The sequence below is a fragment of the Streptomyces sp. MMCC 100 genome (genome assembly GCF_041538145.2).
Taxonomy (GTDB): Bacteria; Actinomycetota; Actinomycetes; order Streptomycetales; family Streptomycetaceae; genus Streptomyces.
This window is the reverse complement of record NZ_JBGORK020000001.1, coordinates 3,112,840-3,168,645: the sequence shown is the minus strand read 5'-3', so window position 1 is coordinate 3,168,645 and position 55,806 is coordinate 3,112,840. Positions and strand designations below refer to the sequence as shown.

Here is a 55,806-nt window from a genome sequence, read left to right as displayed (position 1 = left end):
CGCGGGTATGTCACGTCAATGGTTCCGGGTCGAAAAACTTTCGATCTCTGAAGGTCACGACCGAGTCACGGACGATCGGCGCCGCCAGAAGGGTTGACACTCCTTCGAGCGGCTCATAACTTCGCGTTCTGAATCGTTTCACAGATGGTCGTGCTCGCAGCAGGCCACGACCCGATGCCACAGGAGCGCCGAAGTGACCGAGCTCGCCGCGGTGAAAGCCGCGCTCAAGACCCAGGCCGTCGAGACGCCGTCGTGGGCGTACGGCAACTCGGGCACCCGGTTCAAGGTGTTCGCCCAGGCCGGTGTCCCGCGCGACCCGTTCGAGAAGCTGGACGACGCGGCGAAGGTGCACGAGTTCACCGGCGCGGCCCCGACCGTGGCCCTGCACATCCCCTGGGACAAGGTCGAGGACTACGCCGCGCTGGCCGCGCACGCCGAGAAGCGGGGCGTGCGGATCGGCGCGATCAACTCCAACACCTTCCAGGACGACGACTACAAGCTGGGCAGCATCTGCCACCCCGACGCGGTGGTGCGCAGGAAGGCCGTCGACCACCTGCTGGAGTGCGTCGACATCATGGACGCCACCGGCTCGCGCGACCTGAAACTGTGGTTCGCCGACGGCACGAACTACCCCGGCCAGGACGACATCCGCGCCCGGCAGGACCGGCTGGCCGAGGGCCTGGCCGAGGTGTACGAGCGGCTCGGCGAGGGGCAGCGGATGCTGCTCGAGTACAAGCTCTTCGAGCCGGCGTTCTACACGACGGACGTGCCGGACTGGGGCACGGCGTACGCGCACTGTCTGAAGCTGGGCGAGAAGGCGCAGGTCGTGGTCGACACGGGGCACCACGCGCCGGGCACGAACATCGAGTTCATCGTGGCGACGCTGCTGCGGGAGGGCAAGCTCGGCGGCTTCGACTTCAACTCCCGGTTCTACGCGGACGACGACCTGATGGTCGGGGCGGCCGACCCGTTCCAGCTGTTCCGCATCATGTACGAGGTGGTGCGCGGGGGCGGGTTCACCTCCGACGTGGCGTTCATGCTCGACCAGTGCCACAACATCGAGGCGAAGATCCCGGCCATCATCCGGTCGGTCATGAACGTTCAGGAGGCCACGGCGAAGGCCCTGCTGGTCGACGGTTCGGCCCTGGCCGAGGCGCAGGCCGCCGGGGATGTGCTGGAGGCCAACGCGGTGCTGATGGACGCGTACGACACGGACGTGCGTCCGCTTCTTCGGGAGGTGCGGGAGGAGTCGGGGCTGGACCCCGAGCCCCTGAAGGCGTACCGGGCATCCGGTTGGGGCGAGAAGGTCGTCGCCGAGCGGGTTGGTGGCGAGCAGGCCGGGTGGGGGGCGTAGGCGTCTGCCGGGTTTCTGTTGTTCGCGGCTGCGGGTCGTTCGTGGTCGATCGCGCAGTTCCCCGCGCCCCTTGCAGGGGCGCGTCACCACCCCTCGATCGAAAGGCACCGTCATGGCATCTCACCCTGAAGCCTCCGCCCTCCTCGCCCGCTCCCATCGGCTCGGCGCCGATCCGCGCAACACCAACTACGCCGGTGGCAACGCGTCCGCCAAGGGCACCGGGACCGATCCCGTCACCGGGGGTGATGCGGAGCTGATGTGGGTCAAGGGGTCAGGCGGGGATCTCGGGACGCTCACCGAGGCGGGGCTCGCCGTGCTGCGGCTGGACCGGATGCGGGCGCTCAAGGACGTCTACCCGGGCGTCGAGCGCGAGGACGAGATGGTCGCCGCCTTCGACTACTGCCTGCACGGCAAGGGCGGTGCCGCACCCTCGATCGACACGGCGATGCACGGGCTGGTCGAGGCCGCCCACGTGGACCATCTGCACCCCGACTCCGCGATCGCGCTGGCCTGTGCGGCGGACGGCGAGAAGCTGACCGCCGAGTGCTTCGGCGACACCGTGGTGTGGGTGCCGTGGCGGCGGCCCGGTTTCCAGCTCGGGCTGGACATCGCGGCCGTCAAGGAGGCCAACCCCCAGGCCATCGGGTGTGTGCTCGGCGGCCACGGCATCACCGCCTGGGGCGACACCTCCGAGGAGTGCGAACGCAGCTCGCTGCACATCATCCGCACCGCCGAGGTCTTCCTGGCCGAGCGCGGGAAGGCCGAGCCGTTCGGCGCGGTGATCGACGGGTACGCGGCGCTGCCCGAGACCGAGCGGCGGGAACGGGCGGCCGCGCTGGCGCCGTACGTCCGTGGTCTGGCCTCGCAGGACCGGGCGCAGGTCGGGCACTTCACCGACGCGGACGTGGTGCTCGACTTCCTCGCCCGCGCCGAACACCCGCGGCTCGCGGCGCTCGGCACCTCCTGCCCGGACCACTTCCTGCGTACGAAGGTGCGGCCGCTGGTCCTGGACCTGCCGCCGACCGCGCCACTGGAGGAGGCGGTCGCCCGGCTCAAGGAGCTGCACGCCGCCTACCGCGAGGAGTACGCCGCCTACTACGAGCGGCACGCCGAGCCGGACTCCCCCGCGATGCGCGGTGCCGATCCGGCGATCGTGCTGGTGCCGGGCGTGGGCATGTTCAGCTTCGGCAAGGACAAGCAGACCGCGCGGGTGGCCGGCGAGTTCTACGTCAACGCGATCAACGTGATGCGCGGCGCCGAGGCGGTGTCGTCGTACGCGCCGATCGAGGAGTCGGAGAAGTTCCGCATCGAGTACTGGGCGCTGGAGGAGGCCAAGCTCCAGCGTATGCCGAAGCCGAAGCCGCTGGCCACCCGCGTCGCCCTGGTCACCGGCGCGGGCAGCGGGATCGGCAAGGCCATCGCGCGCCGGCTGGTCGACGAGGGCGCGTGCGTCGTCGTCGCCGACCTGAACACCGAGAACGCGGCCGCGGTCGCGCAGGAGCTGGGCGGGGACGACAAGGCCGTCGCCGTGGGCGTCGACGTCACCTCCGAGGAGCAGATCGCAGACGCCTTCAAGGCGGCGGTGCTCGCGTTCGGCGGGGTCGACCTGGTGGTCAACAACGCGGGGATCTCCATCTCCAAGCCGCTGCTGGAGACCTCGGCGAAGGACTGGGACCTCCAGCACGACATCATGGCCCGCGGCTCCTTCCTCGTCTCGCGCGAGGCGGCGCGGGTGATGACCGCGCAGGAGCTGGGCGGCGACATCGTGTACATCGCGTCGAAGAACGCCGTGTTCGCCGGCCCCAACAACATCGCCTACTCCGCCACCAAGGCCGACCAGGCCCACCAGGTGCGCCTGCTCGCCGCCGAGCTGGGCGAGCACGGCATCCGGGTCAACGGCGTCAACCCCGATGGCGTGGTGCGGGGTTCCGGGATCTTCGCGGGCGGCTGGGGTGCCCAGCGCGCGGCGGTGTACGGGGTGCCGGAGGAGAAGCTGGGCGAGTTCTACGCGCAGCGGACGCTGCTGAAGCGCGAGGTGCTGCCCGAGCACGTCGCGAACGCCGTGTTCGCGCTGACCGGCGGCGACCTGACCCACACCACCGGCCTGCACGTCCCGGTCGACGCCGGCGTCGCCGCCGCGTTCCTGCGATGAGCACCGCCGTGGACGTCAAGGCGTACGCCGCGGTCGACCTCGGTGCGTCCAGCGGGCGCGTCATGGTCGGCCGGGTCGGCCCCGATCGGCTGGAGCTGACCGAGGCGCATCGCTTCCCCAACCGGCCCGTGCGTACGCCCGACGGCCTGCGCTGGGACGTCCTCGCGCTGTACGCCGGAGTGCTGGACGGGCTGCGGGCGGCCGGGCCGGTGGACTCGGTGGGCGTGGACAGCTGGGCCGTCGACTACGGCCTGCTGGACGCGGACGGGGCGCTGCTCGGCAACCCCGTGCACTACCGCGACACCCGCACCGAGGGCGTCGCGCAGAAGGTGTGGGCCACGCTGCCCGCCGGGGAGCTGTACGCGGCGACCGGGCTGCAGTACGCGCCCTTCAACACCCTGTACCAGCTCGTCGCCGCCCGGGGCACGGCCCAGCTGGCGGCGGCCCGCCGGCTGTTGCTGATCCCGGACCTGCTGACGTACTGGCTGACCGGCGAGCAGGGCACGGAGCTGACCAACGCCTCCACCACCCAGCTGATCGACCCCGGCACCCGGGACTGGTCGCGGGAGGTCGCGGACCGGCTGGGGATCGACCTCGGCCTGTTCGCGCCGCTGCGCCGGCCCGGTGACGCGGCGGGACTGCTGCGGCCCGAGGTACTGGAGGAGACGGGCCTTGCCGGGCCCGTGCCGGTGACGGTGGTCGGTTCGCACGACACCGCCTCCGCGGTGGCCGCCGTACCGGCCTCGGGCGAACGGTTCGCCTATATCTGCACCGGTACCTGGTCGCTGGCCGGGCTCGAACTGACCGCGCCGGTGTTGACCGAGGAGAGCCGCGCCGCCAACTTCACCAACGAACTCGGGCTGGACGGCACCGTCCGCTACCTGCGCAACATCATGGGTCTGTGGCTGCTCCAGGAGTGCGTACGGGACTGGGGCGGCCCCGACCTGGGCGGGCTGCTGCTCGATGCGGCCCGGGTGCCGGCGCTGCGTTCGGTGGTCGACGCGGGTGACGCGGCGTTCCTGGCGCCGGGACGGATGCCGGAACGGATCGCCGAGGCGTGCCGCACGTCCGGGCAGCCGGTGCCCGAAACGCCCGCCGAGGTGGCTCGGTGCATCCTCGACTCGCTGGCGCTGGCCCACCGCAGGGCCGTGGAGGACGCCCAGCGACTGGCCGGGCACCCCGTCGACGTGGTGCACGTGGTCGGCGGCGGCACCCGCAACGCGCTGCTGTGCCAGCTGACCGCCGACGCCTGCGGGCTGCCGGTGGTGGCGGGGCCGACGGAGGCCGCCGCGCTCGGCAACGTCCTGGTGCAGGCGCGCGCCCATGGACTGGTCGGCGACCTCGGCGGGATGCGCCGACTGCTTGCGCGCACCCAGTCGTTGACCCGGTACGAACCGCGCGGCGACACGGCGCGCTGGCGGGCGGCCGAGGCCCGACTCGCCGACCGGTGAACCGGGTCTCCCCCGCTCCCCGCCCCGCCGATTACCCTGCACTGGGCATGCGCCCGACGATCGAACACGAGGAGCCGCGATGCGTGTCGCCCTGTTCCTGACCTGCGTCAACGACACGCTCTATCCGGACACCGGCCGTGCCGTGGTGAAGCTGCTCACCAGACTCGGCGTCGAGGTCGACTTCCCGATGGCCCAGACGTGTTGCGGTCAGGCGCACTACAACACCGGTTACCGGCACGAGGCCGAACCGCTGGCCCGGCACTTCGCCGACGTGTTCGCGGACTACGACGCGATCGTGACGCCCTCGGGCTCGTGCGGGGCCATGGTGCGGGAGCTGTATCCGCGGATGGGTGAGCGGGCGCGGGCGGAGGGGCGCGGGGACACGCTCGCGGCCTCACTGGCGCCGGTGGTACCGAAGACGTACGAGCTGACGGAGTTCCTCGTGGACGTGCTGGGGGTGACCGACGTGGGGGCGTACTACCCGCACACGGTGACGTACCACCCGACCTGCCACGGCCTGCGCAGCCTGGGCCTCGGCGACCGGCCTCGGCGACTGCTGGAGGCGGTGAAGGGGCTGGAACTGGTGGAGCTGCCGGGCGCCGAGGAGTGCTGCGGCTTCGGCGGCACCTTCGCCGTGAAGAACTCCGACGTGTCGGCGGCGATGGGCGCGGACAAGGTGCGCAACGCCGAGTCCACCGGCGCGGACGTGCTGTGCGCGGCCGACAACTCCTGTCTCATGCACATCGGCGGGACCATGACGCGGCTGCGCACGGACATGCGGCCGGTGCACATCGCGGAGATTCTGGCGAGCACTCAGGAGGCGGCGGCCGTATGAGCGGGACGTTCGTAGGGATGCCGGCCTTTCCCGATGCGGCGCGGGAGGCCGTGGGCAACGCGACGCTGCGCGGCAACCTGCGCCACGCCACCCACACCATCCGGGACAAGCGGGCCCGCGCCGTCGCCGAACTGGACGACTGGGCGGCGCTGCGCGAGGCCGGGAAGCAGATCAAGGACCACACGCTGCGCCACCTCGACCGGTATCTGGTGCAGGTGGAGGAAGCGGTCACGGCCGCCGGCGGGACCGTGCACTGGGCCGCCGACGCGGACGAGGCCAACGAGATCGTCGCCCGCCTGGTCAAGGAGACCGGCGAGTCGGAGGTCGTCAAGGTCAAGTCGATGGCGACACAGGAGATCGCCCTCAACGAGGCGCTGGAGGCGCAGGGCATCCACGCCTACGAGACCGATCTCGCCGAGCTCATCGTGCAGTTGGGCAAGGACCGGCCCTCGCACATCCTGGTGCCGGCCATCCACCGCAACCGGGGTGAGATCCGGGACATCTTCCGCTCCGAGATGAGCGAGTGGGGCCGCCCCGCACCCGAGAACCTGACGGACACGCCCGCCGAACTCGCGGAGGCGGCGCGGCTGCACCTGAGGGAGAAGTTCCTGCGGGCGAAGGTCGGCATCTCCGGCGCCAACTTCGTGGTGGCCGAGACCGGCACGCTGGTGGTCGTGGAGTCGGAGGGGAACGGGCGGATGTGCCTGACCCTGCCCGAGACACTGATCTCGGTCGTCGGCATCGAGAAGATCGTGCCGAGGTGGCAGGACCTGGAGGTCTTCCTGCAGACCCTCCCCCGCTCCTCGACGGCCGAGCGCATGAACCCGTACACGTCCATGTGGACCGGCACCACCGACGAGGACGGTCCGCGCACCTTCCATCTGGTGCTGCTGGACAACGGCCGCACCGACACCCTCGCCGACGAGGTCGGCCGCCAGGCGCTGCGCTGTATCCGCTGCTCGGCCTGCCTGAACGTCTGCCCGGTGTACGAACGGGCCGGCGGCCACGCCTACGGCTCGGTGTACCCGGGGCCGATCGGCGCCATCCTCAGCCCCCAACTGCGGGGCACCGGAAGCGAGATCGACGCGTCCCTGCCGTACGCGTCCTCGCTGTGCGGGGCCTGCTACGAGGTGTGCCCGGTGGCCATCGACATCCCCGAGGTGCTGGTGCACCTGCGGGAGCGGGTGGTCCAGGGCGGGCCGGCGGTCCGGAACGGCAACCGGGTGGTGCTGAAGCCCGCCAAGGGGCACGCCGCCGAGCGGGCGGCGATGCGGGCGGCGCAGTGGGCATTCACGCACCCCGGCGCGCTGCGGACCGGGCAGCGGCTGGCCTCGCGCACCCGGCGCCTGCATCCGCGCACCCTGCCGGGTCCGGGCCGGGCGTGGAGCGGCAGCCGGGACCTGCCGGCGGTGCCCGCGGAGCCGTTCCGGGACTGGTGGCAGCGCACGCACGGTGGAAAGGACGGCGCGAAGTGAGCAGCAGGGAACGCATCCTGGGCCGGGTCCGGCGCGCGCTGGCGGACGTGCCGGGCGACGAGGCACCGATCAGCCGGAACTATCTGCGCGAGCACGGGCAGCGGTCCGCCCCGGAGAGGGTGGACCTCCTCGCCGAGAACCTGGCCGACTACCGGGCGATCGTGCACCGGTGCGCGGGCGGGCAGTTGCCCGGGTTGCTCGCCCGTCTCCTGTCCGCGCACGGCTCGGGGACCGTGGTGGTACCGCCGGGGTTGCCGACAAAATGGCTGGGGGCCGTCGACGCGGCCCTCGTCCAGGACCGGGCGGCGAGCACGGCACCGGAACTCGACCGGATCGACAGTGTGGTCACCGGCTGCGCCGTGGCCGTCGCCGAGACCGGCACCATCGTCCTGGACGGCTCCCCCGACCAGGGCCGCCGCCGCATCACCCTGGTCCCCGACCACCACATCTGTGTCGTACGGATGCCGGACCAGGTGGTGTCGTCCGTCCCCCAGGCCCTGGAACGCCTGGATCCCCGGCGCCCGTTGACGTGGATCTCCGGTCCCTCCGCGACCAGTGACATCGAGCTGGACCGGGTCGAGGGGGTGCACGGTCCGCGCACCCTGGAGGTGGTGCTGGTCGAGGACTGAGCGCGGTCACCGTGACGCGGGCCGGGCAGGGTGTCGCTGAGTACACCCCCCGGTACGGGCTCTGCGCCCAGTGTGGCCCGGCCCCGCTCTCCGTAGCGTCTTCCCCGAGGCACCGCACAGGGCGGGCCGCACGGAAGGTGATGACCATGTTTCGCTCCGGCGCACGAGGCACCCACGACCCGGGCCCCGCCCCCGAGGCCCTCCGGCTCGTCAAGGTGACCCGGACGTACGGCTCGGCGGAGAACGCCGTGACCGCTCTGGACGGTGTGACGCTGAGCCTGGGGCGCGGCACGTTCACCGCGGTGATGGGGCCGTCGGGTTCGGGCAAGTCCACGCTGCTGCAGTGCGCGGCGGGACTCGACCGGCCGGACAGCGGCATCGTGTGCGTGGACGGCACGGAGCTGACGGGTGGCGGCGAGGCGGAGCTGACGAAGTTCCGGCGCGGCCGGGTCGGCTTCGTGTTCCAGCAGTACAACCTGCTGGAGACGCTGACCGTCGCGCAGAACACGGTGCTGCCGCTCAAGCTGGCCGGGCGGCGCGTCGACCGGGAGCGGGCGCGGGAGATCCTGACGTCGGTCGGTCTCGGGGACCGGCTCGGCCACCGTCCCGACCAGCTCTCCGGCGGTCAGCGGCAGCAGGTGGCGATCGCCCGGGCCCTCGTCACCGAACCGCGGGTGATCTTCGCGGACGAGCCGACGGGCGCGCTGGACACGCGCAGCGCCCGGCACGTGCTGCGGCTGCTCCAGGAGACGGTGCGGGTGCACGGGCGGACCGTGGTCATGGTGACGCACGACCCGGTCGCCGCCTCGTACGCCGACTCGGTGGTCTTCCTCGCCGACGGCCGGCCGGCGGGGCGGATGGACGCGCCGACGCCGGACGCGGTCGCCGAGCGCCTCGCGCACCTGGGCGACGACGTGCCGGCGGGGGTGTGAGCGATGTTCGTACTGGCTCTTCGGTCGATCCGGCGCCGCCCCGGGCGGTTCCTCGCGACGCTGCTGTCCGCCTTCCTGGGGGCGGCGATCATCATGACGTTCAACTCGATGCACGACACGGCCGGGCAGGACGGCGTCGACCCGGTCAGCTCGGAGACGCTGGGCACGGCGGCGGGGGTCGTCGGCGGGTACGGGACCCTGCTGGTGTTCTTCGCGGTGGCCTCGACGCTGACGGTCAACGTGCGTCAGCGCACCGCCGAGCTCGAGCTGCTGCGCTGCTCGGGGGCGACCCCGGCGCAGATCAAGCGGATGGTCGTGGGTGAGGCGGTGGCCGTGGCCCTGGTGGGCGCGGCGCTGGCGATCGGCCCGGCGATGCTCGGCGGGCGGGCGCTGCTGGACCTGTTCCAGGACAGCGGCCAGGTGGCGCCGTCCGTGGACTACTCCTTCGGCCCCGTCGCGCTGCTGAGCGGCGTGGACATCACCCTGCTCGCGTCCGCGGGCGCGGCGTTCCTGGCGGTACGGCGCCTGACGCGGGGCGGCAGGGAGCGGGCCGGGGCGAAGCGGTTCCTGGCCTACGGGGCGCTGGCCACCGGCGCTGCGGGGTCCTGCTCCACCTTCTTCTTCTCCGCGACGGACGAGGCGCTGATGGCGGCGCCGGCCTACGGGGCGATCCTGCTGTCGGTCGGCTTCGCGCTGCTGTCGCCGCGGCTGCTGAAGGGCGTGCTCGACCGGCTGCCGCTGAGCGGCGCGAGCGGCTGGCTGGCCGTACGGAACCTGCGTGAGCGGGCGGGTCAGCTGGCCGGGATCCTGGTGTCGCTGATCATGTTCACGGCCGTGTCGACGGCGACGGTCACGATGCAGGCCGTGGAGAGCGACGCGGTGAAGGCCTCGGGTCTGGTGAAGTCGGTCGACGCCAAGAACCTGGAGACGCTCAACCTGACGGTGGTCGGCATCATCGCGGTGTTCGTCTGCGTGATGCTGGTCAACTGGCTGTACGCGGCGACGACGTACCGCACGCGTGAATTCGGTCAACAGCGGCTGGCGGGGGCGACGCCGGGGCAGGTGCTTGGCGTGGTGGCCGCCGAGGGCGTGGTCCTCACGGTGACGGGGGTGTTCTTCGGCACGGTGGCCGCGCTGGCCGGTGTGGTGCCGTTCACGGTGGTCCGCACCGACGCGGTCCTGCCGGACCAGTTCCTCGGGGTGTGGCTCGCGATGGTGGCGGTGTCGGCGGCCGCGACGCTGGGGACGAGCCTGGGCACGGCGCGGCGGGTGCTGCGTACGCCGGCGGTGGGGGCGGTGACCGCGGCCGCGTGAACGGACTGTGGGGAGGGGGGCGGCCGCCGCGGCGGTCGCCCCCCTCCCCACAGTCCGTCCGGACGTCCGGCTAGTCGGCCTTGGCGTACTCCTTCGCCATGCTGCCGGTGAAGGTCGAGCGTCTTTGCCTCCAGCATGACGCTCCTCCTTTCCCTGGCCCCACCACTGCATCGTCCGCCTGTCAACTCGGCGGCGCCGTCCGGGGGACGCGCGGCGTCAGCGGGGCGCGCCGCAGAGTTCGGCGAACCGGGCGGCGTCCACGTTGCCTCCGGAGAGGATCACGCCGACGCGGCGGGGCAGGGCGTCGATCCGGCCGTTCAGGAGGGCGGCCAGCGGGGTGGCGCCGCTGGGTTCCAGGACGGTCTTCAGCCGTTCGAAGGCGAACCGCATCGCGTCCCGGATCTCGTCGTCGGACACCAGCACGATGCCGTCCAGCAGGCGCCGGTTGAGGGAGAACGTCAGTTCGCCGGGGGTGGGCAGGGCCTGGCCGTCGGCGATGGTGCGCGGGACGGGCACGGCGACGCGCCGGCCCGCTTCCAGGGAGCGCCTGGTGTCGTCTCCGGCCTCCGGTTCGACGCCGATCACCCGGGTGCCGGGGTGCAGGCCCTTGACCGCGGTGGCGCTCCCGGCGATCAGTCCTCCGCCGCCGACCGGTGCGACCAGCGCGTCCAGCTCTCCCGTCTCCTCGACCAGCTCGAGGGCGGCGGTGCCCTGGCCGGCGATGACGTGCGGGTGCTCGTAGGGCGGGATCAGGGTCAGGCCACGGTCGGCGGCCAGGGCCTCGGCGATGGCCACCCGGTCGCCGGTGTAGCGGTCGTAGGTGACGATCTCGGCGCCGTAGCCGGCGGTGGCGTCCCGTTTGGAGGGCGGAGCGTCCTCGGGCATGACGATCACCGCGGTGGTGCCCAGTTCGCGGGCGGCCAGGGCGACCGCCTGGGCGTGGTTGCCCGAGGAGTAGGCGGCGATGCCCCGGGCCAGCTGGTCCGGGGTGAGGCGGGAGGCCGCGTTGTAGGCGCCGCGGAACTTGAAGGCGCCGACCCGCTGCTGGTTCTCGCACTTGAGGAAGACCTCGGCGCCGACGAGGGCGTCCAGGGTGCGCGAGCGCAGGACCGGGGTGCGGTGCGCGACGCCCTCGATGCGGGCGGCTGCGGAACGGACGTCGTCGAGGGTGACCGGCGGGGTGGTGGTCGTCACGGGTGTCCTCAGGGGGTGTCGGCGGCCGGGCCGTGGGCGGCGCGGGCCTGGGAGAGGTAGTGGTAGGCGGAGGCCCGGGAGATGCCGAGCCGGGTGGCGACGTGCTCGACCGAGCGGCGTACGGCGAACACACCGCGCCCGTCGAGGTCGCGGAACAGCTCGAGGCGCCGGTCCCGGTCCAGCGCCGCCCAGCTGGTGTCCCGGCGCAGTGGATGGTCGTCCACGATGGCGTCGACCACGGCGTCGATGTCGTCGCCGAAGGTGGTGGCCGGCACTGCGGCGGGGGTGCGTGCGGTCCCGGCGAGGGCGCCGAGGAGGGCGTGGGCCCGGTCGACGGCGGTGACGTCCAGGTTGACGCACAGGGCACCGAACACGGCGCCCGTGGAGTCGCGCAGCACCATGGTGGAGGACTTGAGCAGCGTGCCCTCGGCCGTGCGCGTGACGTAGTTCAGCTCGTCGCGTGCCTCGTCGCCGCGGGCCATCACGCGCATGCCGATCTCGCTCATCGCCCCGCCCACCGTCCGCCCGGTCACCGACCCGGCGACGGCAACGACCGAGTGCTCGGGGTGCCGGTAGTCGTGGAGCACCGCCTCGCAGACCGGTCCGAACGTCGCGGCGATCCCGTCGACCACGGGGCGCAGTGCGGCGAGGACGGCGTCGCGTTCGGCGTCCAGTGCGCGTTCGGTCATCTGGGTCTCCTTGCTCGACTCCGAGGAGACTCAGACTACACATCCAGCTCCTGGACGGGGGGTCCAGAGACCTCGTCGTTCGACATCCGCGGTCCGATCACTGCTTCCGGCCGCCGGGATCCCGTCCGGGAGTGCGCCTTCCCTTCCGGCCGGGCGCTGCGGGAGTGCGAGGCCCGGCACGGGTATGTCTCCCGCTACTGCGAGGCCAACCCGGCCGGCGACTGCTCGACCCTGCCCGGCCCCTCTCACTGTCCGAGTCACTCGTACGGAGGTCGTCCCCCATGCCCAAGGACGCCAAGTCCCCGAAGCTGCGCAGCAACCGTGCCGCGCTCACGCACAAGGTCGGGTACGCGCTGCGCCACCCCGAGCGCGTCGGCCCCTACGTCCGCCGGGCCGGCCGGGACGCGTGGCTGCGGATCAAGCATCCCGACCACGTCGGCTACTACCGGGCGGTGATGGCCTCCGACACCCGGCGCGATCCGGAGGCCGCGGTCGGCAGTCGGACCCACGACCGCTGGCTGGCGCTCGGGCAGATGCAGTTCGACTACCTGATCGAGCACGGGCTGCGTCCCGAGCACCGCATGCTCGACATCGGCTGCGGCAACCTGCGCGGCGGCTGGCGCTTCATCGACCACCTCGACACCGGTCACTACTACGGCGTCGACATCTCGCCGGACATCCTGATCGCCGCCAAGAAGACCCTGACCGAGCGCGGGCTCCAGGCGAAGCTGCCCCATCTGACCGTCACCGGGGACCTGCGGCTGGAGTTCCTGCCCGACGACCACTTCGACGTCATCCACGCGCACAGCGTCTTCTCGCACTCGCCGCTGAACGTCATCGACGAGTGCCTCGCGCACGTCGGCCGCGTCCTGACCGACACGGGGTTCTTCGACTTCACCTTCGACCGGACGGAGGGCACCGAGCACCAAGTGCTCCGCGAGGACTTCTACTACCGCACGGACACCCTGCTCACGCTCGCCGCCCAGCACAACCTGCACGCCCGGTTCATGGAGGACTGGGAGAAGCGGCCGCACGGCCAGTCCAAGATCCGGGTGAGCCGCTCGCCGCTGCCCTCGTAGGCGGCCGATCGCGGACCTTGAGGGGCCGGACCGCGCGTCCGGCCCCTACGGGCGTGGGTCGACCCGCCGCCAGGCGGGCCGGGAGTCCGCGCCCCGGCGACCGGCCGCGGCGGCGCAGCGGGGGCAGACCCGGCGGACGGCGTCGGCGGCACCGCCGGACTCGGGCAGCACGTCGGTCCAGGTGATCCCCGGGAACCGCGAGAGCCGCGAGCGGTGCAGCGACAGTCCGCACACGGTCTCGTTCCTGCCCTGCTCCCACGCGTGCACCTCGCCGGCCGGCAGCCAGCGGTTGTCGTCCTCGTCCCACCAGCGACCGGAGGCCGCCACGTCGTAGCGCCGTGTCCTGGCCATCGGCTCGGCCCGCCGCCTTTCCCTCTCCCGTGCGCCCGTGTCCTGCCCGTTCCTCGCGTTCGTTCCTCCGTTCGGGCCGGGTGCCCCGGAGGGACCGCGCCCACACGCGCGTACCTCCTCCTGTGTGATCACTCCGCAAGCCCTGCCCGTTTGGGGCGTTTTGTCTGCTTAACATGCGGGGTCCGCGCATCGCGGGGGCCGGCGCCAGCGCGCGACGGGGCCCCGGCACGGACTGCCACGCCCCGTACGAGAGGACAGCAGATGGCGCCCACGGGCCGTCCCAGCGCACTGGCCGAGCACGCCTTCTCCCCGCACGACGCCGTGATGGGCGCCGCCGTCCGGCACCTCGGCCGCCGGCGCTTCCTCACCGTGACCGCGGCCGCCGCCGCGCTCGCCTTCACCACCAACCTGCCGGCCCGCGGCGCGGTCGCCGCCCCCGAACGTGCCGCACGGATCAGCAAGGACCCCTTCACCCTCGGCGTCGCCTCCGGCGATCCGCTGCCGGACTCGGTGCTGCTGTGGACCAGGCTGGCGCCCGAGCCGTTCCTGGAGGACGGCGGGATGGGCACGGAGCGGGTCACGGTCGAGTGGGAGGTGGCCCTGGACGAGTACTTCGCGGGTGTCCTGTACCGGGGCACCGCCGACGCCCACGCCGAGTACTCCCACAGTGTTCACGTCGACGTGAAGGGCCTGACGCCCGGGACCGTCTACTACTACCGCTTCCGCGCCGGCGCCTGGCTCAGCCCCACCGGCCGCACCCGCACCGCCCCCGCGGCCGGCAGCGCCACCTCGTCGCTGAAGCTCGCGGCGGTCGCCTGCCAGGCCTACATGGACGGCTACTACACCGTGCTCCGCCATGTCGCCCAGGACGACGTGGACGTGGTGTTCCACCTCGGCGACTACCTGTACGAGTACGCGGTGAACTCCGAGGGCGGGGAGCGCCGCTACACCGACGTCACGCTGCCCGACGTGTTCAACCGCGAGACGATGACCCTCGCGGACTACCGGCTGCGCTACTCGCTCTACAAGACCGACGAGGACCTGCGGGCCGCGCACGCCGCGCACCCCTTCGTCGTCGCCTGGGACGACCACGAGACCGAGAACAACTACGCGGGCGGCATCCCCGAGAACGACATCCCGCCGGAGGAGTTCCTGCTGCGCCGGGCCGCCGCCTACCGCGCGTACTGGGAGAACCAGCCGCTGCGCGCCGCCCAGCTGCCGCAGGGCCCGGACGCCCGGCTGTACCGCCGGCTGCAGTGGGGCACGCTCGCCCAGTTCGACATCCTCGACACCCGCCAGTACCGCTCCGACCAGGCCTACGACGACCGGCCGCACGCCCCCGGGGCCGAGTCGGACGACCCGGCGCGCACCATCACCGGCGCCGAGCAGGAGCAGTGGCTGCTCGACGGCTGGAAGGGCTCGACCGCGCTGTGGAACGTGATGCCCCAGCAGGTGTGCTTCTCCCAGCGCAAGTTCGACGTGACCGCCGACGCCGCGCTCTCCATGGACGCCTGGGACGGCTACCGCGCCTCGCGCGACCGGGTGGTCGCCGGGGCGAAGGCCGCCGGGGTCGACAACTGGCTGATCCTCACCGGCGACGTGCACGTGGGCTACGCCCTCGACGTCAAGGAGGACTTCGACGACCCGGCGTCCGCCACCATCGGCACCGAGGTCACCTGCACCTCGGTGACCAGCGGCCGGGACGGCGTGGAGAAGCCCGCCAACTGGGACCTGTACATGAAGGCCAACCCGCACATGAAGTTCTACAACGGCAAGCGCGGCTACGTCCGGGCCGAACTCGGCCGCCAGGCCACCCGCCTCGACTTCAAGACGGTCTCCGCCATCAGCACGCCCGGCGCTCCCGTCACCACCGCCGCGTCCTTCGTCACCGAGGCGGGCGAGCCGGGGCTGAAACCCGCCTGATCCCGGTCCGCCCCGCGGGGGCGCGTCCGCGTACTGCACATGGCACCCGTGACGTCCCCCATAGCGCGAAACAGACCCGGGTCGGGCATCGCCGCGGAACTTTGCGGCAAGGCCTGTGACTTCGCCGCGGGCGCACCGTGACCCACGGCCGCCCACCGAACACCGCTGTCTCGCACAGCACTCGAAGGAGGCACATCGCATGGTCGGCAGACATGCCGCGCGCAGCCGCCGCGCAGCCCTCACCGCGCTCGGCGCCCTGGTCCTGACCGCACTCCCCTCGGCCGCGTCGGCCGCACCGCCGCCCGGCCCGGGACCGCGTCCCGCCGTGGCCCGCACGCCCGACGCCACCGTGGCCCCGGCACGCGTGCTGAGCGCGATGGAGCGCGACCTGAAGCTGGCCCCCGGACAGGCGGCGGCCCGGCTGGTCAACGAGGCGGAGGCGGGCACCCGCGCGGGCATGCTGCGCAACACGCTGGGCGACCGCTTCGCCGGGGCCTGGGTGAGCGGTGCCACCTCCGCCGAGCTGACCGTGGCCACCACCGACGCCGCCGACACCGCGGCCATCGAGGCACAGGGCGCCAAGGCGGCCGTCGTCGGCAGGAACCTCGCCGAGCTGCGCGCGGTCAAAGAGAAGCTGGACGCGGCGGCCGTCCGCGCCCGGACCCGGCAGACGCCGGTCTGGTACGTCGACGTGAAGACCAACCGGGTCACCGTCCAGGCCACCAGCGAGTCGGCCGCGTCCGCGTTCCTCACGTCCGCCGGGGTGTCGGGCCAGGACGTGGGCGTCCGTGTCTCGCCGGACCAGCCGCGGGTGATGGAGGATCTCGTCGGCGGCGACGCCTACTACATCAACGACCAGGCCCGCTGCTCCATCGGGTTCTCCGTCACCAAGGACGACCAGCAGGGCTTCGCGACGGCCGGACACTGCGGCGACCCGGGCGCCACCACGACCGGGTTCAACGAGGCCGCCCAGGGCACCTTCCAGGCCTCGACCTTCCCCGGCAAGGACATGGCCTGGGTGGGCGTCAACTCGGACTGGACCGCGACGCCGGACGTGAAGGCGCAGGACGGCGAGAAGATCCAGATCGCCGGGTCGGTGGAGGCGCTCGTGGGGGCGTCGGTGTGCCGTTCCGGCTCGACCACGGGCTGGCACTGCGGGACCGTCCAGCAGCACGACACGAGTGTCACCTACCCGGAGGGAACCGTCGACGGGCTGACCCGGACGACGGTGTGCGCCGAACCCGGCGACTCCGGCGGCCCCTTCGTGTCGGGCACCCAGGCGCAGGGCACCACGTCCGGCGGCTCGGGCGACTGCACGAACGGCGGGACGACCTTCTACCAGCCGATCAATCCCCTGCTCAGCGACTTCGGCCTCACCCTGAAGACCACCTCCGCCGCGTCGCAAACGCCCGCGCCGCAGGACAACGCGGCGGCGGACGCGTGGGCCGCGGGCCGGGTCTACGAGGTCGGCACCACCGTGTCCTTCGACGGGGTGCGGTACCGGTGTCTGCAGAGCCACCAGGCGCAGGGCGCCGGATCACCGGAGAGCACTCCGGCCCTGTGGCAGCGGGTCTGACGGGCAGGGCTTCTTCCCGCACTCGGCGCGGGGCCGCCCGAGGCGGCCCCGCGCCGGTCCGTGTCCCGCCGTCGTCCCGTCGCTATCCCTCCGCGAGGAGCGCGTAGGCGGTGGCGATGAACGGGTCCCGGGCGCGGAACCGCCGGGTGCACACCGCTGCCAGCGCGGTGTCCGTGTCGGGCCTGAAGCCCAGGAACGCCTGCTGGCCCAGGGTGGCGCCGCTGTGGAAGTACATCGGTCCGCCGTCCGTGGGGTGCCGGAACCACCCCACCGTGTGCACGTGCCGGTGGCCCAGCCCCCGCCGGAGCACCGGCACCCGCACCGCCCGCAGCGCCCCCGCGGCCGGTGAGCGGGCCGGGTCCAGGTGGGCCTCGAGGAAGGTGAGCAGGTCGTTCGGGGTGGACCGGACGGCTCCGGCCGCCTGGAAGCCGCCCGCGTCGAAGGCCGGGACGGGCGTACGGCCGTCCTTGCGGTGGCCCACGGCGTCGGTCCCGGGGCCCTCCGCGCGCAGGGCCGTACCGCTGAGGCCGAGGGCGCGCAGCACCTGTCCGGTGATCAGGTCGTCCCAGGCGGTGCCGGTGGTCGCGGCGATCGCGTGGCCGAGCACGGAGACGCCGTAGTTGGAGTAGTGCCAGCGGGTTCCGGGGCGGTGCCTGGGGGTGTGGCGCAGGAAGGTGCCGGTCAGCCGCTCGGCCGGATAGCGCGCGTACGGGTTCGTGCGCCACGCGGGCAGGCCCCGGCGCACGAAGTCGGCCGGCAGGGCGGGCAGTCCCGACGTGTGGGTGATGAGGTGGGCGAGCGTGACGGGGTGCGGGCCGGCCTTCGCGCCGGGGTCCAGGCAGGTGGCGGCCGCCTCGCCGCCGGTGAGCACACCACGCCGGATCAGGCGCGTGAGCAGGAGCGCGGTGAACGTCTTGGACGCCGACCCGGTCTCGTAGCGCAGGTCCTCGCGGGGGACGTCGGGGGGTGCGGCGGTACCGCCGCTGTGCAGGGTGCGCCGGCCGCGCCGGGAGACGGCGAAGACGACGTCCGGGGCGTCGGAGGCGTCCACGGCCGCGGTCAGCCGCTCGCGCAGTGCCCTCTCGTCGGCCGGTGCGGGCTCCGTCGGGGCGTACTCCTCGGCGGCGGGGGCGCCCGGCCAGGGCGTGCGACGGCCCGTCACGACGCGGAGTGCGCCAGCTCGGTGAGGGCGCGGGAGGTGGCCAGCAGGGAGGCGAAGGCGGCGACCAGGGTCGGGTGGTAGACCACGTCGAACACCGTGTCGGGTTCGCCCTCGGGCATCGTGCGTACGGCGGGCATGGCGCCGTCGGGCTGCTGCGCGGCGGCGAAGCCCTGCCAGGCGGCCTCGTCGAGGGCGGGCCGGGGCAGGCAGGCGTCCACGACGAGGAGTTCGCCGAGCAGGTCCCAGCGTTCGAGGTCCAGCCAGTCGTCGATCCAGACCGGGAGCCAGGTGGCGAGGTAGTCGGCGACCTCGGGCGGCAGCCCGCCCGGGTTCTCGCCCCAGTCGGTGAGGTGGAAGACGGTGTGCGTGATGTCGTACGCGGTGTGGCCCTCGACCGTCCACGGCTCGGGGGTGCCGGCCAGCCAGGTGGCGGCGACCAGGTCGGCCTCGGGCGGCCGCGCGGTCAGGCCGAAGCGGCGCTGGAAGGCGGACAGGCCGAGGCGCCGGGTGGGGGTCACCGGGAATCGCGCCCAGCTGTCCAGCCGGTGGTTGAGGACCGTGGCGCGTTCGATCTCGGGCTGGCTGTAGCCCAGCTCCTTGAACGGCAGGTAGACCTCGAAGGGGGCGGGCGAGAAGGGTTCGATGCGCTGGCCGCGCACCAGCATGCGGCCCCCGTCGAGGGTCTCGCGCCAGGTGTGGTCGAGCAGTTGGCGCGCGAGCTGGGCCTGCCGGGAGCCGGCGACGCCCTCGCGGAAGAGCACTTTGCAGATGAGGGCGAGTTCACCGATCGGCTTGAAGCGTTCGAGGAAACCGATCTCGGGGTCCACGTCCGGCTCCAGGCGGAATCCGTCGCGGTGGGCCCACAGCCACTCCAGGGCGCCGGCTCCGACGCGGTGGATCAGGCGGGTGTCCGTCATCCCGGCGCTCCTTGTCCGGCGTGCTGTCCCGTGCGGGGTGCGGCGTGTCGGGCGGCGTTCCGCACGTCCGGCGGGGGTGCCGTGGCCGCCGTGGTGAGGGCCGCCGCGAACGCGGCCATGAGGGTGGAGTGGTAGCAGTCGGTGAAGTCGTAGGGGTCCGGCCCCGGGTCCGGCCCGGCGGCGTCCTGGGCGGCGCCTTCCTCGGGGATCGCGCCGGAGCTGTCCTGGGCGGCCGCGACACGCTGCCAGGCGTCCTCCAGGACGGCCGGTTCCGGCGGGCGCGGCAGGCTCGCGGCGACCGCGAGCAGTTCGCAGCTCAGGTCCCACATCCGCGCGTCCAGGCAGGTGTCGAGCCAGGGCGGCAGCCAGTGCAGCAGGTACTCCGCCAGGTCCGCCGGCACGCCCTGGGCGGCGCGTCCCCAGTCGGTGAGGTGGAAGACGACGTGGGTGAGCGCGTAACCGGCCGCGCGTTCGAAGGTCCACGGTTCCGGCAGGCCGCCCAGCCAGGTGCGGTCCAGCGCCTGCGGGACGTCCCCGTGCGGGTGGATGCCGCTGCGCCGCTCGGCCTCGAGCACGCCGAGGCGACGGGTGGGGTACTGCTCGGTCAGCCGCCAGCCGCGGGTGCGGGCCACCACGGCGGCGGACGCCTCGTAGCCGGGGTGCCGCAGTCCGGCCGAGGCGAAGGCCGCGTACACCTCCAGCGGGTAGGTGGCGAAGGGCTCCAGCGACTGCATGAGCGGGAAGAGTTCGCCCCGGTGGGTCTGCTGCCAGGCGAAGTCCAGCAGTTCGGACACCCGGGTGTGCAGCGGGTCCCCGGGCGGGGTGCACCGGGACACGGACGCGCAGACCTGGGTCAGTTCGCCCAGCGGCTTCCACGTCCGGTTGACCTGGCCGTCGGACGCCAGCGCGTCCTCGCCGAGCGCGAAGCGGTCGCGGTGGGCCCACACCCAGTCCAGTGCGGCCTCCTCGACGCCGCGGACGCTCACGTCCCGGACGCTCACAGGAGGACTCCGGCCGGCATGAGCCGCGCCGCCTCCAGTTGCAGGGCCACCCGCGGGTCGGAGCCGCCCATGAGGCGTACGAAGTCCAGCCCGGCCTCGAGGCCGAGGGTGTCGGGCACCCCGTCCAGGAGCGTGAGCCACCGTCCGGCCCCGGCCGCCTGCTGCCAGTCGCGGCGGCGCACCGCCCGTACGAAGCCGCGGGCGACGTCCACGGGACGGCGGCGTGCCGCACGGGTGACCGCGCACTCCTCACCGGGCAGCGCGAGCGGGGCGAGGACGGCGAGCTGGTGGGTCAGGAACTGCCAGCCGGCGTCGTCGAGCCAGCGGGCGTCGGGTTCGGTGCCCGGCTCGTCGGCGGGCGGGCCGTCCAGGGGTTGTTCGGTCCGGCGCAGGGCGCGGGCCATGGCCCAGTGGCTCCATACGACGGTGGGTGCCGCGTCGTCGCGCGGCGGATGGGCCGCCACGGCGTCCTTGAACACGGCGAGTTGTGCGGGCTCGGGCGGAACGCGCAGCAGGACGCCGGGCAACAGGATGTCGGCGCCCAGGACGCGTACCGCAGCACGTGCGACGCCCTCACCGGCGCCGCCTCCCGTCAGGGTGCTCCCCGCTCGCACGTGGTCTCCGCTCCGAAGAGCGGAGACCACGTCGGAAGCGAGGTCCAGCACCGTTCCCTGCAGGAGGGCCGATGTGCTCGACTGCTCCATCTCACTTCTCCCGTCGGTCCGTCAGCCCTTCTTCGGGCGCGGGGTCGGCGGCGAGAGCAGCAGGTTGGTACCTCCGGACTGCAGGGCGAGCGCGGCGCACTCGCGGCTGTCGCGGAAGACTCCGTCGGGCTCGGCGGGGTCGAGTACCGCGTCGATGTCGATGTTCTCGGTGCGGGTGACTTCCTCGAGCACCTTGTCCTTGGAAGGCATTTCACCATCTCCCTCTGGTAGCCAAATGGCCTTCACACCCAAGGGTGTCCGATAAGTCCCAGAACATGCCTTTCTTCACAAAATTCTCAGAAGGTCACTCATTCAACAACAATCGCGCGCTTCAGGCGCCACACGTGGTCCTCGCGGAAGCCTTCGACGCCCTCGGGCGACACGCTCGGCCGACGAGCGGTCCGGCGGGTCTCGACACTCCACTCACCCTCGGGCAGAGCGAGTTCGGCGAGGACTCCGTCCAGGGTGGGGAAGACGGCGTCGAAAGGCGGTTCGGTCTGCCAGGAGGGCCAGCCGGCGTGCATGACGACCAGCAGGGTGCCGCCGGGCGCCACGGCGCGCGCGGCGGCGCGCAGCACCGCCTGCTGGTCGAGCTCGACCGGGGACTGCAGATAGTGGGCGCTCACCAGGTCGAAGGAGCCCTCGGGGAACGAGGGTCCCAGCTCGTGGCGTTCCCAGGCGACGCGGTCACCGACCCCGGCCTCGGCGGCGTGCCCGGCGGCGCGTTCGAGGGCGGTGGCGGAGATGTCCACGCCGGTGACCCGCCAGCCGCGCGAGGCCAGCCACACGGCGTCCGCCCCTTCGCCGCAGCCGAGGTCGAGCGCGGTACCGGGGGCGAGGCCGCCCGCCTCGTGGACCAGCGGCTCGTTGGGGCGCCCGCTCCAGACGCGGCCGGTGTCGCGGTAGCGGGCTTCCCAGAACTCCGCGGCGGGAGCCGGCGCGGGGATGTCGGTCATGGTGCCTCCCGGGGTGGGCGCGGGCGTCTGCTCCGCGGGGCGCGCGACGGTCGCGCGCCCGGGTGCAGACTGCCCCGGCCCGGCGGGAGGCGCCAAAGGTCTTTGCCGGTCCGGCAAGTCAGGCCACTGCGCCGTCAGCCCGTCAGCCCGTCAGCGCCTGCGACCCGCCCTCGGAGCCGTCGGCGTGCACCCACACCGCCCGCCGCGGGAAGGGGGTCTCCACGCCCGCTTCGTCCAGCGCCTCCTTGACCCGGCGCCGCAGCTCGCGGGTGACGCCCCACTGCTGGAGCGGCGCGGTCTTGGCGGCGAGGCGCACCAGTACGCCCTCGACGTCCAGGGACTGCACGCCCCACACCGCGGGGTCCTCGAGCAGGACGTCCGCGAAGTCCGGCTCCTCGCGCAGCGCGCGGCCGGTGTCCTCCAGCACGCGGTAGACGGTGTCGAGGTTCGCGTCGTGGGAGACGGCGACGTCCAGGACGGCGCGCGCCCATTCCTGGCTGTCGTTGCGCACGCGCAGGATCTCGCCGTTGCGGATGTGCCACAGGCCGCCGTTGAGGTCACGCACGTGGGTCAGGCGCAGGCCGACGTGCTCCACCTCGCCGACGGCCTCACCGAGGTCGACGGAGTCACCGACGCCGTACTGGTCCTCGACCATGATGAGCAGCCCGGACAGGTAGTCCGCGACCAGGCTCTGGGCGCCGAAACCGATGGCCAGACCGACCACCCCGGCGCTGGCCAGCAGGGGGCCGAGGGCGATGCCGACCTGGTCGAGCACCATGGCCACGCCGACCATGAAGAGCACGATGGTCACGGCGCTGCTGAGCACCGAGCCGATGGTGCGGGCCCGCTGTTCGCGGCGCTGCCGCGCCCGGGACCGGTCGCGGTGCAGGACGGCGGCGCCGCGGGCCGGCCTGCGGGGGCGGCTGCGTTCGGCCTCGCCCGCCGACGGTTCCAGGACCCGCTGGACGACCCGGGTGATCGCCCGCTTCGCCACCGCGCGCAGCACGAGCAGGATCACGACGATGAGCGCGATGCGCAGCGGTATCCCGATCAGTGACGTGGTGTGGTCGCCGATCCAGTCCGACCACGAGACCGCCAGCTGCGGGTTCGTGGCCGCTTCGGCGGGCGGGGAGGTGTGCGACATCGGCTCGGCTGCTCCGTTCCTCGGGGACGACTTGTCTGCCGTCGGAGCCGCCTACCCACGGACCGTCCGAACATGACGCCCGGCGCACGCCGGGACACTCATCACCTTTCCGCCATTTGCCCCTTATGTCCGACAGTTGCGTCATCTTCACTCGTGACCGGCCATCACCGGTGCCCGCGGGGGCACTCGCAGGAAGTCATCCCACAGCGGAGGGGGAGGGACCTGCGGCGTGGTTATCGTTGCCGTCCTACTACTGCCCGGACTGGGGCTGCTGTTGTTCACCATGACGTATCTGGAGGACCGGCTGTTCGGCGATCCGGGGCCGCCCCGGCACGCCCGGCGCCGTCATCTGCGGCTCCTGCCGGGCGGCGGGGACGGTGGCGCCCCGGCCCACGAATCCCCGCCCGGCCACCGCGAGGCACCCGAGCTCCCGGCGTCCGAGCGGGACGCCGCCTGAGGCCGTCACCGCCGCGGCGCCCGCGCGGCCGCGGACCCCGCCGAGCGGGCGCCCGGCCCGCCGGGCGATGCTGTCCCGGAAGGGACGCACGCGGCGCGGGTGAGGAGAGCGGATGGACACCGGGGAACAGCACGACGCGGACGAGGAGTTCGTCCGGTTCTGGCAGGAGCGCCGGGTGTGCTTCCTGTCGACGCCGCGGTCCGACGGGACGTCCCACCTGGTCCCGGTCGGGGTGACGTACGACCACGCCACCCGCACCGCGCGGGTCATCACGAGCCGGGACACCACGAAGGCCCGCAATGTGCGGCGGGCCGCCGGAGCGGTCGTCGCCGTGGGGCAGGTGGACGGCAGGCGCTGGTCCACGCTGGAGGGCGTCGCGGCCGTGCGGGACGACGCCGCGGCGGTCCGCGACGCGGAGGCCCGGTACGCCGCCCGCTACCGGCAGCCCCGGGCGAATCCGGAGCGGGTCGTCATCGAGATCGACGTACGGCGTTTCCTCGGCACGGTGCGGCCCCTGCCGGGACGCCCGGACGCGTGACGCGCCCGGCGGGAGGGCCGGGTCACTCCCGGCCCGGGTCCGGCGGCCCGGCCGCCCCGGCCACCGGGCGACGGCGCCGATGTCGCGGGCGAGCGCCGGGACCGGCGGGGAGCGCACGACCAGCGTGTCCAGCAGGACGCCGAAGGCCACGATGAAGGCGATCCGCACCAGGAGGGCGAGCGGGATCACCCCGAGCGCGGCGAAGGTGGCGGCGAGGACGACCCCGGCCGAGGTGATCACATCGCAGGTGGCCGTCAGACCGCGCAGGATGCCCTCCCGCACCCCTTTCCCGCCGCTCCTCGTGTCCGGCACGGCGCGCACCGCGCGTCCCCGGGCAGAGCATCTCCCCGGTCCGGCACCGACACCCGCCCGCACGGCATCCTCAGCCCCACGCCCCGTGCACGGCGGTTCGACCCCGACGGGCGTGCGTCCGGCGCTGGTGCCCGAGCCGGCCGGGCTGGAGGGCCGCTCCGTGCACGAGCCCTGGCGGCTGCCGGATGCGGAGCGGCCCGCGTACGGTGCCCGTCCGGACCCGATCGTCGACCTCGCCGACGGCCCGGACCGCTTCCGGCGGGCCCGCGGACGCGGCTGAGCCCCGGCGGGACGCGTACGGCCGTCAGTCGCGGCTGTCGGGGCGGGACGTGTGGTCCGGGTGGTTCCGGGTCCGGCGGGCCTCCTTCAGTTCCGCCTCGTACAGGTGGTCGCGTCCCCCGGCGAGGCGCGCCACCGCTTCCCGCTCCAGGTCCCGGAACGCCTGGTAGTACGTCCGGTCGTACGCCTCGACGATCTGGAACGTCCAGTGGCCCGGGATGACGTCGCGGCCCAGGATCTCCGTGCGGACGCGCTCGGCCCAGTCCTCGTGACCGGCGGCGCGCAGCAGCGCGACCGCGCGGTCGAGCTCGAAGTCCGCCGAGCCGGTGAACTGGTGGAAGGCGAACAGGTGGCCGCGGGCGCACTCGGTCGTCTCCAGCGCCTTGGACAGGGACCCGAGGGCCTCGACCGTCGCGTCGCTGACGCCCTCGGGGCGCCGGTGCGGGTCGTCATCCATGGCGCTCGAGGGGGTCGTGGCCCCAGTTCATGAGCGAGTACCGCCACCGGGTGTCCGCGACGTCGCCCGACGGGCGCTGGGCCAGGTGCCGGCGGACGTAGCCGACGACCTTGCGCATGTGCTCGTAGTCGTCGTCCGAGAGGTCGCCCTTGTTCTTGTGGAGGATCTCGACGATCCGGCGGCCGGACGCGTGCCCGACGGACTCGCCCCCGTCCTGGTGGTGCCCGGCGTCCCGTGACTCGTCGGTGTCGAGCCACCGGTCCAGCTCGGCCGGTGTCATGTTCACCAGCTCGTGGAACGCGTCCCGGGTCTCGTCCTGCTCGTCGCCGTCCATGTCACCTCACTTCTTCTTCAGCGCGGACGGCTTGTGCACCGCCGACCTGTCCGACTTGTCGCTGCGGACCTGGTACTGCGGGTCTTCGGAAGAGGCGTCCACGGTGCGGCCCGCCGCCTCGGTGCGCTCGGTGATCTTCTTCTCCACCTCGCCCTCGGTGCGGGAGCCGTGGCTGCTCCAGGTGACCTTGTCGCCCCTTTCCAGGCGCTCGCCGTCGTCACGGTTCTTCGCCATCGCGGTGCTCCTTCGCCTGCGCGCCCCCTCGGGTTCCTGGACAGCCTGGGTTCCCAGCCGGGCGCGCCCCACTCGGGCACGGACCTGATTCACCGCCGAACTATCCTGGTCACGGCCCCGGCAGCCGCCGTCCCGGCCGGCCGTCGTCGCCCTCGTCACCGCCGTCGTTCCAGGAGCAGCCCGTTGAACACCAGCACAGCGACCCCGGACAGCTACTACGAGCGGATCGACGAGCACCGCTACAAGCCCACCCCGCACGCGGGCGGCGCGTGGAGCTCGGACGAACAGCACTTCAGTCCGCTCGGGGGCCTGATCGTCCACGCCGTGGACCGCCATCTGGCCGGCCGGACCGGTGCGGGCATGTCACTGAGCCGGATCAGCTTCGACATCCTGGGCCGCCCGGCGCTGGACGAGTGCGAGATACGGGTGGAGACCGTACGTCCGGGACGCACCATCGAGCTGGTCGAGGCGACCGTGCTGATAGCGGACCGGTCGGTGGCGCGAGCCAGGGCGTGGCTGCTGGCGGACGGGGACACGAGTGCCGTCGCGGGCGGCGGCGCCGACCGGCTCACCGCACCGGACACGCTCGCCCGCTGGCCGATGGAGTCCGAGTGGCCCGGCGGATACATCGCCTCCCTGGACGTACGCCCGCTCGCGCCGCCCCGGCCGGGCCGCACCACCGCCTGGGTCTCCACCGGCCTCGACCTGGTCGCCGGGGAGAGCGCGAGCCCGCTGGCCTCCTACGTCGCGCTGGTCGACACGGCCAACGGCATCGCGGTGCGGCAGTCGCCCCGGGAGTGGATGTTCCCGAACGTCGATCTGACCCTCCACCTGCACCGCGCACCGCGGGGCCGCTGGACCGGCCTGGACACCACCGTCGTCTTCGGACCCACCGGTCAGGGCATCACCAGCACCGTCCTGCACGACGTGGACGGGCCCGTGGGCCACGCCCAGCAGATGCTGACCGTCCGCCCGCAGCCCTGAGCGGCCCGGGCCCGGCCCGACGGCTCAGCCCTGTCCCGGGCCCGCGGGCGGATCGGCGAGGATGCCCTGCAGCAGTCCGGTGGACTGGCCGACCTCGATCAGGTAGCCGTCCGGATCGCGCAGGTAGCACCGCAGCTCGGCCTTGCGGTCGATCGGCGGGGTGAGGAACTCGGCGCCGAGCGCGCTCCACTCGCGGTGGCAGCGCTCGATGTCGGCGACCCGGATGTTGAGGAAGCTCGTCGCCGTCCCGGGGTCGTCCGGCGGGCGCAGGGTGACGTCGGGTTTGTCCGGCGTCGGTCCGCCGCCCGGGTTCATGATGATCCAGCTGTTCGCGAGCTTGACGATGCACGGGTTCTCCGCGAGAACCACCTCGCCGCCGAGCACCTCGGAGTAGAAGGCACGCGAGCGCGGCACGTCGGCCACGGTGAGGAAGTGGGTGAGCAGCAGTCCCGACTCGGGTGCCGGCAGGTCTTCACGGCGCATTCCTGGACCCCCACGCTGGTGGCTGGTTTCCTCCGTCACGACCATCATGGACCGCGCCCGGCCGGCCGGAAAGACGATCAAGAGGGCGTGAGGACCAGACGCCCCCGCACCTGCCCGGCCTCCAGCCTGCGGTGGGCCTCGGCCGTCATCGACAGCGGCATCCGGTCGGCGATGCGCGGCCGCCACGGGGTGTCCGTGAGGACGCCCACGACGCCCCGTGCCGCCTCGGCGAGGTCGGCGGTCGTGGCGTTGCTGATGGCGAAGCCCACGATGCTCGCGTCGCGGGTGTAGAGCCGGCTCACCGGCAGTGCGGCGGGCCCGGTGCCCAGTCCCACCATGGCGACCAGGCGCCCGCCACGGGCCAGCGATTCCACGGCGTCGGCGAGCACCCCGTGCCCGGAGGTGTCCAGGTGCACGTCGTAGCCGTCGGGAGCGGCCCGGCGCACGCGCGCGTCGAGGTCGGGCTCGTGGTGGTCGAGGACCTCGGCGGCGCCCAGTTCCCGGACCCCCTCGGCGTCCTCCGCACGCGCCGTGGCGACCACCCGGGCCCCGGCCCGGGAGGCCAGGGCGACGGCGGCACCGCCCACGTTCCCCGCGCCGCCCCCGACGTACACGGTCTCCCCCGCCCGCAGCCGTCCGTGCCGGAACAGGGCGAGCCAGGCGGAGGCGGCCGGGTGGGCGGCCGCCACGAGGTGTTCCTCGTCGACGCCGGGCGGCGCCGGGTAGAGGCGTTCGGCGGCGACCGTCGCGTACTGGGCGAAGGAGCCCTGCCGGCCGCCGTGGCCCAGGCTGTTGCACCAGACCCGCTGTCCGACGGTGAAGCCCGCGGCGCCGGGCCCGGCCGCCGCGACCTCGCCCACCAGGTCGCGGCCGACGACGAACGGCGTGGGCAGCGGTGTGGCGTACGCGCCGGACCGTACGAAGGTGTCCACGGGGTCGGCGGCGACGGCCGCCACCCGCACGAGCACGTCCGTGGGGCCCACGGGCGGCACGGGGAGTTCCCCGTGCCGGATGGCGTCGGCGGGGCCGACGGCGTCGATGTACGCCGCCGGCATCGTGTCCGGAACTGTGCCGTTCATGGCCTCATGCTACGAACTGCCCGGTGGCGACGCAGTGGAGGGCCGCCGCCCCGCTAGCGGTAGGACACCTCCAGTTCGGCGATCGAGGTGAACGTCTGCGTGCCTCCGCTGCCTCCGACGACGCGCACGCCGTCGCCGCTCGTGGTGGCGAAGTCGAAGACGTAGGTCCGGTTCGTGCCGGCGGCCGACGAGGTCGGGTAGGCGGGGGTGACGCGCTGGGCCTCGACGTCGCTCCAGACGCCGTCGCGGCGGACCTGGATCCGGGGCGCGCTGCTGAACCAGCCGCCGTCGCCGAACATCCTGCCGGTCGTGTAGGCCACCTGGTTGAGGCGGTACTCGCGCGGCCAGGTGTAGCCCCACCAGCTCGTGGCTTTGCGTTCGTCGTTCCAGTCGTCCTCGTTCTGCGCCCTGTTGCCGTCGTTGTAGACCGCCGTACCGAAGTGCGTGGCGCGTTCGACCGGGACGGTGCCGGGTTCGCGTGCGAGGTTGCGCGCGCCGTCCGGCGCGTTGTCGGGCGTGGTGGGCGCGGACGGGGTGAGGGACATCCTGCGCAGCGAGTAGGTGTACGCCCAGAAGTCGCCGGCCGGGTAACCGCCGCCGCAGGGGCAGACGTTGGACTGCAGCCACATCGACTTGCCGTCCGCGCTGATGTACTTGGACGGGATGGTGGTGGCGTAGCCGCCGTGCTTCGTGTGCGTCCAGGGGTAGCCGCCGAAGTCCTTCGGGGTGAAGCGCTTCCACGGGCCCCAGGGAGTGGCCGCCTCGTAGAACTCGAAGGTGTACTCCGTCCACGAGGTGTAGATGTAGCGGTTCAGCGGCTTGTCGTAGACGACGCCGCCCTGGCTGATCACGCTGAGGTCCCTGACGCGGCCCGGGGTCCCCACGTTCTGGTAGACGCGGCGGTCGTCGTGCAGGACCGCCACCCGCTGATCGATGTCGGACGTCCACCGCGGGGTGCCGCCGCCGTCACCGGCGTAGAACTGCCAGGTGGACCGGTCCTGGACGGAGCCGGCGGGCACCCGGGCCAGGTAGAGGTCGGTGGGGTCCGGGTCGGGGTCGAAGGTGTCCCGCCAGTTGTGGTCGAGGCCGTAGGCGTAGACGTATCCGTCCGGGCTGCCCGCGTTGTCCTTGCCGTAGTCGAGGAACATGACGGTGGTGAACTTCTCGTCCGAGAACATCGGCGTGGTCTTGTCCGACGTCCAGGTCGCGCCCTTGTCGGTGGACTTGACGACGGTGGCGCTGGGCGCGTTGTCGAGCGTGCCGCGCTTGAGGTCCTGGACGGCGAGGTACAGGTCGCCGTTCACGCAGGCCATGCCGGTGGGTTTGCGGTAGTACTGCTGCGGGTCGCCCCAGATCCGGCCCACCCCGTCGCCCGACGCGCGCTGGGCGCCGGTCAGGTTGCCGGGCATGCCGCTGATCCGGGCCACGCCGATGTCCTGCCAGGTGTCGCCGAATCCCACGCCGTCGCCGTACGCGGCGTAGACGTTGTCGTCGTTCGACCAGCACGACGGCCACAGGTCGCCGTGCTCCTTGTTGTCGCCGGCGGCGGGGGCACCGACGGTGGCTCCCGGGTCGATGCCGACCGTGGAGAAGTAGGTGCTCTCCGGGGCGTTCGCGAGCGTGGCGGTGTCGGCGGCGGGGGCCGGCGGGGTCCCGGTGTCGGCCTGGACGGCCGGGGTGGTGGACGCCGTGACGGCGGCCAGCCCGGCCACGAGTGCGACCAGCAATCTGCGTTTGCGCACGAGTACTCCTCGAGGGGTGGGACGGGGAACGTGCTCAGACCGCGAGACCGTTGATCCGGTACTGCATGACCCGGTAGTTGCGGTCGTCGTACCACTGGCTCACGGCGATGTCGAAGTCGCTGAAGGTCGATCCGGGGACGATGAAGCCGCCGTAGGGGCTGGCGACCGCGTTGCCCGACTCGTGGCCCGGGGTGGTCGGCACGATGACGGTCTGCTCGGGGGCGGTGAACAGGTTGCTCGTCGGGAGCGCGAAGATCTGGGCGCGCATCGACAGGGGTTCCATGTTCAGCCAGGTCAGGGCGTACCGGCCGCCCATCGCGCGGCAGCAGATCTCGCCCCACCGGCGACGGGCGGTGATCGTCGTCGGGTAGTTGCCCCACGCCCAGGCGCCGTTCGCGTATCCCCACGGCTCGTAGGCCGCCGGGTCGCCCACCCGGTCCTGACGGACACGGTGCAGCAGGAGGTCGGAAGCCACGTCCCGGTTGAACACCGTGGACAGCACGTAGCAGTAGCCGTCGTCGGCGACCGCGTACGTCTTCTGCTGGAACTGGCCGCCGTACTGGTCGCCCGGCCACTGGCACAGGTACTGCCAGGTCTGGCCGTTGTCCGTCGAGCGCCAGAAGTCGGAGTGGTGGGTCTGGTAGAGGACACCCCGCATCAGGTGCATGTACATCGTGCCGCCGACGGTGAAGACGTCCGACGGTATGGCGGTGGTGTTGTTCTCGTGGCCCTCCGGGACCAGTCCGACGGCGTGCGCGCCCCCCACGCTGTCGTCGATGACGAGGGCGTCGAGGTCGGGACGCCGGGCCCGCAGGCCCACCGGGGCCCGCCAGTCGCCGTCGCCCACACCGTCGCCGTCGAAGGTGTCGCCGCAGACGAAGAGCATCGTGCCGTCGGGACAGCGGACGGGTATGCCGAGGTCGGTCCAGGCGGCGCCGAACGGGCCCGTCTCTGCGGGCCCCGTGAGGTCGCGGATCTTCCTGCCGGTGACGGCGGCGGCGCTCGCGGCTGCCGCACTCGCCGGCGCCGCGCTCGCGGTCGCGGCGCCGGTGGCCAGGCCGGTCGCCGTCAGGCCGAGGCCCGTGCGGAGCAGGAGGCGTCGGCTCGGCCCTCGAGCCGCTTCCGGCCGGCCCCGCCCCTCTTCATGTCGTGAACCTGCCATTTCAGACATGCGGAACTCCTCGGAATCGTGGGTGCGTTCCGCCCGTCGGGGGCGACGGGCGGAACGCCGGGAGTACTACAGCGCCACATCCCCGCACAGGTGCACCTCGACGCCCAGTTCGGCGAAGAGGGCGGCCTTGGCGCGCAGCGCCCGGTCGGCGGTGGCCGCGTCGGGTGCGTAGGCGACGTTGAGGTGGTTGGCGCGGTGGCGGGCCATGAACTGGTCGCGGGTGACGCCGTGCAGGACCGCGTGCATGATCGGCCACTGGGGGTTGGTGGCGTCCAGCCGGCGCCGCGTCTCCTCCTCGGGCAGCTCGACGACGCTCGCGCGGCCGAGGTCGACGTGGAGGCGGCCGTCCATCAGGAACACGCGCGACCAGACGATCTCACCCGGCTTGGACACACCGCTGAGGGTGCCGCCGCCGAGCGGGAAGAACATCGGCGGCTGCCGCATGCTGTACGACTTGTCGTAGCCGCCGTGGTGGGAGGCCGGGACGGAGCCGGAGATCTCGAAGACCCAGACGAAGCGGCCGTCGTACTCCTCGCCCCAGCGGATGTCGTGCAGCGTGGTGGCCGGGTCGAGGCCCATCGCCGTCCAGATGCGGTTGGTGACCAGGGAGTCGACGGCGACGCCCTCGTCGACCTCGTTGAAGTGCGGCAGCGGCGCGCCGGCGTACAGCTCGCGGGCGCCGTCGCGGCTGCGCACGGGCGGGCGCTGGACGTTGTTGAGCAGGCCCTCGGCGAGGTCACTGGCCGGGACGGTGTCCTTGAGGCCCTGCTGGTACTGGATGCCGACCGCGTCGAGTCCGAAGTCGTCGGAGATGCGCAGCGCGGCGATGTACATCTTGAACTGGCTGAGCAGCTGGGCGTCGGTGAGTTCGGTGGCCTCGTCCGTGCCGGTGTGAAAGGTCATGCCGGCGGCGTCGAGCCAGCTGCGGACGGCCTGGGCCTCCTCGTCGGAGACCTTGCTCATCTCCGCGACCAGGGCGCTCTGCGAGAGGCGCTCCTTGTAGATGCCGAGCGGGTTGAGGAACTCGTCGTCGATGATGGCGTTGTACATGCCCATGCAGCCCTCGTCGAAGACGCCGATGATCGCCTTCTCCTCGCGCAGCTGTCGGGCGAGGGCCGTGCCGAGTTCGGTCTCGGCGTCCTTCGGCAGCTCGGGCAGCGGCCGGACGTGGCTGGTGTCGTGGGTGAGGGTGCCCGTCTCCAGCCAGGTGCGCAGGCCCTCACGCGCCCACTCGTCGGTGAAGTCGGTGCTCCACAGGACGGAGTAGTCGATGCCCGCCTTGGTCAGGCTGCCGGCCAGGCCGAGCAGGCCGACCAGGCCCGGGAACTCGCCGCTCCAGTTGGCCACGACCAGGATCGGGCCCCGGTGGTCGCGGAGCCCGGCGAGGACGTGGTGGCTGTACTGCCACACGGCCTCGACGACGATCAGCGGGGCGTCCTTGGGCAGGTTCTTGAAGACCTCGATACCGGCGCGCTGGCTGTCGATGAACCCGTGGCCCTTGGCCTCGTCGACCGGATGGCCGCGGCGCACCTGCCGGCCGAGGGCGGTGACGGCGGCCTCGAGGTCCTTCTCCAGCTTCTCCTGGGTGGGCCAGCAGGTGGTGTTGGCGGCGGGGCGGAGATCGCCGCTGGTCACGGTGTAGACGGTGGCCGGCTCGGCGGCCGGCGGCTCGTGGAGTACGGGCAGGGTGTACGCGGTCATGCGGTCTCCGTTGGTCGTGCGTCCGGCCGGTGGGGCAGGCGCGGGTCGAGCGGGTCGTTCACGGCTCCTGGGCGGTCGGTCGGCCGCCCGGGAGCAGTTGGTCAGCGGCCCGTGCGGGCAGTCGGTCGACGGCCCGTACGGGCAGTCGCTCCTCGGCCCGGGCGGGCGGTCGGTCAGCGGTCCTGGAGCGTCGCCAGGGTGTGGACGACGTCCGAGGTGGCCGGGTAGAGGCGCCGGTAGAGGGCGTAGAGGTCGTCGTAGCGCTTGGTGTGCTCGGCGCGTGGTGTCACCGTCTCGCGCACCGGGTTCCAGTCGTCGACGGAGACGCCCTGGACGAGCCCGGCGGCCAGCAGCGCGCCCCCGTAGCTGGCGCCGATGGTGATGGTGCGCAGCTCCTGCGGGCGGCCGGTGATGTCGGAGACGATCTGCGTCCACAGGGCACCCTGGGTGCCGCCGCCGACGGCGACCACGCGGCGGATGTCGCCGCCGGCCGCCTCGATGACCTCGATGTTGTGCCGGACGCCGAAGCCGGTGGCCTCCAGGGCCGCCCGGTAGAGGTCGCCGCGGGTGTGGGACAGCGTCAGACCGGCGATCACGCCGCGGGCGTCCGGGTCCATGACCGGGGTGCGTTCCCCGGAGAAGTACGGCAGCATCAGCAGGCCGTTGGCCCCGGGGCCGGACTCGGCCGCCTGCCGGGTGAGGGCGGCGTGGTCGCCGTCGGCGAACAGGTCCCGCAGCCAGTTGGTGACCGCCCCGGAGGTGGCCATGCCGCCGGCCAGGTTGCGGGTGCCGGGCAGGGCGCCGACCGTACCCCACAGGGACTCACTGGTGAGGGGCTCGGGGACGGTATGGACGAGGAACATGGTGGTGCCGTACATCAGCATCAGGTCGCCGGTGTGCTGGGCGCCCACGCTCAGGGCCTCCGCCCAGGCGTCGATCGTGCCGGTGGTGACGGGAATGCCGGCGGGCAGGCCGGTCTCCCGGGCGGCGTCCTCGGTGAGGGTGCCCGCGGCCTCACCGGACCAGCGCAGCGGCGGCAGTTCGATGCCGGGGGCGACCTCCGCGGCCCAGGGGGCGTACCACTGGCGGGCGTGAGTGTCGTAGAGCGGCGTGCACTGGCTGGCCGAGTGGTGGTCCAGGACGTAGGCACCGGTGAGCCTGCGGACCAGCCAGGAGCTGGGCATGTAGAGGCGGCGGGCGCGGGCGTAGTGCTCGGGCTCCTCGTCGGCGACCCAGGCGATCTTGGGTCCGGCGGCCTGGGTGGTGAGGGCGGATCCGCCCCGGCGGATGATCTCCTTCGCGCCGAGCCGGGCCTCGATGCGCTCGATCTGGCGGACCGAGCGGGTGTCCACCCCGTAGAGGATCGCGGGGCGCAGCGGTGTGTCGTGCTCGTCGGTCAGCAGGACGCACGGTCCCATGCCGCTGACGCCGACGGCGGTGACGGTGACGTCGCCGGCGGCGGTCAGTTCGCGGGCGAGGGCGGTGAACTCGTCCCACCAGACGGCGGCGTCCATCTCGAAGCGGCCGGGGCCCGGCCTGGCGGGGGTGTGCTCCCGTACGGCGGAGCGGATCAGGGCGCCGTCGAGACCGACGAGTACGCCCTTGCTGCTCGAGGTGCCGATGTCCACACCGATGACTGCGTTGCGAGGCATGGCCAGCACGTTCGCAGAAATCGATTTCAGCGTCAAGGGAGCGCGCACAAGACGGGACTTGTCCGTAGAAGGCCGGGTCAGACGGGGTGCGCCACGCGCGGAAACGCGCGACCGTCTCAGCTCTTGACACCCCTTGGAGGCAGCTCTACGTTTCGGTGAAATGGATTTCAGGGATGCGGGAACGCCACGCGGCATCGACGACGGCGTACCGTCCTCCCCGCGCCCACGACGCCCCTTCGGGCCCACGGCGCACTCCGCAACTCCACCTTGAGGGCAAGACACGATGACGACCTTTGGACTCGACGGCATCTCCCGCAGGACGCGAGCCGTCAGCCGTTCCATCAGCGCCGAGAACTTCACCGGCGCCAGGGCCGGCGGCGGCCGAGCCACGGAGGGCACCGGAGCGGTCGCGGCGAGCCGGCTGGGGCCGGGCTGGAAGATCTCCCCCAGCATCGACATCGCCGCCGGTGAGACGGCGGTGCTCGCCGACATCGAGGGTCCCGGCACCATCCGTCACCTGTGGTGCACCACCGACCCGCACGGCGCCTGGCGCGGCACCCTGCTGCGGATGTACTGGGAGGGGGAGGAGACCCCGGCCGTGGAGGTCCCGCTCGGCGACTTCTTCTGCAACGGCTGGAACGTCTTCAGCCAGGTCTCCTCCGTCCCCGTCGCGGCCAACCCCAACGGGGGCTTCAACGCGTACTGGCCGATGCCCTTCCGCCGCAAGGCGCGCATCACCCTGGAGAACCTGACCGCCGAGAAGGTCACGCTGTACTACCAGGTGGACTACGAGCTGGACGAGGTCGGCGAGGACGCCTCCTACTTCCACGCCCAGTGGCGCCGCAGCCACCCCGTGCCGTTCGGCGAGGTGCACACCCTGCTCGACGGTGTCACCGGCGCCGGCAGCTACGTGGGCACGTACATGGCGTGGGGCGTCAACAGCCCCGGCTGGTGGGGCGAGGGCGAGCTGAAGTTCTACCTCGACGGCGACGAGGAGTACCCGACGATCTGCGGCACCGGCACCGAGGACTACTTCGGCGGCGCCTGGAACTTCGACGTGCCCGGGCAGGGCTACACCGCGTACACCACCCCGTACCTCGGTCTGAACCAGATCCTGCGCCCGGACGGGCTGTACGGCAGCCAGCAGCGGTTCGGGATGTATCGCTGGCACGTCCTGGACCCCATCCGCTTCGCCGAGGACCTCCGCGTCACCGTGCAGAGCCTCGGCATCGGCCCGGGGCAGGGCAACGGCCTGCCGCACCGCTACCGGCACACCAGCGACGACATCGCGAGCACCTCGCTCTTCTACCTGGACGCGCCCGCCTGCGCCTCCCGTCCGGCCACTCCGGACCTGCTCACGCTCGAGGTCGACTGACCCCGCTCGTCCCTCCGAGTCCCGTCCCACCTCCGACCCCATCCCACTCCGACAGGAGCGCACGCATGCTCCAGCACGGCAACGAAGCCGGGCACCCGGCCCCGTCCCCGGCCGGCACCTCACGCCGCCGCTTCCTCACCGCCACGGCGGGCATCGGCGCGGCCGTCGCGGCCCCGGCGCTGCTCACCGGCTGCGGCTCGGCCCAGGCGAAGGGGGGCAACCTCCAGTTCTGGAACTTCTACGGACCCCAGCGCTCGCCCGACCCGGCGATCAACGCGCAGTCCAAGTGGTTCACCGACATGGTCGGGAAGTGGAACGCCACCCACAAGACGCAGATCGACCTCGTCTACCTGCCGCAGCCCACCTACCTCAACGGATTCAAGCTGCCCTCCGCCTTCGCCACCGGCGAGGGCCCGGACATCTTCATGCTCTCCCCCGGCGACTTCCTGCGGTACTACAACGGCGGCGTCCTGGAGGACCTCACGCCGCACATGGAGAAGGCGGCCATCGACGACTTCGGCTCCGCCCTGGACAGCCGCAAGGTCGACGGCAAGGTCTACGCCCTCCCCATGGAGGTCGAGCCGCTGGCGATGTTCTACTCCCAGGGCCTGTGGGAGAAGGCCGGCCTGTCCGAGGCCGACATCCCCACCACCTGGGACCAGATGCTCGACGTCGGCGACAAACTGCGCGGCCGCACCACCGCGGGGCTCGTCTTCGAGACCAACCCGGGCTACTACCAGAACTTCACCTGGTACCCCTGGATGTGGCAGGGCGGCGGCGACGTCCTCGACGAGCGCGGCGACGTGGCCTTCGACTCCAAGGCCACCCGGCAGGCCCTCGCGCTGTGGCAGGACGCCGTGCGGCACGGCATCGCCCCGCGCACCGTGCCCGCCGCGGGCGACGTGATCGGCGGCTTCAAGGGCGGCAACGTCGGCATGTGGCAGCAGGGCATCTGGAACGTCTCCAGCTTCAAGGCCTTCGCCCCCGACTACCCCTACGGCGTCTTCAAGCTCCCCACTCCCCCGGGCGGCGACTACGTCACCGCGCTGGGCGGCTGGTCCTTCTGCGCCAACGCGCAGGGCCGCGATCCCGAGGCGGCGGCCGAGTTCTGCGTCTGGGCGCTGGGCTCCATGAAGGACGAGTCCATCGACCGGATGGTCGACTGGTGCGTCGGCGCCAAGTCCGACGTGGCACCCCGCGCCACCGCCCTGGAACGCGGCGCCGCCAAGGGCGGCTACGACTCCGAGGTGATGCGCAAGTTCAAGGACGAGGTCTTCCCCGGCGGCCGCGCCGAACCTCGCTACCCCCCGGTGGTCTACAAGGCGATCTCCGACGCCATCCAGGGCACCATGCTCGCCGGCCGCGGCGTGCAGAGCGAGATCGAGCGGGCCACCCAGTCCATCAACGCCTACACCAAGAGCTACAAGGGGGCGAGCCTGATATGAGCAGCGTCGCCGCGAAGGAGCGCCGGGCCGCCGCGGCCCCCGCGCAGGCACCGGCCTCCTCGAGAGGTTCCGGGCTGAGCCGCAAGCACCGCGAGTGGCTGGCCGCCGCCCTCTTCCTCGCCCCCGACGTACTGGGGCTGCTGGTCTTCGTCGCCGTCCCGATGGTGCTCTCCATCGCCCTGAGCTTCTTCCAGGTCAGCGGCTTCGGCAGCTACGAGTGGATCGGGCTCGGCAACTACGAGAGGATGATGAACGACCCGCTGTTCTGGGACTCCATGAAGATCACGGGCCTGTACGTGGTGATCCTCGTGCCCGTGCTGTTCTGTGTGAGCCTCGGGCTCGGCCTGCTGGTGAAGCAGAAGCTGCCCGGCATGGGCGTGTACCGCACGGCGCTCTTCCTGCCGTACGTCATCAGCCTCGTGGTGGTCGGCGTGCTGTGGAAGTTCCTGCTGGACGAGCAGACCGGCGCGGTCAACCGGGCCATGCGGGCGGCCGGCCTGGACGGCGAGTCCTGGCTCGGCAGCCCCTCCCTCGCCCTCGGCTGCGTCATCGCGGTCATGGTGTGGGTGATGATGGGCTACTACATGATCATCTTCCTGTCGGGTCTCCAGGAGATCCCCCAGGAGTACTACGAGGCCGCGAAGCTGGACGGCGCCGGTCCGTGGCGGCAGTTCCGCTCCATCACCTGGCCGCTGCTCCGCCCGACCAGCTTCTTCGTCCTGATGATGTCCACGGTCGCGGCCATCACCGGCGGCCTGGACCTGATCTTCGTCCTCACCAACGGCGGACCCGCCAACGGCACCTCGCTGGCGATCTTCTACATCTACCAGCAGGCCTTCGGGTTCGGTGAGTACGGCTACGCGTCGGCCATGGGCTCGTTCCTGGTGCTGATCATGGTCGCCGTCTCCGCGGTGATCTTCAAGTTCACGAGAGGCGGGAGGTTCGACGATGGCGAGTGACACCCTGACGACCGGGGCCGGCAAGTCCGGCAGCCCCGGCGGATCCGGCACCGGAACCGGCCGGCGCCGGCCGCTCTCCCCGCGCGCCGGGCTGACGATCCTGGCCGTCGTCCTGTCGGTGATCAGCGTCCTGCCCGTCCTGTGGATGCTCACGTCGTCCTTCAAGACGCGCGAGACCGTCACCGACGGCAAGCTGATCCCGACGGACTTCACCTTCGACAACTTCGTGTACGTCTTCACGGAGGTGCCGTTCGCGCGCTACCTGTGGAACAGCTTCTTCATCTCCGCGGTGATCACGATCGCGGCCCTGTTCTTCCACTCGATGGCCGCCTACGCGCTGGCCCGGCTGCGCTTCCCGGGCCGCGAGAAGCTCTTCGGCGCGATCTTCGCGACCCTGCTGGTCACCGCGCCCGTGGTGCTGATCCCGCTGTTCATGGTCGCCCGCGAGCTGGGCCTGCTGGACAGCTACGCGGGTCTGATCATCCCGGCGATCTTCAACGCCTTCGGCATCTTCCTGCTGCGCCAGTTCTATCTGGGGCTGCCCAAGGAGCTGGAGGAGGCGGCCGTCATCGACGGCTGCGGCCACTGGCGGGTCTACTGGAACATCGTCCTGCCGATGTCCCGGCCGATCCTCTCCGCGCTGGCGATCTTCTTCTTCCTCGCCAACTGGAACGCCTTCGTCTGGCCGCTGGTCGCCACCAGCGACCAGGACCTGACGGTGGTCCAGCTGGGTATCGCCTCGTTCCAGACGCAGTACACGTCGAACTGGAACTACATCCTGGCGGCGGCGACGGTGGCCGCGCTGCCGATGCTGATCCTCTTCTTCGTCTTCCAGCGGCAGATCGTCGAGTCGATCAAGACGTCCGGCATCAAGTAGGGGGAGCGCTTCAGCGCTGTCGAGCGGCGCCGCACCGGCCGAGGGGACCGGTGCGGCGCCGCGGACGTGCGCCCGGGGGCCGGCCGCTCAGTGACCGGCCGGGCCGCCGGTGCTCTCCCGGACCTGGAGCGTCGTGCGCAGCACCACGGTCTGCAGGGGCGCGTCGCCGCCCTCCATGCGCTGCAGCAGCAGGTCGGCCGCCGTACGCCCCAGCTCGTAGGAGGGCAGCTCCACGGCCGACAGGGACGGCCGCACCAGTGACGCCCAGGGGACGTCGCCGAAGGAGAGGACACCGATGCCGGGCGGGGTGAGCCCGGCCTCGCGCAGGGCGTCGAGCACGCCGATGGTCATGAGGTTGTTGGCGACGAACACGGCGTCGGGCGGCTCGGGCAGCGACAGCAGATCGCGCATCGCGGCGCGGCCCCCTTCGACCCGGAAGTCGGCGTGGCGTACGTAGGTGTCGTCCGCGCCCCCCTCCGGCCCCGCCGCCCGCAGCGCGGACCGGTGACCGGCCAGGCGTTCCTCGGAGGTCGAGGCGCCCTGGGGTCCGGTGATGCAGGCGATCCTGCGGTATCCCGCCCGCAGCAGGTGCCGGGTGGCGGCCTCACCGCCGTGGCGGTCGTCGAGGCGGACCGCGTCCACCTCCGCGTCCCGGGGACGGCGGTCGACGGCGACGACCGGGACACCCCGGGCGATCAGCGGTCCGAGGTCCGTCTCGTCCTGGGAGGCCGCCGCCACGATCACGCCGGCCATCTGCTCGCCGAGCGCAACCTCCAGGTAGCGGCGCTCCTTGTCGGTGTCCTCGTCGGAGTTGCACAGGACCACCGAGAGACTGGTGCGCTGCGCGGCGTCCTCGACGCCTCGGGCGAGCGAGGTGAAGAACGGGTTCTCGATGTCCGGGATGAGCAGCGCGATCACGCTCGACCGCTGTTTGCGCAACGACCGGGCGAGGCGGTTGGGCGCGAAGCCGAGCGCCGCCGCGGCCTGCTGCACGGACTGGGCCCGTGCCGGGGTGACATTGCCGCCGTTGAAGACCCGTGAGACGGTCGCCGGAGATACTCCGGCGGCTCGCGCCACGTCCTGGATCGTCACCACCTGCGTCCGCGCCCTCTCACTCCGCGTAAGGTCCACCTGCTCACCCTACCTGCGTCTGAAAAGGATTTCACCCTTTGCCTGAGCGGGCGAGAGGCGGACGGGCATCCGCCGGACGCGCGCGCAGCCGGCGACCGCGCCGGGTGAGTCCCCAGGGCTTGAGGAGCGAGAGCACCGTCATGAAGACGTAGGCGGACAGGGAGACGACCGGCCCGAAGAGCACGTCCCCCGCGTCGGGCAGCGGCCGGCCGGCGGCCACGGCGGCGACCGCCGCGTTCACGCCGGGGCGCAGCGCGAAGAACGTGGCGACGGTCGTGCCCAGGGTCAGCCAGAACTTCGTGTACACCCACCGGTGCCGGGCAAGACCCCACTGCGTGCCCAGGGCCAGCACCAGACCGCTGCCCAGGGTGAGCAGGGCGAGGGGAAGCAGCAGCCAGTCGGCGAACAGCTTCATGCAGCGGACGGCGGCCTCCACCGTGGCCGGGGACGCGCCGGTCGCCGCGGTCACGCCCAGCGCCAGCAGACCGAGCGTGAGCCCGAGCCAGGCGGCGGAGGCGACGGCATGGACGACGAGGCAGGCCCTGCGTGCGGGGCGGTTGAGTTTCACCCCACCCACGCTGCCGGTCGGCGGCCGCCCGGGCGTCCCGCGGCGGGAGTAACCCGGCGTACTGGCCCGGGCGTACGCGACGGGGCAGCGCCCTGACCCGATCGGAGCAGACCTCGCACGCCCGCGCTGCGCGGGGCACCGGCGCGCCGTAGCCTGAGTCTGTCTCCAGTAAACGCCGCTAGGAGTTCCCATGCGCCTGCCCATCGAACTCAGGCATGTCGCCCCACGACTGGCCACCGGGGCCTTCATTCTCAACTCCGGTCTGGCCAAGCGCGGAGCCGATGAGCAGACCGCCGCCATGATGCACGGAATGGCGAAGAACACCTATCCGTTCCTCGGCAAAATGCAGCCCACGACTTTCCTCCGTCTGCTTTCCGCCGGTGAGATCACGCTCGGCGCGGCGCTGCTCCTGCCGATCGTGCCGACGGCCCTGGCGGGCGCCGGCCTGACCGCGTTCTCGGCCGGACTGGTGGGTCTGTATCTGCGCACCCCGGGAATGCGCGAGGAAGGCAGCCTGCGCCCGACCCAGGAGGGTACGGCCCTGGCGAAGGACGTCTGGATGCTCGGCATCGGGCTCGGGTTCGTCGTCGACGGGGCCACGAACAGGTCGTGCTGACCGCGCCCGGCCGGTGCGGCGATCGCCGCAGCAACGGAGAGTGGACGCTGGATTAACAGCGGACCACGGAATCCGCAATGCCGAGCAATTCCGGCCCCGGATCGCTCGATCACGGGCGGAAACTGTGTCGGTCCGCGCTTCAACATCACTATGCTGAAACCGCTCCGCCGAGTCGGCGCAGCGGCTGCCGAGGCACCCGGGGAGGGGTGCCGACCGCGGCCTTGTGGGGGGTGCGGAGAAATTCGGGGGGGTGCCGCCGTCATGTCCGGTTGCCATTTCCCGCGGGATTCTCGTCCCGCCGCCCCGGTATCCGTGTGACGAAAGCCGAGGAATTCCCGTGAGACGTACGACCTCCGTCCTGCTGTCCCTGAGCGCCCTGCTGGCGGCATCCGCGCTGACCGTTCCCACCGCCGTCGCAGCGCCCGGAGCCGACGGGCCGGCGGCCGCCCCCGCCGGCTGGGAGGCGGTGGACGCCGCCGCTCTGGCACGGATCACCGGGGAGAAGGACGCACGGCGGGCCCCGCTCGCCGCCGGGGACGCTGCCGCCACCGCGGCCGCGGCCGCGGAGCCCGAGCTGCTGGCCGTGCAGTCGGTCCGCAACAACCGTTTCGTAGCCACCGAGAAGAACTACGCCGCGCCGAACACCGGTGTCCAGCGCGCCCGTTCGACCGAGTTCGGCGGCTCCTGGGAGAGCTACGCCTTCGAGTGGGACGAGGCCAGCGAGACCTACGCGCTGCGGTCCCTGGCGAACAACCGCTATGTGGCGGTGGAGAAGAACTACACCGGCAGCGCCCAGAACGTACTGCGCGCCCGTTCCACGAGTGTGGGCGGCTGGGAGCGGTTCGTCCTCTACTACAACGAGACGCTCGACCGCTGGGCGCTCCAGTCCACGCTGAACGGACTCTTCGTGGCCATGGAGAACGGCTACACCGGTTCGCTCCAGTACGCGCTGCGCGCCCGCTCCGCCGAGGTCACGGGCTCGTGGGAGGAGTTCGTGCTCTACGACATCGGCGCCTGACACCAGTCCTGCTCGGCGAGGGCCAGCATGGCCCCGACGGTGCCCTCGTCGGGCAGGGTTCCGTGGTCCCCCACGACCTTCAGGGCGGATGCCGCGGTGATGTGGCCCAGGCGCAGGGCCCGGGTGAGGTCCGTGCCGCGCCACAGTCCGGCGAGGAATCCGGCGGCGAACGCGTCGCCCGCGCCGACCGGCTCCACGACCTCGGTGGCCAGGGCGGGCACGGTGCACACACCCTGCTCGGTGAACGCGGTGGCGCCCCGCCCGCCGTCCTTGACGACGAGGACGCGCGGGCGGCTCAGCAGCCCACGGACGTCGATTTCGGTCAGGCCGGCGCCCCACAGGTCCTGTGCCTCGTCCAGGCCGACGAAGACGATGTCCGCGCGGTCGGCCAGATCCCGGAGCACCCGGGCGGCCGTGTCCGGCGGCCACAGCGCTGGGCGGTGGTTGACGTCGAAGCTGACGGCGTGGGTGCGCCGCGCCGGCGGGGTGCCGAGCGCCCGTTCCACCAAGGCCCGGCACGACGGGGACAGGGCCGGAGTCACCCCGGTCAGGTGGAGGAGGGCGGCCCCGCCGAGGCGTTCGTCGTCCAGGAGGTCGGGGCCGAGGGCCGATGCCGCCGAACCCTGGCGGTAGTAGTGCACGCGAGTGCCGGCGGTGCCCGGGTCCTTCAGGAGCAGGCCGGTCGGCCGTGCCGGGTCGGTGCGCACGCCGGAGACGTCCACGCCCGCCCGCTCGATGGCAACCCGCACTCGTCGTCCGAGTGCGTCGTCACCGACCGCCGAGAGCCAGGAGACGGGCAGGCCCAGGTCCGCGAGGTACATGGCCACGTTCGACTCGGCTCCCGCCACCGACACACGGAGGGAGTCCGCGCCGTCCAGCGAGTGCGGCGGCGCCGGGGCCATGGCCGCCATGGTCTCCCCGAGGCACACGACGGGTCCCCGCGGCGGCCGCCAGGGGCTCGTGGTCCGCGGGTCGGTGCCGAGGCCGTTGCCGCCGCGCAGGCGTACGGAGGTGTCGTCGCCCCCTTCGGACGCGGGCCGCGCGCCGGTCACGGCCGGGCCTCCCTCACGGCGGCGCGGAAGGCACGGGCGCGGACACGGAGGGCGTCGAGGCTGCCTCCGTCGGCGGCGTCACCGATCAGCGGGGAACCGACCCCGACCGCGGTGGCGCCGGCCGCCAGGTGGGCGCGGGCGGCCGCCTCGTCGACGCCGCCGACGGGCACCAGGGTCTCGTGCGGGAAGGGTCCGCGCAGGGCCTTGACGTACGCGGGCCCACCGGCCTGGGCCGCCGGGAAGATCTTCAGCGCGGTGGCGCCGAGGGTGCGTGCGGTGATGATGTCGGTGGGTGTCATGACGCCGGCCAGGACGGGCATGCCCCGTTCGCGGGCCGCCACGACGCCCTCCCCCAGGCCCGGGGTGACCGCGAAGTCGGCGCCGGCGCGGTGGGCGGCCACGGCGTCGTCGGCGGTGAGGACCGTGCCGGCGCCCAGGGGGCGGTCGGGTCCGAGGGCCGCCCTGGCCCGTTCGATGACCAGGAGGGCGTCCTTGCCGGTCAGCGACACCTCGATGAGTTCCAGGCCCTCCTCGGCCAGGGTCAGCACGGTGCGCAGCGCGGCGTCGGCGTCGTTCCCGCGCACGATGGCGACGAGACGGTGGGCGGCGAGGGTGGCTCGCAGGTCCACGGGCGAGGCTCCTTCTCCGGGGGATCAGGGGATTGCGGGTCGGTCGGCGCGCAGCGGCACTCGGCGGCCAGCGTAGAACGCCCCCGCGCCTGGTCCGGAGGCCGGGGCACCGGAGGCGCCGGCGGGGAGGAGTGGTCGCGCGGCACCGGCGACGGTCCGCGGCGGTTCCCTCGTCCTGGCCATGGCCGGCCTGCCGGAGGGGCGCCACGCCTCCTCCCACTACCGGGCCTCGACATGCTCGGTGCCACCGGCGCCCACGCGGTGAACGCCCGCGTCGTCGACGACGGCGACCTCGTCACCGGCGCCGGGGTCACCTCGGGGCTCGATCTGGGCCTGTACCTGCTGGAGCGCGAGTTGGGCCCACACATCGCGCATGCCGTCGAGGGGCTGTTCGCCCGTGAACGCCGGGGCACCTTCCCATCGGCCGGATCAAGGCCGTGGCCGAGTTCCGCCGCCGGGACGGCGTTCTGACCGGTACCGCAGGCGGCGAGGGGGGAAGTACCGCAGGGCGACGTCGTCCTCGACGGAGACCGGCTGACGTGGAAGCAGGCCGTCACCAATCCCGTGCGACTCAATCCGGTCTTCGACGTGAGGGTCGACGGGGACGGCCTCGATGGAACGTCGAAGGCGGGGCGGCTCCCGGCCTCGAAGGTCACCGGCGAGCGCCGCGCCTTCGGGGCAGCCCCCGGCCCTGCCCCACCTCCCGCCCGGACCACAAGTCCAACTTGCGCGTTTTGCACCATTCCTCATGGTGACCCGGGTGGAGGACATCCACGTGCGACGAGGTGAGAAATATGCTGGTGCTGGGTCTCCTGCTCATGGCGGGCGCCGCCGCCTTCGCAGGCCTGCTGATCGCGTACAACCTGTCCGGCGGTCCGGACTACACCGTGACACTGCTGGGAAGCGAGCCATTCACGATCAGTACGCTCGGGGCGTTTCTCGGCGGTATCGCCCTGACACTGATCTTCGGCCTGGGCATGTGGATGCTCCTGGCCGGGACGGTGCTGGCGCGCCACCGCGGCAAGAAGCGGCGCAGGGAACGCCAGACCGCCAAGCAGGCCACCGCCGAGCGCGACGCACTGGCCGGCCGGCTGGAGGGCGGGGGCAGCACGAACGACGCGGAGGAGCCGACCGGACACCGCCGCCCGGCCGCCCACCGACCGCAGTGGCTGCGGCCGCACGGTCACCACTGACCGCCCGGAACACCGACGGCGAGCCCGGCCCACGCGCCGGGCTCGCCGACGCGTCATTCAGGCCCTGGGACAGAGGGCAATAAGCGGGGCCCAGCGGCACTTCGTCACGCCACCGACCGGCGATGAAGGCCCCCTTCGGCGATGAAGGCCCCCTTCGACCATCCGCACAGTGAACGCACCGGGTCCACCGTTCACTTGGACGCTCCAGAGCTGTACGGCTCCGTCCGCGCCCCCAGCCGACCACCGTTCTGCCACCGGGCGCAAAGGCCACACCGTCAACACCGGCGCTGGCCCGTTGCGGTGGCAAGGGTATGCCCGTCGGGACCGAACGCGATGTTCGTCGTCCTGACATCGAGGGCTGGGCGTCTGCATGCCAGGAAGGTAGGGACGTCCAATTATTCCGTCAACACCCCGACAAAAAATCCGTGGCACAGGTTGTCGCCAGGAAAGTCCGGCGTCCTAGGACCACTGGATTCTTGCGTTCCAAAGTTTATTCATCCGGGGTGTTGACGTAAAGGTTCGGCGTTCGCATGCTGTGCGGCACACACCCGTCACCCAGCTCCCCCTGAGCTGCCACGGATTCCGGGCGGGACGTCGAAGGAGACACGACTGATGACCGGTGCCGAGAATCGTTTGCGCCGCCGCTCCCTGCTGGCCGGTGTCGCCGGCCTGGGAGCCGCAGCGGCCCTTCCCACGACCGCCGCACAAGCAGCCGTGCCCGTTCCGCCCTCTGCAGCGCCGGTACCGCGTCGCCCGTCGAACTGGCCCGACCCCGAGCCGTACGGCATCGCCGACATCCGGCTGGACCTGTGGCCGCGGGAGGACAACTCCTTCGTACTCCCGCTGGAACTGCGCCCCCGTGATCGGGAACTCGGCCGGGTATGGATGCGGGACACCTACGTCAACTGCTTCGTGATCGGCGGCCGTCCGCTCTATGTCGCCACCGGCACCACCCGTGTACCCGGGCTGGACGCGGCCGGGCCGTGGAACGACGGCATCTTCGTCTGGGTGGCGCCCTCGCTCGAGGGGCCGTGGACGCTCGCCGACACGACGGCGATACGGCCGGACGCCGAGAAGGGCAAGGTGTGGTCGCCCGAGTTCGTCGGAGAGAACCGCCCCGGCCGCACGGTCGTCGCCCCGTGGCAGGAGTACTGGCACGACGACCAGTTCGCCAAGCGGGCCAACGTCTGGGCTCCGGAGGTGCACTGCTTCAGGGGGAAGTGGTACATCGTCGCATGCATGGGCGACCACTCCCGCAAGGTCGGCTCGTTCATGCTGGTGAGCGAGGGCGGCGTCGAGGGCCCGTACCGGCTGGTCGAAGGCAACCTCGCCAAACCCTTCGGCGATGCGCTCCCCGACGTGCCGCACATCGAGCCCGGGGCACGCTTTCACATCGACGGCGGCCTCTACACCGAGGGCGAGGACGCCTGGCTGGTCCTGCACAACGACCTCTACGCCAGGTTCCGGGACGACATGGAGGACATCGTCACCACCACGAACCTCCCGAAGTTCCAGCAGTCTCCCTACTCCCCCGAGCCGTACCTCGAAGGCGCACATGTGTTCAAGTACAGGGGCAGTTACTACCTGGTCCACGCCGCGTGGGACCGCACGTCGGTCGACGCCTACGGAAGCACACGCAACGCCTACGACCCGCCCGGTCCGGGCCGTGTGCAGTACCAGTACGACGCGATCGTCGCCGTCTCCGACCGATTCGAGGGGCCGTACTCCCAGCGCTGGACCGCGGGCGTCGGAGCCGGACACAACAACTTCTTCGAAGACCACGCCGGCCGACTGTGGGCGACGTTCTTCCGCAACCCGAACTTCGGCTACTGGAAGGACCCTTCACGCATCGACGACGCCGCCGTCCCCGGCGTCGTACGACTGGAGTGGACCGGCCGGAAGGACAGCCGCCTGTACGTCCAGCGTCAGAGCCGAGGCAGCAAGTAAAGGCACGAGGAAGCGCGATCTCCCCGTGCAGGACGCGGGCCCGCCCGTCGCACCGGCCGGCTGATCCTCGTCCCCGCCCGATGACTCCGCTTACGTTCTTCTCCTGGAAGGGGACACTGTGACCTGTCCGACCGCTCCGAACATCGTGCTGGTGATGACCGACCAGCTCCGCGCCGACTTCACCGCGGGCGTGGGCTTCGCCCTGGACACGATGCCGTTTCTCGACTCCATCGCCGCCGAGGGCACCCGCTTCCGCCGCGCGTACACCACCGCCCCGGCCTGCGTCCCGGCGCGCACCAGCCTGCTCACCGGGAGATGGCCCAGCACCCACCGGGCACGGCAGAACTCCACTCTCAGCCCGCTGGACGTGTCGCGCGGCGACGACCTGCTCGATGTCCTGCGAGGAGCCGGCTACCAGCTGTTCTTCGCCGGCAAGACACACATGTACCGAGACGATCCGGAGGAGTACGACGCGTTCTCCGGCCCGTACGGGCACACCAAGGGGCCGGACACCACCACCGAGCAACGCGCCTTCACCTCCTGGCTGAACTCCATCGACATGGGCCCGACGAGCGCGCCCACCCCCTTCCCCGCGGAGCAGCAGTACGCCTACCGGATCGTCTCCGACACCATCCAGCAGGTGGACGCCAGGGACGCCGACAAGCCGTTCTTCGCCTGGGTCTCCATGCCCGAGCCGCACAACCCGTACCAGGTGTCCGAACCGTACTTCTCGATGTTCGACGAGGACGAGGTCCCCCACCGGTCCTGCGGCCCCGAGGCCGCACAGGCCAAGGGCGGCGCCTACAAGTGGCTGCGTGACCTGGTGGAGGAGAAGCGCCCCGGCTACGACGACAACTGGCGTCGCTACCGCGCAACCTACTGCGGCATGCTCCGCCTCATCGACGACCAGGTGCGCCGGCTCGTGGACCACCTCAAGGCCCAGGGCCTGTGGGAGAACACCCTGCTGATCTTCCTCGCCGACCACGGCGACTACGTCGCCGACTACGGCCTGCAGCGCAAGGGCGCCGGCATCCCCGAGGCCCTGGCTCGTATCCCGATGATCGTGCACGGCTGCGGCGTCCGGGCCAAGGACAACACGAAGGACTTCGTCTCGATCGCCGACATCCTGCCCACCGTGTGCGAGGCGGTGGGCCGCCCCATCCCCCTGGGTGTCCAGGGCCGCAGCCTGTGGCAGATGGTCACCGGCTCCGACTACCCGGCCGCAGAGTTCTCCGACATCGTCACCGAGCGCGGCTACGGCGGCCTGCCCTATCCCGACGACGCCCGACCACCGCTGCACTTCCCCTACGAAGGCTCCAGGTACGACGAGCTGAACAGCGTGACCCAGAGTGGCTCGTCGCGCATGATCCGGCACGACCGCTACAAGCTCTACGAGCACGTCGTCGACGACGGCGAACTGTACGACCTCGACAAGGATCCGATGGAGCTGGACAACCGCTGGGACGACCCGAGCCTGCGCAAGGTCAAGGCCGATCTCATGCAGCGACTGCACCGGTGGTCGGTCCGGCTCACCGACGATCTGCCGCAAGGTCGCTACACCGCCAGGCTCGCCCAGCACAACTGGTACCGGACCTCGAAGAAGGATGGAGCATGACCGGACCGATCCTCCACGACGACGTCAACCGGAACCCGTCCCCGTCACGCCGTACGGTCCTGCGCGGCGCCGCCCTCACGCTGGCCACGGCAGCTACCACCGCGGCCACCTGCCGCACCGCTTCCGCGGACGGCCCGGCCGTCGACCACCCGGGCGCGCAGTGGCTGCCTGCCGACCCCGCCAACTACCGCACCGCGTGGCGTCCCCGCAGCCATCCGATCGGCCGCGTGGTCATCCATGTCACGCAGGAGCACTTCGACGACGCCATCGCCGTCTTCCAGGACCCCGGCCGGAAAACCTCGGCCCACTACGTGGTCCGCTCGGCGGACGGCCACATCGGCCAGTGCGTCCGGGAGAAGGACATCGCCTGGCACACCGGTGACCCCGACCACGACAACCGCAGCATCGGCATCACACACGAGGGATGGGTCAATGCCTCCGCGCGGTTCACCGAGGAGATGTACGCCGCGTCCGCGACGCTCGTCGAGGCCGTGTGCGCACGCTACGCGATTCCGCTGGACCGTACCCACATCCTCGGTCACCACGAGGTGCCCGGCGCCACCCACACCGACCCCGGAGCCAACTGGAACTGGGACCACTATCTCGAACTGGTACGTGCGGTGAGAACCAAGAGGTGAAGCCGCCCGTGGGGACGGCTCGTCACTGCGGCCCGCGGCCGCCGGCGTCGCGGTGACGGGTTCGAGCTCGGCGGGAGACAGTGTGTCGTACGGCGCGACGGCGAGCTCGTCGGTCAGGGCTGCGATGCGTTGCTTGATCTCGCGCCCGGCGTCGGTGAACTCGCCGTCGGTGTCGACGATCCCGCGCTCGGTGAACATGAAGCCGGTTTCCCAGCCGTACTCTGTGCGTCCCCGGTCCCCGGTCCCCGGCCTGCTCGGCGAGGCGGCGGACCGCCCTCTCGGTGCTCGCGAAGTCGTGGATCGGGGAGGGAGCGCCCAGTCCCCGTATGTACAGTGCCGACCCCAGTCCGGCATCAGCAAGCCTCAGATGCGGTGCGTTGCGGGTCCCGAGCATCGCCGCGGGGAAGGTCGGCGCTCAGCCTGTGCTCTGCGCTTGGGGAGCGGTTCAGCCGAGGATCTCGGTGATGCCCTCACGGTAGGAGGTGACGGTGAAGTCGGGAAAACGCGCCGCGAACTTCGAGGCGTCGAAAATGTTGTCACCGCGGTAGCGCGGCAGCAGCTCCTGGACCTCTCCGAGCGGCCCGACGAAACGGCCGCCGATCCTGAAGACGGCCAGTGGCAGCACGGTGTACCCGATCCGGCGACCGGTGACCTGTCCGGCCACTGCGACCATCTCGGCGTAGGTGAGGCGGTGCGGGTCGACGGGCAGGTGCCAGGTCTGGCCGTAGGCGTCCGGGGTGTTGCCGATCAGGGCCATGGCCCGGCTGGCGTCCGGCGTCCAGATGAGGGACCGGACGGTCTTCGCGCTGACGGGGACCAGCGGCCGCTTGCCCGCCGCGATCCGGTCGAAGACCAGCGAGTTGGTCAGACTCTTGGTCTTTCCCGGACCGTAGAACTCCGGCGCCCGGCAGATGACGGCGTCGACCGAACCCGCGCTCATCGCCTCCAGCAGCATCGTCGCGATCTGCGCCCGCACCCGGCCCTTGCGGCCGTTCGGCTCGAAGCCGGTCGACTCGTTCTGCGGGGCGGTCGTGCCCGGGTACATGTACGTGTTGTCGAAGAACACGAGCTTGGTGCCGTACTTCGCGCAGGCGTCGATGACGTTGCGCATCATGGCGGGGAACTGCCGCTCCCACAGCTGCGAATCCATGGGCAGACCCACGGTGAGGTAGGCGACCTCGCTGCCCTCGACCGCCCGGGCCGTGGCCTCGGGGTCCGTCAGGTCGGCCCGGACGAGCTGATCGGTGTCGTGGATCTTCACAGGATTGCGGCTGACCAGCCGGATGTCGTGCGTGAAGGTGCGGTGCAGCTCGCGGATGAGCTCTTCGCCGATCGGCCCGTTGGCGCCCAGAACTGTATGCATGGGATTGATCCACTCCCTCGTGTCTACTTGATCTGCTCCAATCCCGGTCCCGGTCCCGGCGACTGCACGACAAACGTACACCCAAATGTTTACGGCGCTCACTTGTGCGTCGGTGGCCCCTGCCGAGCTCGGGACTCCGGCCGCGCTCATGTACTCCCATCATCGTCGCGGTCGGTAGCGCCCGCATCGCGGCGCAGGCCCTGGGGCGGACCCCGCTACGGCTGCAAACCGCAGGTGCTTCTGTGTGCCGGGCCAGTCAGGTGATCAGTCCCGTACGCGACGAACCGACGGCCGGACATCATCCGGGCGGCGATGGCCCCACTTGTTGACGGTGCCGGCAGCGCGTGCAGGACATTCGGAGAGGTGAAGGCCAGTCGGCCGATCCGACGGGCGGCACCGGCGCGGCACTCACTCCCCGCACGACGGACAGACGCTCGCGCCGACCGGATGCCACGGTCGAGAGAGGCCGCCCGCTGCGATGCCATCGCTCCTCCACCATGCCGACGGACTGAACGCACTGCCTCGGCTGGGCGTTGACATTCCGTCAAGGGCTGCCTGGCGCCTTCCGGCACAAGAGCTCGACCGGGCCCTGAGGTCCGTGCATCTCCGTGCGAGGGGAGCCGAGGTCTTCCTACAGGTCCTTGCCCGTTGTCGGTCGTGCACGACCGTGGCGAACCCGCCGCGGCGCAGATCAGGGAGACCGCCCGTTGACGACCTTGCCCAGCAGATACAGCGTTCCTCCGGGGACACCCGACGCCTCGGCCACCGCGTGCCCCCGGACCCGGCCAGAGGTGGGTTCGGAAGACGGGTTGCAGCAGGGGTCAGGGGGGCGAAGCATGGAACCCGGCACGAATCTGCATCGGCAGGCGCGGCAGCCTGTTCGAGCACGTGAGCGAGCACGTGCGTGTCCGTGAATGGAGTGGACATGACCGATCTTCCCCCTCCGATCACCCCTTACCTCGAACCAGCCGCGAAGGAGCTGTGCGAGGCGACCGACCCCCACCCTCGGATCTACGAGGTTCCTCCGGAAAAGGGCCGTGACATCCTGCTCGGCCTGCAGAGCGACCAGAGCGTGCCCCGGCCCGATGTCGACGAGGAGTGGGTCGACGTGGACGCCGGCGAGTGGGGCACGGTCCGCACCCGCATCGTCCGCCCCAAGGGGGCCACCGGGCCACTGCCGGTGGTGTTCTACATCCACGGCGCCGGCTGGGTCTTCGGCGACGAGAAGACCCACGACCGGCTCTTCCGCGAGCTCGTCGTGGGCGCCGGGGCCGCCGGCGTCTTCCCCGTCTACGACCGCGCGCCGGAGGCCAAGTACCCCACCCAGGTCGAACAGAACTACGCCGTGGGCCAGTGGGCCCTGGAGCACGGCGCGGAGCACGGCCTGGACACCTCACGGATCGCCGTCACCGGCGAGTCGGTCGGCGGCTGCATGTCCGCGGTGTTCGCGCTGATGAACAAGGAGCGGGGCGGCGTCGACCTCAAGGCGCAGGTTCTCCTCTACCCGGTGACCAACGCCGACTTCGACACACCCTCCTACCTCCAGTTCGCCGAAGGCTACTACCTCACCCGCGACGGCATGAAGTGGTTCTGGGACGCCTACACGAGCGACGACTCCCAGCGCGCCGAGGTGTACGCCTCCCCGCTCCGAGCCTCCCTCGACCAGCTCCGCGGGCTGCCCACCACCCTGGTCATCACCGACGAGGCCGATGTGTTGCGCGACGAGGGTGAGCAGTACGCCAACAAGCTCCGCGAGGCCGGCGTCGACGTCACGTCCGTCCGGGTGGCGGGCATGGTCCACGACTTCCTCCTCCTGGACAGCCTGCGCGACACCCGCGCCGCCAACGTCGCCCGCAAACTCGCCGTCGACGCTCTCAGGAGGGCCCTCCACGACGACTGAGAGCTCTCCACATCAGCCACCTGGCGCGGCATGCGTGCCACGCCGGGCAGTCCGATGTCATTTGTGCGGGGAGCGGTGTCCTTGATGACCACGTCGTACAACAGTGCCTGCTGACGGAACCTCACCCGTCTCGTTCGGCCATCATGGTCTCCGCGGCTGGGGTCCACCGGCAGCCCCGGACCGGTCTGCAGCTCGTTCAGGACGTCGCGGGCCGCCTCTGTGGTGAGCTGGGACAGCGGCGCGGGTCTCGTCGGCGAGTTCGTCGCCGGCCACCCGCGCTGAGGCCGCGTCGAGAGGAACACCTCATGACCCGCGTATTGTTCGTCGTCTCCGCCGCCACGGGGTGGACCCTGGCAGACGGAACCGTCCACCCCACCGGCTACTGGGCGGAGGAGGTCGCCGAGCCCCACCGCGTCTTCCGGGAGGCCGGATGGGACATCACCGTCGCCACCCCCGGCGGCGTTGCGCCCACCCTCGACGAACTGAGCCTCGGCCCGGCCGGCGGCCTTCCGGGCACGCGCAAGAAGGTCCGCGCCTACCTGGACTCGATCGCCGACGAGCTGAACCACCCGGTCAGCCTCGGCAGCGTCGACGAGTCCCAGTACGACGTCGTCTTCTATCCGGGCGGACACGGCCCCATGGAGGATCTCGCGGCCGACCCGGTCTCGGGGGAGCTCCTCACCCGCCGTCTGGCCTCCGGCCGGCCCCTCGCCCTGCTGTGCCACGCCCCTGCGGCCATCCTCGCCGCGCGCCGTCCCGACGGCTCGAATCCCTTCGCCGGTCGGCGAATGACGGGCCTGTCGAACACCGAGGAACATCTCAACCGCTTCTCCCGCAAGGCCAAGTGGCTCCTCGAGGACCGCATGATCGAGGCCGGCGTCGAGTACGACAAGGGCCGCCTGCCGCTGCGCCCGTATGTCGTCGTCGACGGGAACCTGTACACGGGGCAGAACCCCCAGTCCGCCACTGCCCTCGCCACCACGCTCGTCGAGGCGCTCCAGGCGCCGTCCACGACCACCGGACGGCGCCCGATGTCCTACCGGGGAACGACCGCACTCGTCACCGGAGCCAGCTCCGGTCTGGGTGCCGAGCTCGCCCGCCGGCTCGCCGCGCGTGGCGCGAACCTGGTCCTGGTTGCTCGTCGTCGTGAGCGGCTCGACGAGCTCGCCGCCGAGCTGGCGAGGGTTCACGCCGTTCGGGCCGAGGTCATCACCGCCGATCTGTCGGCCCCCGGCGCGTCAGGACGACTCGTCGCGGACCTCGACGCGGCCCGGATCGCCGTGGACTCGCTGGCCAACTGTGCGGGTTTCGGCCTCGGCGACGACTTCGTCGACGAGGACCTGGAGCGGATCTCCTCGCTGATCTCGGTGAACGTGACGGCGTTGACGGAGCTGACCCGCCTGCTCCTGCCGAGTCTGCTCGCGTCGGGGCGCGGGTTCCTGTTGAACGTGGCGAGCACCGCGGCCTACCAGCCGACGCCGGGAATGGCGGTCTACGGTGCGTCCAAGGCATACGTCCTGTCCCTCACGGAGGCCATCGCTTCCGAGACGCGCGGCAGTGGCCTGCGTGTGCTGGCCATCAGTCCCGGCCCCACCCGCACGGAGTTCTTCGACGTCGCGGGCGGCGAAGGCCTCGCCGTTGGCCGTTTCCAGACCCCCTCGCAGGTCGTCGACCTCGTGCTCGACGTCCTCGAGCGACGCAACGGTCCGGCGAGCATCGTCTCCGGGAGGGCGAACCGCGTCGCGGCACGCCTCGCCGCTCTCGCTCCGCGTCGGTTGACCCTTGCCGTCGCCCGGCGCACGATCGGCTGACCACGAGCAGGCGGGAAGGCCGGTGATGCGCGGGCCGAGTAGCCCGACCGACCGAGCCATGGCGCGACGCGTCGATGGCAAGGAGCTGTGCGGCCGGTCACGCGAGTCGCCAGGCTCCCGCACCCGGCGGCGGCCCGGCGCCCTGATGACGAGGCGTTCGGCGATCTGACGGTGGGTGAGGCCTTCGCCGATCAGCCCGGCCACCTCCCGTGCACGCCGGGTGAGGGGCCAGGGGGGTGCTTTCATCGCCGGGTGGTGGCACTGTGGCGTCGTCGGCATGGGCGTTCCCGCAGGCGATGCCCACCAGCTTCGCCACCGGCAACCGGGCCCCGAACGTGTATGCCTGGGTGAATCGTCCCGCTCCCGAACTGGGTATCAGCCACGCAGAGCCCGCACCTGGCAATCCGGAGCCGGCGACCAGCGACCACGCGTCCACGGCCATCCGGACACTCACGACACTCCGTGGCTTCGCCGCACGGCCGGGCTGCCTCTTGAGGATCCTGCCGTTCGGCCCCCGTTGAACGTGACCACTGGGCTGGTCTCGGACATGCCGAAGCCTTCGAGGACCGGACATCCGAACCGCCGCTCGAAGCCGTGCAGAATCTCCACCGTCAGCGATGCCCCTCCGGAGATGCACATCCGCAGCGTCGAGGTGTCCGCCTCGGACTGGGTGCTGCAGCAGCGCCGCGTACATGGGGGCTCGGGGTGCTCTGCCTCATGGGCTCAACGGCTGGGAGAGCGGGTGCCCGCGCAGGCGGAATGCCTAATGCCTCCGATCGGCTGTCGCCGCATCCGGGAGATGCCGATGGTCGGATCCTGAGCCACCCGCCTGCGACGCAGGCCACACCTGCCGATGTTTACGCCGATTACATCGGCCCGCTAATGTGAGTGGTGCAAACATCAAGGCGCTCACGTTGGGAGAGAGACCCGTATGACCAGCGAACTGTTCTCACCGCTGCCCCTGCGCTCCGGGCAGGTATTGAAGAACCGGATCGCGAAGGCGGCCATGGAGGAGAACATGGCCGGAGACGGCCAGCTGCCCGACGAGCAGTTGTTCACGCTGTACCGGCACTGGGCCGCCGGCGGCACCGGACTGCTGATCACCGGCAACGTCATGGTCCACGCCGAGGCACTGACCGGTCCCGCCGGTGTGGTGCTCGACGAGAACGCCCCCCTGGCACCGTTCGTCGAGTGGGCGAAGGCCGGCAGGTCCGGTGGCGGCGCGATCTGGATGCAGATCAACCACCCCGGCCGCCAGGTGGCCTCCGACATGCCCGGCGTGGTGTGGGGGCCGACCGACATCGGCGTCAGCCTGGGCAAGCACAGCAGCCGCTTCGGCCGTCCGAGCGCCATGACCCCGCAGCAGATCGAGGAGACCGTGGCCCGGTACGCGGTGACCGCGCGCCGC

At 71.8% G+C, this 55,806-nt stretch carries 52 protein-coding genes and 6 pseudogenes (1 of these 58 only partly in view); 31 read left to right on the top strand and 27 right to left on the bottom strand.

The window, feature by feature from the left end; all coding sequences use genetic code 11:
• Positions 1-193 precede the first annotated feature (193 nt).
• From rhaI to ABS735_RS14645, 8 genes are all read left to right on the top strand, one after another.
• Positions 194-1,354 (top strand): L-rhamnose isomerase, encoded by a 1,161-nt coding sequence (gene rhaI, locus ABS735_RS14680; RefSeq protein WP_373905738.1) that lies wholly within the window; start codon positions 194-196, stop codon positions 1,352-1,354.
• A 112-nt stretch (positions 1,355-1,466) separates the two neighbouring features.
• Positions 1,467-3,506, top strand: coding sequence for a bifunctional aldolase/short-chain dehydrogenase (locus ABS735_RS14675; protein ID WP_373905739.1), 2,040 nt, complete (start codon positions 1,467-1,469; stop codon positions 3,504-3,506).
• Entirely contained in the window at positions 3,503-4,957 is a 1,455-nt protein-coding gene (locus tag ABS735_RS14670) for a rhamnulokinase (protein ID WP_373905740.1), read from the top strand. Before ABS735_RS14675 ends, ABS735_RS14670 begins: the two co-directional genes overlap by 4 nt.
• Positions 4,958-5,036: 79 nt before the next feature.
• A complete protein-coding gene (locus tag ABS735_RS14665) occupies positions 5,037-5,792 on the top strand; it encodes a (Fe-S)-binding protein (RefSeq protein WP_373905741.1) in 756 nt (251 codons plus the stop codon).
• The gene (locus ABS735_RS14660; protein ID WP_373905742.1) at positions 5,789-7,267 is read left to right on the top strand and encodes a LutB/LldF family L-lactate oxidation iron-sulfur protein; all 1,479 of its coding nucleotides are present in this window, start codon (positions 5,789-5,791) and stop codon (positions 7,265-7,267) included. Before ABS735_RS14665 ends, ABS735_RS14660 begins: the two co-directional genes overlap by 4 nt.
• The gene (locus tag ABS735_RS14655; RefSeq protein ID WP_373905743.1) at positions 7,264-7,896 is read left to right on the top strand and encodes a LutC/YkgG family protein; all 633 of its coding nucleotides are present in this window, start codon (positions 7,264-7,266) and stop codon (positions 7,894-7,896) included. The genes ABS735_RS14660 and ABS735_RS14655 overlap by 4 nt, the downstream gene beginning before the upstream one ends.
• A gap of 140 nt (positions 7,897-8,036) precedes the next feature.
• Entirely contained in the window at positions 8,037-8,828 is a 792-nt protein-coding gene (locus ABS735_RS14650) for an ABC transporter ATP-binding protein (RefSeq protein WP_373905744.1), read from the top strand.
• Between the two features lie 3 nt (positions 8,829-8,831).
• Positions 8,832-10,142 (top strand): FtsX-like permease family protein, encoded by a 1,311-nt coding sequence (locus ABS735_RS14645; protein WP_373905745.1) that lies wholly within the window; start codon positions 8,832-8,834, stop codon positions 10,140-10,142.
• 216 nt (positions 10,143-10,358) lie between these two features.
• Here the strand turns inward: ABS735_RS14645 and ABS735_RS14640 are convergent, their stop codons facing one another.
• Entirely contained in the window at positions 10,359-11,336 is a 978-nt protein-coding gene (locus ABS735_RS14640; RefSeq protein ID WP_373905746.1) for a pyridoxal-phosphate dependent enzyme, read from the bottom strand.
• An 8-nt stretch (positions 11,337-11,344) separates the two neighbouring features.
• On the bottom strand, positions 11,345-12,025 hold the full coding sequence (locus ABS735_RS14635; RefSeq protein WP_373905747.1) for a helix-turn-helix transcriptional regulator: 681 nt from the start codon (positions 12,023-12,025) through the stop codon (positions 11,345-11,347).
• A 281-nt stretch (positions 12,026-12,306) separates the two neighbouring features.
• Between ABS735_RS14635 and ABS735_RS14630 the strand changes: the two genes are divergently transcribed.
• A complete protein-coding gene (locus ABS735_RS14630) occupies positions 12,307-13,104 on the top strand; it encodes a class I SAM-dependent methyltransferase (protein WP_373905748.1) in 798 nt (265 codons plus the stop codon).
• Positions 13,105-13,149: 45 nt separating this feature from the next.
• Here ABS735_RS14630 and ABS735_RS14625 read toward each other — a convergent pair whose 3' ends face one another.
• A complete protein-coding gene (locus ABS735_RS14625) occupies positions 13,150-13,455 on the bottom strand; it encodes a hypothetical protein (protein WP_373905749.1) in 306 nt (101 codons plus the stop codon).
• Positions 13,456-13,716: 261 nt separating this feature from the next.
• On the opposite strand from ABS735_RS14625, the gene ABS735_RS14620 reads away from it, so the two are divergent.
• On the top strand, positions 13,717-15,378 hold the full coding sequence (locus ABS735_RS14620) for an alkaline phosphatase D family protein (RefSeq protein WP_373905750.1): 1,662 nt from the start codon (positions 13,717-13,719) through the stop codon (positions 15,376-15,378).
• Between the two features lie 199 nt (positions 15,379-15,577).
• A complete protein-coding gene (locus tag ABS735_RS14615; RefSeq protein ID WP_373905751.1) occupies positions 15,578-16,954 on the top strand; it encodes an alpha-lytic protease prodomain-containing protein in 1,377 nt (458 codons plus the stop codon).
• 82 nt (positions 16,955-17,036) lie between these two features.
• Here the strand turns inward: ABS735_RS14615 and ABS735_RS14610 are convergent, their stop codons facing one another.
• The 7 genes from ABS735_RS14610 to ABS735_RS14580 form a co-directional block, all read right to left on the bottom strand.
• On the bottom strand, positions 17,037-18,116 hold the full coding sequence (locus ABS735_RS14610) for a serine hydrolase domain-containing protein (RefSeq protein WP_373905752.1): 1,080 nt from the start codon (positions 18,114-18,116) through the stop codon (positions 17,037-17,039).
• Positions 18,113-19,033, bottom strand: coding sequence for a DUF6895 family protein (locus tag ABS735_RS14605; protein ID WP_373905753.1), 921 nt, complete (start codon positions 19,031-19,033; stop codon positions 18,113-18,115). The genes ABS735_RS14610 and ABS735_RS14605 overlap by 4 nt, the downstream gene beginning before the upstream one ends.
• On the bottom strand, positions 19,030-20,019 hold the full coding sequence (locus ABS735_RS14600) for a DUF6895 family protein (RefSeq protein WP_373905754.1): 990 nt from the start codon (positions 20,017-20,019) through the stop codon (positions 19,030-19,032). The genes ABS735_RS14605 and ABS735_RS14600 overlap by 4 nt, the downstream gene beginning before the upstream one ends.
• Positions 20,020-20,030: 11 nt before the next feature.
• Positions 20,031-20,738, bottom strand: coding sequence for a hypothetical protein (locus ABS735_RS14595; RefSeq protein ID WP_373905755.1), 708 nt, complete (start codon positions 20,736-20,738; stop codon positions 20,031-20,033).
• 21 nt (positions 20,739-20,759) lie between these two features.
• Positions 20,760-20,948 (bottom strand): hypothetical protein, encoded by a 189-nt coding sequence (locus tag ABS735_RS14590; protein ID WP_030399561.1) that lies wholly within the window; start codon positions 20,946-20,948, stop codon positions 20,760-20,762.
• A 98-nt stretch (positions 20,949-21,046) separates the two neighbouring features.
• Positions 21,047-21,694, bottom strand: coding sequence for an SAM-dependent methyltransferase (locus ABS735_RS14585; RefSeq protein WP_373905756.1), 648 nt, complete (start codon positions 21,692-21,694; stop codon positions 21,047-21,049).
• 142 nt (positions 21,695-21,836) lie between these two features.
• A complete protein-coding gene (locus ABS735_RS14580) occupies positions 21,837-22,838 on the bottom strand; it encodes a mechanosensitive ion channel family protein (RefSeq protein ID WP_373905757.1) in 1,002 nt (333 codons plus the stop codon).
• Positions 22,839-23,067: 229 nt separating this feature from the next.
• Between ABS735_RS14580 and ABS735_RS14575 the strand changes: the two genes are divergently transcribed.
• Together ABS735_RS14575 and ABS735_RS14570 are read left to right on the top strand one after the other, a co-directional pair.
• Complete coding sequence (locus tag ABS735_RS14575) at positions 23,068-23,295, top strand: hypothetical protein (protein WP_373905758.1); 228 nt, start codon at positions 23,068-23,070, stop codon at positions 23,293-23,295.
• A 112-nt stretch (positions 23,296-23,407) separates the two neighbouring features.
• Positions 23,408-23,833 (top strand): TIGR03618 family F420-dependent PPOX class oxidoreductase, encoded by a 426-nt coding sequence (locus ABS735_RS14570; RefSeq protein ID WP_373905759.1) that lies wholly within the window; start codon positions 23,408-23,410, stop codon positions 23,831-23,833.
• A gap of 21 nt (positions 23,834-23,854) precedes the next feature.
• On the opposite strand, the pseudogene ABS735_RS14565 reads toward ABS735_RS14570, so the two are convergent.
• Positions 23,855-24,118 (bottom strand): annotated as a pseudogene (locus tag ABS735_RS14565) (MMPL family transporter); the annotation flags it as partial.
• A gap of 139 nt (positions 24,119-24,257) precedes the next feature.
• Between ABS735_RS14565 and ABS735_RS14560 the strand changes: the two are divergent.
• Entirely contained in the window at positions 24,258-24,425 is a 168-nt protein-coding gene (locus ABS735_RS14560) for a hypothetical protein (RefSeq protein WP_373905760.1), read from the top strand.
• 24 nt (positions 24,426-24,449) lie between these two features.
• On the opposite strand, the gene ABS735_RS14555 is transcribed toward ABS735_RS14560, so the two are convergent.
• The 3 genes from ABS735_RS14555 to ABS735_RS14545 are packed head-to-tail and all read right to left on the bottom strand — an operon-like array spanning position 24,450 to position 25,449.
• Positions 24,450-24,881 (bottom strand): hypothetical protein, encoded by a 432-nt coding sequence (locus ABS735_RS14555; RefSeq protein ID WP_373905761.1) that lies wholly within the window; start codon positions 24,879-24,881, stop codon positions 24,450-24,452.
• Complete coding sequence (locus ABS735_RS14550; protein WP_373905762.1) at positions 24,874-25,215, bottom strand: DUF3140 domain-containing protein; 342 nt, start codon at positions 25,213-25,215, stop codon at positions 24,874-24,876. The genes ABS735_RS14555 and ABS735_RS14550 overlap by 8 nt, the downstream gene beginning before the upstream one ends.
• Before the next feature lie 6 nt (positions 25,216-25,221).
• A complete protein-coding gene (locus tag ABS735_RS14545) occupies positions 25,222-25,449 on the bottom strand; it encodes a hypervirulence associated TUDOR domain-containing protein (protein WP_373905763.1) in 228 nt (75 codons plus the stop codon).
• Positions 25,450-25,632: 183 nt separating this feature from the next.
• On the opposite strand from ABS735_RS14545, the gene ABS735_RS14540 reads away from it, so the two are divergent.
• Positions 25,633-26,433 carry a thioesterase family protein gene (locus ABS735_RS14540; RefSeq protein WP_373905764.1) on the top strand — a complete coding sequence of 267 codons (801 nt, stop codon included), beginning with the start codon at positions 25,633-25,635 and terminating at the stop codon, positions 26,431-26,433.
• 24 nt (positions 26,434-26,457) lie between these two features.
• On the opposite strand, the gene ABS735_RS14535 is transcribed toward ABS735_RS14540, so the two are convergent.
• The 6 genes from ABS735_RS14535 to ABS735_RS14510 all read right to left on the bottom strand — a co-directional run bounded on the left by ABS735_RS14535 (position 26,458) and on the right by ABS735_RS14510 (position 34,261).
• Positions 26,458-26,916, bottom strand: coding sequence for a VOC family protein (locus tag ABS735_RS14535; protein ID WP_373905765.1), 459 nt, complete (start codon positions 26,914-26,916; stop codon positions 26,458-26,460).
• Positions 26,917-26,993: 77 nt separating this feature from the next.
• On the bottom strand, positions 26,994-27,995 hold the full coding sequence (locus ABS735_RS14530) for an NADPH:quinone reductase (RefSeq protein WP_373905766.1): 1,002 nt from the start codon (positions 27,993-27,995) through the stop codon (positions 26,994-26,996).
• Positions 27,996-28,048: 53 nt separating this feature from the next.
• On the bottom strand, positions 28,049-29,737 hold the full coding sequence (locus ABS735_RS14525) for a hypothetical protein (RefSeq protein ID WP_373905767.1): 1,689 nt from the start codon (positions 29,735-29,737) through the stop codon (positions 28,049-28,051).
• A gap of 34 nt (positions 29,738-29,771) precedes the next feature.
• A complete protein-coding gene (locus ABS735_RS14520) occupies positions 29,772-30,899 on the bottom strand; it encodes a DUF4185 domain-containing protein (protein WP_373906210.1) in 1,128 nt (375 codons plus the stop codon).
• A 75-nt stretch (positions 30,900-30,974) separates the two neighbouring features.
• On the bottom strand, positions 30,975-32,609 hold the full coding sequence (locus ABS735_RS14515; RefSeq protein ID WP_373905768.1) for a fucose isomerase: 1,635 nt from the start codon (positions 32,607-32,609) through the stop codon (positions 30,975-30,977).
• A gap of 173 nt (positions 32,610-32,782) precedes the next feature.
• Entirely contained in the window at positions 32,783-34,261 is a 1,479-nt protein-coding gene (locus ABS735_RS14510; protein WP_373905769.1) for an FGGY-family carbohydrate kinase, read from the bottom strand.
• A gap of 283 nt (positions 34,262-34,544) precedes the next feature.
• Between ABS735_RS14510 and ABS735_RS14505 the strand changes: the two genes are divergently transcribed.
• From ABS735_RS14505 to ABS735_RS14490, 4 genes are all read left to right on the top strand, one after another.
• Entirely contained in the window at positions 34,545-35,636 is a 1,092-nt protein-coding gene (locus ABS735_RS14505; protein ID WP_373905770.1) for a glycoside hydrolase family 172 protein, read from the top strand.
• 65 nt (positions 35,637-35,701) lie between these two features.
• Complete coding sequence (locus ABS735_RS14500) at positions 35,702-37,081, top strand: ABC transporter substrate-binding protein (RefSeq protein WP_373905771.1); 1,380 nt, start codon at positions 35,702-35,704, stop codon at positions 37,079-37,081.
• The gene (locus ABS735_RS14495) at positions 37,078-38,040 is read left to right on the top strand and encodes a carbohydrate ABC transporter permease (RefSeq protein WP_373905772.1); all 963 of its coding nucleotides are present in this window, start codon (positions 37,078-37,080) and stop codon (positions 38,038-38,040) included. The genes ABS735_RS14500 and ABS735_RS14495 overlap by 4 nt, the downstream gene beginning before the upstream one ends.
• Positions 38,030-38,917, top strand: coding sequence for a carbohydrate ABC transporter permease (locus ABS735_RS14490; protein WP_373905773.1), 888 nt, complete (start codon positions 38,030-38,032; stop codon positions 38,915-38,917). The genes ABS735_RS14495 and ABS735_RS14490 overlap by 11 nt, the downstream gene beginning before the upstream one ends.
• An 87-nt stretch (positions 38,918-39,004) precedes the next feature.
• On the opposite strand, the gene ABS735_RS14485 is transcribed toward ABS735_RS14490, so the two are convergent.
• Together ABS735_RS14485 and ABS735_RS14480 are read right to left on the bottom strand one after the other, a co-directional pair.
• Positions 39,005-40,009 (bottom strand): LacI family DNA-binding transcriptional regulator, encoded by a 1,005-nt coding sequence (locus tag ABS735_RS14485; protein WP_373905774.1) that lies wholly within the window; start codon positions 40,007-40,009, stop codon positions 39,005-39,007.
• A gap of 70 nt (positions 40,010-40,079) precedes the next feature.
• Positions 40,080-40,616 carry a DUF2269 domain-containing protein gene (locus ABS735_RS14480; protein ID WP_373905775.1) on the bottom strand — a complete coding sequence of 179 codons (537 nt, stop codon included), beginning with the start codon at positions 40,614-40,616 and terminating at the stop codon, positions 40,080-40,082.
• 190 nt (positions 40,617-40,806) lie between these two features.
• Between ABS735_RS14480 and ABS735_RS14475 the strand changes: the two genes are divergently transcribed.
• Positions 40,807-41,232 (top strand): hypothetical protein, encoded by a 426-nt coding sequence (locus ABS735_RS14475; protein WP_373905776.1) that lies wholly within the window; start codon positions 40,807-40,809, stop codon positions 41,230-41,232.
• 337 nt (positions 41,233-41,569) lie between these two features.
• Positions 41,570-42,250, top strand: a complete 681-nt coding sequence (locus tag ABS735_RS14470) for a fascin domain-containing protein (RefSeq protein ID WP_373905777.1) — start codon at positions 41,570-41,572, stop codon at positions 42,248-42,250.
• On the opposite strand, the gene ABS735_RS14465 is transcribed toward ABS735_RS14470, so the two are convergent.
• Positions 42,232-43,302 (bottom strand): sugar kinase, encoded by a 1,071-nt coding sequence (locus ABS735_RS14465; protein ID WP_373905778.1) that lies wholly within the window; start codon positions 43,300-43,302, stop codon positions 42,232-42,234. The genes ABS735_RS14470 and ABS735_RS14465 overlap by 19 nt on opposite strands.
• Entirely contained in the window at positions 43,299-43,931 is a 633-nt protein-coding gene (locus ABS735_RS14460) for a bifunctional 4-hydroxy-2-oxoglutarate aldolase/2-dehydro-3-deoxy-phosphogluconate aldolase (protein ID WP_373905779.1), read from the bottom strand. Before ABS735_RS14460 ends, ABS735_RS14465 begins: the two co-directional genes overlap by 4 nt.
• 148 nt (positions 43,932-44,079) lie before the next feature.
• On the opposite strand from ABS735_RS14460, the pseudogene ABS735_RS14455 reads away from it, so the two are divergent.
• The 6 genes and pseudogenes from ABS735_RS14455 to ABS735_RS14430 form a co-directional block, all read left to right on the top strand.
• Positions 44,080-44,402: pseudogene (locus ABS735_RS14455) on the top strand (DJ-1/PfpI family protein); the annotation flags it as partial.
• Positions 44,351-44,615 (top strand): annotated as a pseudogene (locus ABS735_RS14450) (hypothetical protein); the annotation flags it as partial. The pseudogenes ABS735_RS14455 and ABS735_RS14450, both read left to right, overlap by 52 nt.
• Positions 44,616-44,725: 110 nt before the next feature.
• On the top strand, positions 44,726-45,124 hold the full coding sequence (locus ABS735_RS14445; RefSeq protein WP_373905780.1) for a hypothetical protein: 399 nt from the start codon (positions 44,726-44,728) through the stop codon (positions 45,122-45,124).
• Positions 45,125-45,736: 612 nt separating this feature from the next.
• Positions 45,737-47,071 (top strand): family 43 glycosylhydrolase, encoded by a 1,335-nt coding sequence (locus ABS735_RS14440; protein WP_373905781.1) that lies wholly within the window; start codon positions 45,737-45,739, stop codon positions 47,069-47,071.
• 118 nt (positions 47,072-47,189) lie between these two features.
• Positions 47,190-48,686 carry a sulfatase family protein gene (locus tag ABS735_RS14435; protein ID WP_373905782.1) on the top strand — a complete coding sequence of 499 codons (1,497 nt, stop codon included), beginning with the start codon at positions 47,190-47,192 and terminating at the stop codon, positions 48,684-48,686.
• Positions 48,683-49,324 carry an N-acetylmuramoyl-L-alanine amidase gene (locus tag ABS735_RS14430; RefSeq protein WP_373905783.1) on the top strand — a complete coding sequence of 214 codons (642 nt, stop codon included), beginning with the start codon at positions 48,683-48,685 and terminating at the stop codon, positions 49,322-49,324. The genes ABS735_RS14435 and ABS735_RS14430 overlap by 4 nt, the downstream gene beginning before the upstream one ends.
• Before the next feature lie 57 nt (positions 49,325-49,381).
• Here the strand turns inward: ABS735_RS14430 and ABS735_RS14425 are convergent.
• Together ABS735_RS14425 and ABS735_RS14420 are read right to left on the bottom strand one after the other, a co-directional pair.
• Positions 49,382-49,678, bottom strand: a pseudogene (locus tag ABS735_RS14425) (helix-turn-helix domain-containing protein); the annotation flags it as partial.
• 91 nt (positions 49,679-49,769) lie between these two features.
• The gene (locus ABS735_RS14420; RefSeq protein ID WP_373905784.1) at positions 49,770-50,687 is read right to left on the bottom strand and encodes an NAD-dependent epimerase/dehydratase family protein; all 918 of its coding nucleotides are present in this window, start codon (positions 50,685-50,687) and stop codon (positions 49,770-49,772) included.
• A 925-nt stretch (positions 50,688-51,612) separates the two neighbouring features.
• On the opposite strand from ABS735_RS14420, the gene ABS735_RS14415 reads away from it, so the two are divergent.
• The 3 genes and pseudogenes from ABS735_RS14415 to ABS735_RS14405 all read left to right on the top strand — a co-directional run bounded on the left by ABS735_RS14415 (position 51,613) and on the right by ABS735_RS14405 (position 54,398).
• Positions 51,613-52,587 carry an alpha/beta hydrolase gene (locus ABS735_RS14415; RefSeq protein ID WP_373905785.1) on the top strand — a complete coding sequence of 325 codons (975 nt, stop codon included), beginning with the start codon at positions 51,613-51,615 and terminating at the stop codon, positions 52,585-52,587.
• Between the two features lie 305 nt (positions 52,588-52,892).
• Positions 52,893-53,603: pseudogene (locus ABS735_RS14410) on the top strand (type 1 glutamine amidotransferase domain-containing protein); the annotation flags it as partial.
• Between the two features lie 15 nt (positions 53,604-53,618).
• A complete protein-coding gene (locus tag ABS735_RS14405; RefSeq protein ID WP_476755878.1) occupies positions 53,619-54,398 on the top strand; it encodes an SDR family NAD(P)-dependent oxidoreductase in 780 nt (259 codons plus the stop codon).
• Positions 54,399-54,914: 516 nt separating this feature from the next.
• Here the strand turns inward: ABS735_RS14405 and ABS735_RS14400 are convergent.
• A pseudogene (locus ABS735_RS14400) lies at positions 54,915-55,092 on the bottom strand (AMP-binding protein); the annotation flags it as partial.
• Between the two features lie 237 nt (positions 55,093-55,329).
• Between ABS735_RS14400 and ABS735_RS14395 the strand changes: the two are divergent.
• Positions 55,330-55,806: the start of an NADH:flavin oxidoreductase/NADH oxidase family protein gene (locus tag ABS735_RS14395; protein WP_373905786.1), read on the top strand. It continues 768 nt past the right edge of the window; the window shows 477 of its 1,245 coding nt (coding positions 1-477); its start codon is at positions 55,330-55,332; the stop codon falls past the right edge of the window.

Bases quoted from the DNA above. Each gene is read 5' to 3' on its own strand.
- ABS735_RS14570 (WP_373905759.1), top strand. From the start codon at position 23,408: ATGGACACCGGGGAACAGCACGACGCGGACGAGGAGTTCGTCCGGTTC.
- ABS735_RS14475 (WP_373905776.1), top strand. From the start codon at position 40,807: ATGCGCCTGCCCATCGAACTCAGGCATGTCGCCCCACGACTGGCCACC.
- ABS735_RS14645 (WP_373905745.1), top strand. From the start codon at position 8,832: ATGTTCGTACTGGCTCTTCGGTCGATCCGGCGCCGCCCCGGGCGGTTC.
- ABS735_RS14660 (WP_373905742.1), top strand. From the start codon at position 5,789: ATGAGCGGGACGTTCGTAGGGATGCCGGCCTTTCCCGATGCGGCGCGG.
- ABS735_RS14415 (WP_373905785.1), top strand. From the start codon at position 51,613: ATGACCGATCTTCCCCCTCCGATCACCCCTTACCTCGAACCAGCCGCG.
- ABS735_RS14625 (WP_373905749.1), bottom strand. From the start codon at position 13,455: ATGGCCAGGACACGGCGCTACGACGTGGCGGCCTCCGGTCGCTGGTGG.
- ABS735_RS14675 (WP_373905739.1), top strand. From the start codon at position 1,467: ATGGCATCTCACCCTGAAGCCTCCGCCCTCCTCGCCCGCTCCCATCGG.
- ABS735_RS14605 (WP_373905753.1), bottom strand. From the start codon at position 19,033: ATGACGGACACCCGCCTGATCCACCGCGTCGGAGCCGGCGCCCTGGAG.
- ABS735_RS14650 (WP_373905744.1), top strand. From the start codon at position 8,037: ATGACCATGTTTCGCTCCGGCGCACGAGGCACCCACGACCCGGGCCCC.
- ABS735_RS14420 (WP_373905784.1), bottom strand. From the start codon at position 50,687: ATGCATACAGTTCTGGGCGCCAACGGGCCGATCGGCGAAGAGCTCATC.
- ABS735_RS14510 (WP_373905769.1), bottom strand. From the start codon at position 34,261: ATGCCTCGCAACGCAGTCATCGGTGTGGACATCGGCACCTCGAGCAGC.
- ABS735_RS14430 (WP_373905783.1), top strand. From the start codon at position 48,683: ATGACCGGACCGATCCTCCACGACGACGTCAACCGGAACCCGTCCCCG.
- ABS735_RS14405 (WP_476755878.1), top strand. From the start codon at position 53,619: ATGTCCTACCGGGGAACGACCGCACTCGTCACCGGAGCCAGCTCCGGT.
- ABS735_RS14445 (WP_373905780.1), top strand. From the start codon at position 44,726: ATGCTGGTGCTGGGTCTCCTGCTCATGGCGGGCGCCGCCGCCTTCGCA.
- ABS735_RS14550 (WP_373905762.1), bottom strand. From the start codon at position 25,215: ATGGACGGCGACGAGCAGGACGAGACCCGGGACGCGTTCCACGAGCTG.
- ABS735_RS14580 (WP_373905757.1), bottom strand. From the start codon at position 22,838: ATGTCGCACACCTCCCCGCCCGCCGAAGCGGCCACGAACCCGCAGCTG.
- ABS735_RS14530 (WP_373905766.1), bottom strand. From the start codon at position 27,995: ATGAACGGCACAGTTCCGGACACGATGCCGGCGGCGTACATCGACGCC.
- ABS735_RS14555 (WP_373905761.1), bottom strand. From the start codon at position 24,881: ATGGATGACGACCCGCACCGGCGCCCCGAGGGCGTCAGCGACGCGACG.
- ABS735_RS14665 (WP_373905741.1), top strand. From the start codon at position 5,037: ATGCGTGTCGCCCTGTTCCTGACCTGCGTCAACGACACGCTCTATCCG.
- ABS735_RS14590 (WP_030399561.1), bottom strand. From the start codon at position 20,948: ATGCCTTCCAAGGACAAGGTGCTCGAGGAAGTCACCCGCACCGAGAAC.
- ABS735_RS14620 (WP_373905750.1), top strand. From the start codon at position 13,717: ATGGCGCCCACGGGCCGTCCCAGCGCACTGGCCGAGCACGCCTTCTCC.
- ABS735_RS14585 (WP_373905756.1), bottom strand. From the start codon at position 21,694: ATGACCGACATCCCCGCGCCGGCTCCCGCCGCGGAGTTCTGGGAAGCC.
- ABS735_RS14635 (WP_373905747.1), bottom strand. From the start codon at position 12,025: ATGACCGAACGCGCACTGGACGCCGAACGCGACGCCGTCCTCGCCGCA.
- ABS735_RS14670 (WP_373905740.1), top strand. From the start codon at position 3,503: ATGAGCACCGCCGTGGACGTCAAGGCGTACGCCGCGGTCGACCTCGGT.
- ABS735_RS14515 (WP_373905768.1), bottom strand. From the start codon at position 32,609: ATGACCGCGTACACCCTGCCCGTACTCCACGAGCCGCCGGCCGCCGAG.
- ABS735_RS14545 (WP_373905763.1), bottom strand. From the start codon at position 25,449: ATGGCGAAGAACCGTGACGACGGCGAGCGCCTGGAAAGGGGCGACAAG.
- ABS735_RS14615 (WP_373905751.1), top strand. From the start codon at position 15,578: ATGGTCGGCAGACATGCCGCGCGCAGCCGCCGCGCAGCCCTCACCGCG.
- ABS735_RS14490 (WP_373905773.1), top strand. From the start codon at position 38,030: ATGGCGAGTGACACCCTGACGACCGGGGCCGGCAAGTCCGGCAGCCCC.
- ABS735_RS14595 (WP_373905755.1), bottom strand. From the start codon at position 20,738: ATGGAGCAGTCGAGCACATCGGCCCTCCTGCAGGGAACGGTGCTGGAC.
- ABS735_RS14495 (WP_373905772.1), top strand. From the start codon at position 37,078: ATGAGCAGCGTCGCCGCGAAGGAGCGCCGGGCCGCCGCGGCCCCCGCG.
- ABS735_RS14520 (WP_373906210.1), bottom strand. From the start codon at position 30,899: ATGGCAGGTTCACGACATGAAGAGGGGCGGGGCCGGCCGGAAGCGGCT.
- ABS735_RS14505 (WP_373905770.1), top strand. From the start codon at position 34,545: ATGACGACCTTTGGACTCGACGGCATCTCCCGCAGGACGCGAGCCGTC.
- ABS735_RS14630 (WP_373905748.1), top strand. From the start codon at position 12,307: ATGCCCAAGGACGCCAAGTCCCCGAAGCTGCGCAGCAACCGTGCCGCG.
- ABS735_RS14500 (WP_373905771.1), top strand. From the start codon at position 35,702: ATGCTCCAGCACGGCAACGAAGCCGGGCACCCGGCCCCGTCCCCGGCC.
- ABS735_RS14440 (WP_373905781.1), top strand. From the start codon at position 45,737: ATGACCGGTGCCGAGAATCGTTTGCGCCGCCGCTCCCTGCTGGCCGGT.
- ABS735_RS14535 (WP_373905765.1), bottom strand. From the start codon at position 26,916: ATGCGCCGTGAAGACCTGCCGGCACCCGAGTCGGGACTGCTGCTCACC.